This is a genomic window from Planctomycetota bacterium, assembly GCA_016872555.1.
Lineage (GTDB): Bacteria > Planctomycetota > Planctomycetia > Pirellulales > UBA1268 > F1-20-MAGs016.
In genome coordinates this window covers 57,672-115,342 of the sequence record VGZO01000006.1, presented here as the reverse complement: position 1 = coordinate 115,342, position 57,671 = coordinate 57,672, and the positions used below count along the sequence as shown (strand labels likewise).

47 protein-coding genes, 1 tRNA gene and 2 pseudogenes (2 of these 50 cut by a window edge) are annotated in these 57,671 nt (G+C 71.1%); 24 read left to right on the top strand and 26 right to left on the bottom strand.

The genetic code is table 11. The features are described 5' to 3' along the window. Positions 1-308 carry the 3' end of a PDZ domain-containing protein gene (locus FJ309_03570; protein MBM3953692.1) on the top strand. It extends 1,387 nt beyond the left edge of the window, so 308 of the gene's 1,695 nt are visible here — the last part of the coding sequence; its start codon lies beyond the left edge, outside the window; it ends in the stop codon at positions 306-308. Between the two features lie 12 nt (positions 309-320). Here the strand turns inward: FJ309_03570 and nhaR are convergent, their stop codons facing one another. Beyond that, positions 321-1,223, bottom strand: a complete 903-nt coding sequence (gene nhaR, locus FJ309_03565; protein MBM3953691.1) for a transcriptional activator NhaR — start codon at positions 1,221-1,223, stop codon at positions 321-323. Positions 1,224-1,454: 231 nt separating this feature from the next. Here nhaR and FJ309_03560 point away from each other — a divergent pair, with 231 nt between their 5' ends. The 5 genes and pseudogenes from FJ309_03560 to FJ309_03540 all read left to right on the top strand — a co-directional run bounded on the left by FJ309_03560 (position 1,455) and on the right by FJ309_03540 (position 8,406). Continuing rightward, a complete protein-coding gene (locus FJ309_03560; protein MBM3953690.1) occupies positions 1,455-1,841 on the top strand; it encodes a hypothetical protein in 387 nt (128 codons plus the stop codon). 13 nt (positions 1,842-1,854) lie between these two features. Further along, the gene (locus FJ309_03555; GenBank protein ID MBM3953689.1) at positions 1,855-3,489 is read left to right on the top strand and encodes an ABC transporter ATP-binding protein; all 1,635 of its coding nucleotides are present in this window, start codon (positions 1,855-1,857) and stop codon (positions 3,487-3,489) included. Between the two features lie 358 nt (positions 3,490-3,847). After that, a pseudogene (locus FJ309_03550) lies at positions 3,848-3,934 on the top strand (single-stranded DNA-binding protein). Positions 3,935-4,966: 1,032 nt separating this feature from the next. Beyond that, positions 4,967-6,778, top strand: a complete 1,812-nt coding sequence (locus FJ309_03545) for a TolC family protein (GenBank protein ID MBM3953688.1) — start codon at positions 4,967-4,969, stop codon at positions 6,776-6,778. A 38-nt stretch (positions 6,779-6,816) separates the two neighbouring features. Further along, the gene (locus FJ309_03540) at positions 6,817-8,406 is read left to right on the top strand and encodes an aminoglycoside phosphotransferase (GenBank protein ID MBM3953687.1); all 1,590 of its coding nucleotides are present in this window, start codon (positions 6,817-6,819) and stop codon (positions 8,404-8,406) included. A gap of 27 nt (positions 8,407-8,433) precedes the next feature. Here FJ309_03540 and FJ309_03535 read toward each other — a convergent pair whose 3' ends face one another. Continuing rightward, positions 8,434-9,654 (bottom strand): DUF1559 domain-containing protein, encoded by a 1,221-nt coding sequence (locus tag FJ309_03535; GenBank protein MBM3953686.1) that lies wholly within the window; start codon positions 9,652-9,654, stop codon positions 8,434-8,436. Between the two features lie 144 nt (positions 9,655-9,798). Here FJ309_03535 and FJ309_03530 point away from each other — a divergent pair, with 144 nt between their 5' ends. Beyond that, on the top strand, positions 9,799-10,248 hold the full coding sequence (locus FJ309_03530) for a DUF4281 domain-containing protein (GenBank protein ID MBM3953685.1): 450 nt from the start codon (positions 9,799-9,801) through the stop codon (positions 10,246-10,248). Here FJ309_03530 and FJ309_03525 read toward each other — a convergent pair. Beyond that, positions 10,241-11,161 carry a dihydrodipicolinate synthetase gene (locus tag FJ309_03525; GenBank protein ID MBM3953684.1) on the bottom strand — a complete coding sequence of 307 codons (921 nt, stop codon included), beginning with the start codon at positions 11,159-11,161 and terminating at the stop codon, positions 10,241-10,243. The two genes, FJ309_03530 and FJ309_03525, sit on opposite strands and share 8 nt — an antisense overlap. Positions 11,162-11,387: 226 nt before the next feature. Between FJ309_03525 and FJ309_03520 the strand changes: the two genes are divergently transcribed. Beyond that, on the top strand, positions 11,388-12,185 hold the full coding sequence (locus tag FJ309_03520) for an FHA domain-containing protein (protein MBM3953683.1): 798 nt from the start codon (positions 11,388-11,390) through the stop codon (positions 12,183-12,185). A gap of 9 nt (positions 12,186-12,194) precedes the next feature. On the opposite strand, the gene FJ309_03515 is transcribed toward FJ309_03520, so the two are convergent. Then, positions 12,195-12,581: an acyl-CoA thioesterase gene (locus FJ309_03515; GenBank protein ID MBM3953682.1), complete on the bottom strand. Its 387-nt coding sequence runs from the start codon at positions 12,579-12,581 to the stop codon at positions 12,195-12,197. Between the two features lie 171 nt (positions 12,582-12,752). Here FJ309_03515 and FJ309_03510 point away from each other — a divergent pair, with 171 nt between their 5' ends. Further along, on the top strand, positions 12,753-13,220 hold the full coding sequence (locus FJ309_03510) for an acetolactate synthase (protein ID MBM3953681.1): 468 nt from the start codon (positions 12,753-12,755) through the stop codon (positions 13,218-13,220). A gap of 27 nt (positions 13,221-13,247) precedes the next feature. On the opposite strand, the gene FJ309_03505 is transcribed toward FJ309_03510, so the two are convergent. Then, on the bottom strand, positions 13,248-13,910 hold the full coding sequence (locus FJ309_03505) for a hypothetical protein (protein ID MBM3953680.1): 663 nt from the start codon (positions 13,908-13,910) through the stop codon (positions 13,248-13,250). A 218-nt stretch (positions 13,911-14,128) separates the two neighbouring features. Between FJ309_03505 and FJ309_03500 the strand changes: the two genes are divergently transcribed. After that, a complete protein-coding gene (locus FJ309_03500) occupies positions 14,129-14,797 on the top strand; it encodes a hypothetical protein (protein MBM3953679.1) in 669 nt (222 codons plus the stop codon). 7 nt (positions 14,798-14,804) lie between these two features. Continuing rightward, positions 14,805-16,130 (top strand): HD domain-containing protein, encoded by a 1,326-nt coding sequence (locus tag FJ309_03495; GenBank protein MBM3953678.1) that lies wholly within the window; start codon positions 14,805-14,807, stop codon positions 16,128-16,130. Between the two features lie 85 nt (positions 16,131-16,215). Here FJ309_03495 and FJ309_03490 read toward each other — a convergent pair whose 3' ends face one another. The 5 genes from FJ309_03490 to FJ309_03470 form a co-directional block, all read right to left on the bottom strand. Then, on the bottom strand, positions 16,216-16,617 hold the full coding sequence (locus FJ309_03490; GenBank protein MBM3953677.1) for a hypothetical protein: 402 nt from the start codon (positions 16,615-16,617) through the stop codon (positions 16,216-16,218). A gap of 146 nt (positions 16,618-16,763) precedes the next feature. Continuing rightward, the gene (locus tag FJ309_03485) at positions 16,764-18,890 is read right to left on the bottom strand and encodes a serine/threonine protein kinase (protein ID MBM3953676.1); all 2,127 of its coding nucleotides are present in this window, start codon (positions 18,888-18,890) and stop codon (positions 16,764-16,766) included. 182 nt (positions 18,891-19,072) lie between these two features. Beyond that, entirely contained in the window at positions 19,073-20,326 is a 1,254-nt protein-coding gene (locus FJ309_03480) for a PEP-CTERM sorting domain-containing protein (GenBank protein ID MBM3953675.1), read from the bottom strand. Between the two features lie 395 nt (positions 20,327-20,721). Next, on the bottom strand, positions 20,722-21,231 hold the full coding sequence (locus tag FJ309_03475) for a hypothetical protein (GenBank protein ID MBM3953674.1): 510 nt from the start codon (positions 21,229-21,231) through the stop codon (positions 20,722-20,724). A gap of 525 nt (positions 21,232-21,756) precedes the next feature. Beyond that, positions 21,757-22,470 carry a sulfotransferase domain-containing protein gene (locus FJ309_03470; protein ID MBM3953673.1) on the bottom strand — a complete coding sequence of 238 codons (714 nt, stop codon included), beginning with the start codon at positions 22,468-22,470 and terminating at the stop codon, positions 21,757-21,759. A gap of 105 nt (positions 22,471-22,575) precedes the next feature. On the opposite strand from FJ309_03470, the gene FJ309_03465 reads away from it, so the two are divergent. After that, a complete protein-coding gene (locus tag FJ309_03465; protein MBM3953672.1) occupies positions 22,576-22,929 on the top strand; it encodes a hypothetical protein in 354 nt (117 codons plus the stop codon). A gap of 180 nt (positions 22,930-23,109) precedes the next feature. Further along, positions 23,110-23,526 (top strand): DUF2294 family protein, encoded by a 417-nt coding sequence (locus FJ309_03460; GenBank protein ID MBM3953671.1) that lies wholly within the window; start codon positions 23,110-23,112, stop codon positions 23,524-23,526. A gap of 41 nt (positions 23,527-23,567) precedes the next feature. Here FJ309_03460 and FJ309_03455 read toward each other — a convergent pair whose 3' ends face one another. From FJ309_03455 to FJ309_03420, 8 genes are all read right to left on the bottom strand, one after another. Further along, positions 23,568-27,218 (bottom strand): c-type cytochrome, encoded by a 3,651-nt coding sequence (locus tag FJ309_03455; GenBank protein MBM3953670.1) that lies wholly within the window; start codon positions 27,216-27,218, stop codon positions 23,568-23,570. Between the two features lie 76 nt (positions 27,219-27,294). Next, on the bottom strand, positions 27,295-27,528 hold the full coding sequence (locus tag FJ309_03450; GenBank protein MBM3953669.1) for a hypothetical protein: 234 nt from the start codon (positions 27,526-27,528) through the stop codon (positions 27,295-27,297). Continuing rightward, positions 27,468-28,046, bottom strand: a complete 579-nt coding sequence (locus tag FJ309_03445; protein MBM3953668.1) for a hypothetical protein — start codon at positions 28,044-28,046, stop codon at positions 27,468-27,470. Before FJ309_03445 ends, FJ309_03450 begins: the two co-directional genes overlap by 61 nt. A gap of 103 nt (positions 28,047-28,149) precedes the next feature. Next, a complete protein-coding gene (locus tag FJ309_03440) occupies positions 28,150-28,725 on the bottom strand; it encodes a hypothetical protein (protein ID MBM3953667.1) in 576 nt (191 codons plus the stop codon). Continuing rightward, a complete protein-coding gene (locus FJ309_03435) occupies positions 28,694-29,023 on the bottom strand; it encodes a hypothetical protein (protein ID MBM3953666.1) in 330 nt (109 codons plus the stop codon). The genes FJ309_03440 and FJ309_03435 overlap by 32 nt, the downstream gene beginning before the upstream one ends. A gap of 148 nt (positions 29,024-29,171) precedes the next feature. Further along, entirely contained in the window at positions 29,172-30,026 is an 855-nt protein-coding gene (locus FJ309_03430) for a DNA-3-methyladenine glycosylase 2 family protein (GenBank protein MBM3953665.1), read from the bottom strand. Between the two features lie 29 nt (positions 30,027-30,055). Beyond that, entirely contained in the window at positions 30,056-30,334 is a 279-nt protein-coding gene (locus FJ309_03425; protein ID MBM3953664.1) for a hypothetical protein, read from the bottom strand. A 102-nt stretch (positions 30,335-30,436) separates the two neighbouring features. Next, positions 30,437-30,673: a DUF433 domain-containing protein gene (locus FJ309_03420; protein MBM3953663.1), complete on the bottom strand. Its 237-nt coding sequence runs from the start codon at positions 30,671-30,673 to the stop codon at positions 30,437-30,439. Between the two features lie 98 nt (positions 30,674-30,771). Between FJ309_03420 and FJ309_03415 the strand changes: the two are divergent. The 7 genes and pseudogenes from FJ309_03415 to FJ309_03385 all read left to right on the top strand — a co-directional run bounded on the left by FJ309_03415 (position 30,772) and on the right by FJ309_03385 (position 37,840). Continuing rightward, positions 30,772-31,378: pseudogene (locus tag FJ309_03415) on the top strand (IS256 family transposase). A 106-nt stretch (positions 31,379-31,484) separates the two neighbouring features. After that, positions 31,485-31,558 (top strand) — tRNA-Arg (locus tag FJ309_03410). A gap of 29 nt (positions 31,559-31,587) precedes the next feature. Beyond that, positions 31,588-32,562, top strand: a complete 975-nt coding sequence (locus FJ309_03405) for a C-terminal binding protein (protein MBM3953662.1) — start codon at positions 31,588-31,590, stop codon at positions 32,560-32,562. Between the two features lie 109 nt (positions 32,563-32,671). Next, positions 32,672-33,979 (top strand): hypothetical protein, encoded by a 1,308-nt coding sequence (locus tag FJ309_03400; GenBank protein MBM3953661.1) that lies wholly within the window; start codon positions 32,672-32,674, stop codon positions 33,977-33,979. After that, positions 33,963-35,744: a hypothetical protein gene (locus tag FJ309_03395; protein ID MBM3953660.1), complete on the top strand. Its 1,782-nt coding sequence runs from the start codon at positions 33,963-33,965 to the stop codon at positions 35,742-35,744. Before FJ309_03400 ends, FJ309_03395 begins: the two co-directional genes overlap by 17 nt. Beyond that, complete coding sequence (locus FJ309_03390; protein ID MBM3953659.1) at positions 35,734-37,017, top strand: MFS transporter; 1,284 nt, start codon at positions 35,734-35,736, stop codon at positions 37,015-37,017. The genes FJ309_03395 and FJ309_03390 overlap by 11 nt, the downstream gene beginning before the upstream one ends. Further along, positions 37,010-37,840, top strand: a complete 831-nt coding sequence (locus FJ309_03385; GenBank protein ID MBM3953658.1) for an SDR family oxidoreductase — start codon at positions 37,010-37,012, stop codon at positions 37,838-37,840. The genes FJ309_03390 and FJ309_03385 overlap by 8 nt, the downstream gene beginning before the upstream one ends. A 33-nt stretch (positions 37,841-37,873) precedes the next feature. Here FJ309_03385 and FJ309_03380 read toward each other — a convergent pair whose 3' ends face one another. After that, positions 37,874-40,183: a hypothetical protein gene (locus tag FJ309_03380; protein ID MBM3953657.1), complete on the bottom strand. Its 2,310-nt coding sequence runs from the start codon at positions 40,181-40,183 to the stop codon at positions 37,874-37,876. 144 nt (positions 40,184-40,327) lie between these two features. After that, a complete protein-coding gene (locus FJ309_03375) occupies positions 40,328-41,707 on the bottom strand; it encodes a DUF1501 domain-containing protein (GenBank protein ID MBM3953656.1) in 1,380 nt (459 codons plus the stop codon). Between FJ309_03375 and FJ309_03370 the strand changes: the two genes are divergently transcribed. The 3 genes from FJ309_03370 (at position 41,666) to FJ309_03360 (ending at position 44,884) form a co-directional block, all read left to right on the top strand. Continuing rightward, positions 41,666-42,343, top strand: a complete 678-nt coding sequence (locus tag FJ309_03370) for a RidA family protein (protein MBM3953655.1) — start codon at positions 41,666-41,668, stop codon at positions 42,341-42,343. The genes FJ309_03375 and FJ309_03370 overlap by 42 nt on opposite strands. 13 nt (positions 42,344-42,356) lie before the next feature. Next, positions 42,357-43,688: a gluconate transporter gene (locus FJ309_03365; protein MBM3953654.1), complete on the top strand. Its 1,332-nt coding sequence runs from the start codon at positions 42,357-42,359 to the stop codon at positions 43,686-43,688. A gap of 104 nt (positions 43,689-43,792) precedes the next feature. Next, positions 43,793-44,884, top strand: coding sequence for a peptidase M19 (locus FJ309_03360; GenBank protein ID MBM3953653.1), 1,092 nt, complete (start codon positions 43,793-43,795; stop codon positions 44,882-44,884). Between the two features lie 21 nt (positions 44,885-44,905). On the opposite strand, the gene lpdA (FJ309_03355) is transcribed toward FJ309_03360, so the two are convergent. From lpdA (FJ309_03355) to lpdA (FJ309_03330), 6 genes are all read right to left on the bottom strand, one after another. Further along, positions 44,906-46,291, bottom strand: coding sequence for a dihydrolipoyl dehydrogenase (lpdA, locus tag FJ309_03355; protein ID MBM3953652.1), 1,386 nt, complete (start codon positions 46,289-46,291; stop codon positions 44,906-44,908). A 35-nt stretch (positions 46,292-46,326) separates the two neighbouring features. Continuing rightward, on the bottom strand, positions 46,327-47,598 hold the full coding sequence (gene odhB, locus FJ309_03350; GenBank protein ID MBM3953651.1) for a 2-oxoglutarate dehydrogenase complex dihydrolipoyllysine-residue succinyltransferase: 1,272 nt from the start codon (positions 47,596-47,598) through the stop codon (positions 46,327-46,329). A 166-nt stretch (positions 47,599-47,764) separates the two neighbouring features. Further along, positions 47,765-50,629, bottom strand: coding sequence for a 2-oxoglutarate dehydrogenase E1 component (locus tag FJ309_03345; protein ID MBM3953650.1), 2,865 nt, complete (start codon positions 50,627-50,629; stop codon positions 47,765-47,767). A 101-nt stretch (positions 50,630-50,730) separates the two neighbouring features. Beyond that, positions 50,731-52,065 carry a pyruvate dehydrogenase gene (locus FJ309_03340; GenBank protein MBM3953649.1) on the bottom strand — a complete coding sequence of 445 codons (1,335 nt, stop codon included), beginning with the start codon at positions 52,063-52,065 and terminating at the stop codon, positions 50,731-50,733. A 65-nt stretch (positions 52,066-52,130) separates the two neighbouring features. Continuing rightward, a complete protein-coding gene (gene aceE / locus FJ309_03335) occupies positions 52,131-54,860 on the bottom strand; it encodes a pyruvate dehydrogenase (acetyl-transferring), homodimeric type (GenBank protein ID MBM3953648.1) in 2,730 nt (909 codons plus the stop codon). Positions 54,861-55,260: 400 nt separating this feature from the next. Continuing rightward, positions 55,261-56,700 carry a dihydrolipoyl dehydrogenase gene (gene lpdA, locus FJ309_03330; protein MBM3953647.1) on the bottom strand — a complete coding sequence of 480 codons (1,440 nt, stop codon included), beginning with the start codon at positions 56,698-56,700 and terminating at the stop codon, positions 55,261-55,263. Positions 56,701-56,821: 121 nt separating this feature from the next. On the opposite strand from lpdA (FJ309_03330), the gene FJ309_03325 reads away from it, so the two are divergent. Then, on the top strand, positions 56,822-57,671 hold the 5' portion of the coding sequence (locus FJ309_03325; protein ID MBM3953646.1) for a hypothetical protein. Its footprint extends 692 nt past the window's final position; only the first 850 of its 1,542 coding nucleotides appear in the window; the start codon lies at positions 56,822-56,824; the stop codon falls past the right edge of the window.

The window sequence follows — 57,671 nt, the reverse complement described above, 5'->3', positions numbered from 1 at the left end:
ACTGCCGCGAAGGGCTATGGCGCCAGACCGAGGCGACGCTCGTGCCGATGGCCGACGCCCAGTCGGACCGTCCCCGGCGCCGCGATCTGGCCTTCAGTGGTCCGGTGAGCGAGCGTCGGCAGGGCTTCCCGGCCGCCTTCAGCCACGACTCGGTGCTCCCCGCCGACGCCTGCGGCGGCGTCGTCGTCGGTCTCGACGGGCGGGCGGTGGGCCTGTCGATCGCCCGCTTCGACCGGACGACGACCCACGCCCTGCCGGCGGCCGCCGTCCGCGCGGCGCTCGCCCGGCTCCTCCCCGCCGCTCCCTGACGGTCCGGCCCGTCAGCTGCGAAACACCTGCCGCCGCGCTTGCTGCGAGATCGCCACGACGGCCGGATGCTTGAGGCGTTTTTCGACCGAGATCGCGTAGAACCGCTCGCGAAGCGATTCCTCCCGTCCGACGACGGTCACGCCGTACATCTGGGCCACTTCCTCCTCGACCGCCGAAGGGGTGGCGAAGATGCCGGCGCCGCTCGCGGCGAACGCCTTGAGCAGCCCGCTGTCGGCGATCTCACCGCGGATCCGCGGGCGGATTTCCTCCTCGTCGAACCACTGGTCGAGCGACCGGCGGAGTGTCGTGCCGGGCACCGGAAGGAGCAGCGGCGCGCCGGTGAGCGACTGCGGAAACCCGCGCCTGTATTGGCGGGCCAGGGTCTCGGTGGCGAGGAAGGAGACGCCGCAATCGCCGAGCAAGTGGCTGAACGTCTTGGCGCCGACCCGCGGGCTGGCGGGATAGTCGGTGACCACGAGATCGAGCTCGTGGAGCGCCAGCCTTGCCAGGAGGCGCTCCGGCTCGCCGTCGATGCACGTCACCCGGATGTCGGCGTCGAGGTGGAGCGCCGGCTCGAGGAGGCGGTGGACGAGAACCTTGGGGAGGGCGTCGGCGACACCGACCGAGAACCGCATCGCACGCCCCGTCGGGCGGTCGGCGAGGGCATCTTGAAGCTCGCGGCCGAGCGCGAAGATCTCCTCGGCGTAGCGGAACACGACGGTGCCGGTCTCGGTCAGCACCAGCGACCGCCCGGAGCGCTCGAAAAGCTTCGCCTGGACGGACCGCTCGAGGGCCCGGATCTGGCCGCTCACGGTGGGCTGGGTGAGATGGAGCCTGCGGCAGGCTTGCGTGATGCTCCCTTCCCGGGCGGTCATCCAGAAATAGAGGAGGTGGTGGTAGTTGAGCCATTCCATCCCGGTTCGCTCCCTTCCCCGCGCGCCAAACCCGCCACAGCGGCCTCCCCAGACCCCCCTCAACAGATGGGCAGGATCGGCCTGTACCCACGAAAATAACGAAGTTCACTGCAGGAAAAAGATTTTTTCAATATCCCGAACCAAAACATTCTATTTGTCCAATGGAAGCTGCCTGCCTACCAATGACGATGAGAAGAGAAGGCGGGTTCGGGTATCGACCGAGTGGCGGAGGTGGCGATGGAGTGGGAATTACTTCACGACGGGCTTCCCGGGGCTGACCGGCTCCGTGACTCGATCGACGTCCGCCTGCGCCTGGCGCTCGGCCGGCACCGTCGCGCCGTGAGCAGCGTCGTGGTGCTCCTCCATGGCGGTCGCGATCTCGGCGCGGGCATCGACAAGTCGTGCCGGATCCGGGCCCGGGTGCGAAACGCGGGTGACGTTTTCGCGCTGGTCGTCGATTCCGACTGGGAGATGGCCATCGAGCGTGCCTGCCAGCGGATCGGCCAGTCGGTCGGCCGCGAAATCGAACGGGCCCGACGGCTGCCGCGGCCGGCACCCGTCGGCACCGCTTCCGCCCCGGCCCGCGACGAGCGCACCCCCCTGCTCCCCGAAGCGTAGGTGACGGCTCGGCATGGGCGGTGACCATGGCAGCGGCGCGGCCTCCGTGTCGAGCTGGCAGCGGCTCGCTGTGCTGCTGCGCCTCGAGCGCTCCGATTGCCTCACGCTGGCTCTGTTCGCCACCGCCGTCGGTATCCTCTCGATCGTGACGCCGGTCGCGATCGAGCAACTGGTGACGACCGTCAGCTTCGGCTTCCAGCTCTGGCCGGTGCTCGTGCTCTCGGGGGTGATGCTCGGCTTCCTGCTCCTCTCGGCGGCGCTGCGCTCGCTGCAGCTGCTGGTCGCCGAGTGCCTGCAGCGGCGGATCTTCGTGCGCACCGCCGATGCCTTCGCCGACCACTTCGCCCGGGCCGAGATCGCCGCCTTCGACGGCCGCAACCCGACCGATATCGTCAACCGGTTCTTCGAGGTCTCGTCGGTGCAAAAGGCAGTCGCCTCGCTGCTGGTCGAGGGGATCGGGATCCTGATGATCTCGGTGGTCGGCCTGATGGTACTCGCCTTCTACCACCCCACGCTGCTGACGTTCGCGGTCGTCACGGCGATCCTCGTGATCTTCATGCTCACGATCCTGGGACGCGGCGGGGTGCGGACGAGCATCGCCGAGAGCTACGCCAAGTTCGACGTGGCGGCCTGGCTCGAGGAGCTCGCCAAGTGCCCCCACACGTTCCGCTTCGGCCGCGGCGGCGACCTCGCCCACGCCCGTGCCGACGAGCTCGCCGACGCCTACGTGCAGGCGCGGCGGCGCCACTTCTCCGTCGTCTGGCGGCAGAACCTGTTCGCCCTGCTCCTCGACGCGATCGGCAGCACGGTGCTTCTCGGCCTCGGCGGATGGCTGGTGATCAACCGCCAGCTGACGCTCGGCCAGCTCGTCGCCGGCGAGCTGATGGTGGCGCTGGTGCTGTCGGCGATCTCGAAGATCGGCAAGTACATCGAGACCTTCTACGACCTCCAGGCGGCGCTCGACAAGCTCGGCGTCATCGACACGCTGCCGCTGGAGCACTCTGGCGGCGAACTGCTGCCGGCGACCGAGCGGCCGATGGCCGTTGTCGCCGAGGTGGTGAGCCGCCCGGGCAAGACGCTCCGGCTCGAGGTGCCGCCGGGGCGGCGGATCGCCGTCTACGGACCGTCCGGCAGCGGCAAGACCACGCTGCTGGAGACGCTCGCCCTGCTCCGCCTGCCCGACCAGGGTTTGCTCGAATTCGACGGGCTCGACGCCCGGTCGCTCGACCGGACCGCGACCCGTCTCCAGGTGGCCTACGTCGGGCAATCGGAGACGTTCGCCGACACGGTCGCCGAGAACGTCCGCGTCGGCCGCAGCGACATTTCGGCCGTCGACGTGCGTCGGGCGCTGGAGATGGTCGGTCTCGCCGACGACGTCGCGCGCCTGCCCCGGGGGGTCGGCACGGCGCTGGCCGCCGACGGCCGCCCGCTGTCGGCCAACGCCATTTCCCGGCTGTCGATCGCCCGGGCCATCGTCGGACGCCCACGGCTGCTGCTCATCAACGGGATGCTCGACGCCCTCGACATCGCCGACTGCCCGCAATTGATCGAGTCGCTGTTCGACCGCCAGGCCCCCTGGACGCTCGTCATCGTCACGGCCCGTGACGACATCCGCCGACGCTGCGACGAGGCCGTGGAATGGGCGTGACACCTGCACACCCCCGCAGCAGCGGCCAACCGGGCTCGGCCTTGTCACGGGCCGCGACGCCGTCGGGCGTGCGCTTCGTCGCTGTTCTCCTTCTCCTCATCTTCCTCGTCACCCCAATTGTCCTCGCCTTCGTCCCCTGGCAACAGACCGTCATGTGCCAGGGAACCGTGATCGCCTACGCGCCGGTGGAGCGGATGCAGGTCCTCACAGCCCGCGTTTCGGGGCAGGTCACGACCTGGCACGTGGTCGAGGGAAGCCGGGTCAAGATGAACGATCCGGTTGTCGATATCGAAGACAACGACCCCGACTTGGAGGGGAGACTCGAGGCCCAGCGGAGGTTCCTGGGCGAGCGGCTGGAGGCGGCCCGCGAGGAGGTGGTGGAGAACACCGCGGCGGCGCGGGCCCAGGAAGGCGCCCGGGCCGCGGCGGTCAAGGCGGCGGAGGCCAACCGTGAAGCGGCACGCAAGGCGATCGACGTCTCCAAGCAGTCCCTGGCGAACACCGAGTTCGCCAGGAACTTCGAGCGCGACCGCTTCGAGATGTTTGACGACCTGTTCAACAACCCGCAATTCGGCGGCCTCGAGAGCCGGCTGTCGCGCGACGAGGCCCGGATGCGGGCCGACCGGGCGACGACCGACACCGACAAGGCCCAGGCCGAGCTGCAGCGGGCCGAGGCGGCCCTCCTCACCCAGGAGGCCCTCCTCCTCCAGGCCGATGCCGCCGGCCTGTCGGCGATCGCCGTGGCCCGCAGCAACCTGAGGAAGAGCGAGCAAAACCTGTTTTCGATCGAGCGCGAGATCCAGGACATCGACAACCGTATCGAGCGATTCAAGGCCCGGAACGTCGTCGCCCCGTGCGACGGGATCGTCTACCGGGTGTCGGCCAACGTCGGTCAGGGCGGGCAGTACGTCAAGGAAGGCGACGAGCTGTGTACGATCGTTCCCGACACCACCGACCGCGTCATCGAGCTGTTTCTCGACGGCATCGACGCGCCGATCGTGCTCGCCTATGCCGAGCAGAAGAAACAGATGCCGCACGTCCGGCTGCAGTTCGAGGGCTGGCCGGCGTTGCAGTTCTCGGGCTGGCCGGAATTGGCGATCGGCACGTTCGGCGGCCGGGTCCGTCAGGTCGATCCGGCCAGCGGCGGTGGCGGCCAGTTCAGGGTGCTCGTCGAACCAGAAGCAAAGCTCCAGGGCGATGCCTGGCCGGACGAGAACTTCCTCCGGCAGGGCAACCAGGCCGTCGGGTGGGTGTTCCTCAACCGGGTCACGCTCGGCTACGAGATCTGGCGAAGGCTCAACGGCTTCCCGCCGGTCCTCGCCCCCGGCCCCAAGGCCATGGACAAGGCCAAAGAAAAGGACAAGGACGGCAAGTCGAAGGCGCCCAAGATCAAGGTCACCTGACGGCCAAACGGCCGCCAACGCGGGGCGGTGTCCGGTCGCGCAGGCCGCTGGCCGCGCTCGTTGTCGCCCTCGTCGTGCACGGCGGGATCGCCGAAGCCACCGAGCCGCGCCGCTTCCGGCCGGCAGGAAGGGTCGCACCTCTCGCGCCAGGTCCCGAGGCCGAACTGCGCCTCGAGTCGGTGGTCAGTGCGTCGTTTCTCCGACTCGCCGACGAGGCTCCGGAGGGCCTGACGCCCCGGCGCGACGACGTCGACGCCCCGACCGACCCGAACGCGGAGCCCCAGCGCGATCCGGCGCCGCTGCCCCGACCGGCCGACGACGATGACGACGACACCGCGCTCGAGCGGGCCGCCACGTCGGGAGCGCTCCCACCCGGCAACCCGCGCGATCCCGACACGCTCCTCCCACCTCCTGCCAAACCGTCGGAGTACTACGGCGGCGACGTCGACGAGCGCGACGCTCCCCTGCTCCTCTCCGACGTCCTGGAGAGCGTGCAACTCCACTATCCGCTGCTCCAGGCGATCGAACGCGAGCGCGGGGTGGCCGCCGGGCGATTGACCACCGCGATGGGAGCCTTCGACACCGGGATCGGCATGTCGGGCAACGCCCTGGCTCCGGGCACCTACGAGAACTACCGCTCCGATTTCGGCTTGACGCAGCTCTTCCCCACGGCAGGCATCAGCGCCTTCGGCGGCTTCCGCAACGGCTACGGCGACTTCCCCACCTACAACCTCGCCCAGAAGACCGCCACCGGCGGCGAATGGCGCGGCGGGGTCACGATGCCGTTGGCCCGCAACCGCGACATCGACCGCCCGCGCGCCACGCGCGACCAAGCCCGGCTCGACATCGCGCTGGCCGAGCCGGTCATCGAGCGCACGCGGCTCGACTACCTGCGCGCCTCCGCCCGCACCTACTGGAACTGGCTCGGCAACGGCGAGCGGCTCGAGGCCACCGAGGAGCTGGTCGATCTGGCCGTCGAGCGCGATTCCGCGCTCGAGACGCGCGTCCAGCGCGGCGCCGCGGCGAACATCGAACGGATCGACAACCAGCAAAACGTCGCTCTCCGCAACGGCTTGGTCGTCAAGGCCGACCGCTCGCTGCAGCAGGCGACGATCGACCTGTCGCTGTTCTTCCGCGATGCGTCGGGCCGACCGCTACTCGCGTCGCGCCGGCGGATCCGCCCGATGGCCAAGCCCGTGCCCCCCGACCGGACGACGTTCGAGACGGCCCTCTCCCGGGCGCTCGCCGAGCGCCCCGAATTCGCCCGCCTCGCGCTCCAGCGCGAGAAGCTGGTCGTCGAGCGCCGCTTCGCCGCCAACCAGATGCTGCCGGTGATCGACAGCCAGCTCGTCGGCAACCAGGACGCCGCCTTCGGCAAGAGCCCGCTCTCGGGGCCTGACGGGCTCGACCGCCAGGTGCTCCAGGCGTCGCTCGTATTCCAACTGCCGGCCCAGCGGCGCGACGCCCGCGGCCGCCTCGAGACGATCGATTCGCAATTGATCCAGATCGACCGCCAGCTGGAGTATGCCGAGGACAACGTCCGCGCCGAGATCCAAGACGCCTATTCGCTCCTCGAACGCGCCTACGAATTTTACAAGCAGGCGACGCGCCAAGCCGAGCTCGCCACGCTCGTCGCCCGGGCCGAGCGCGAGCAACTCCGCCTCGGCCGCAGCGACATCCTCCGCGTCACGCTCCGCGAGCAGACCAAGTTCGACGCCCAGATCCTCGAGATCCTCGCCCGCCAGGAATATTGGCGGGCCGACAGCGACCTCCGCGCCGCCGACACGTCGCTCGGCCGCGACGCGCTCCCCGAGGTGCTGATGATGCTGCCGGCGGCACCGGCCCGCCCACCTGTCGAAGAGGTTCCACGGCCGGCGGCGAAGTAGCCACTCGCCGGCAGTGCCGGGGCGGCGATACTTGGGCCATGGATCTCCCGCCCGCTGCCGCCCCGCCGCTCGTCCGTCGCCTGCTCGAGCCGGCGGCCTACCCGCACCCGGTGAGCGACCTGCACCTCGTCGAAACCCACATCTCCTGGGTGTTCCTCACCGGCGCGCGGGCCTACAAGGTGAAGAAGCCCGTCGACCTCGGGTTTCTCGACTTCACCTCGCTCGAGCGCCGCCGCGCCTTCTGCCGCGAGGAGGTGCGGCTCAACGGCCGCTTCGCTCCCGAGCTGTACCTCGGGGCCGTGCCGATCGCCGGCCCGCCCGAGGCCGCCACGATCGGTGGCGCCGGTGAGCCGATCGAGTGGGCGGTCTGCCTCGAGCAGTTTCCCGAGCGCGACCGTCTCGACCACGTCCTCGAGCGCGGCGAGCTCTCGCCCGAGGATTGCGCGACGCTGGCCGGAGACGTTGCCGCTGTGCAGCGCGATCTGCTCGTCGCCGACACCGCCGCGCCGTGGGGGACGGCCGCGACGTTCCGGGCGATCGTCCACCTCAACCTCGATCAGCTGGTCGAGCACCGCCCCGATCTCGCCGACCGCGCGCGGGGGCTCGCCACCTGGATCGACGGCCAACTGGCACGGCACGGCGAGCGTCTCGCGGCGCGGCGCGGAGCCGGCCGGGTCCGCGAGTGCCATGGCGACCTCCACCTCGGCAATCTCGTGCGCCACCGGGGGCGGATCGTGGCCTTCGACGGGATCGAGTTCAACGAGTCGCTGCGCTGGATCGACGTCGCCAACGACGTCGCCTTCCTGGCGATGGATCTCCACGCGCGCGGCCGCCCCGACCTCGCCGCGACGGTCGTCAGCGCGTGGGTCGAGGCCGCCGACGACCATGCCGCGCTGCCGATCCTGCCGATGTACCTCGTCTACCGGGCGATCGTCCGGGCGGCGGTGGCGGCGATCCGCGCCGGCCAGACGGCTGGCTCCGGGCCCACGGCCGACGACGACTGCGTGCGCTACCTGGCCCTCGCCGAGCGCCTCGCCACCCCGACGCGACCGCTCCTCGTGGCCACCTGCGGGATCTCGGGGAGCGGCAAGTCGACGCTCGCCGCGGCGGTCGCCGCGGCGCTGGGGGCGATCCGCCTGCGCAGCGACGTCGAGCGGAAGCGCGGCGCCGGCCTCGCCCCGACCGACCGACCGGCCGACGCCACCGCCGTCGCCCTGCTGTATTCGGCGGCGACGACGCGCCGCACCTACGAGCGGCTCGCCGATCTCTCCGGCGCCGCGCTGGCGGCGGGGTGGAGCGTCGTGATCGACGCCGCCTGCCTGCGCCGCGAGCAGCGCGCCACGATCGCGGCGGTCGCGGCGCGCGGTGCCGTGGAGCTGGTATGGCTCGACCTCGACCTCCCGGCGGCCGTCGCCGCCGAGCGCGTCAGGGCGCGGGGCGGGGCCGACCCGTCCGACGCCACCGCCGCGGTGGTCGCCGCGCAGGTCGCGAGCCGCGAACCGATCACCGCCGCCGAGCTCGCATCCGCTACCGGCGGGCGTGCGAGTGTCGTGCCGGTGGCGGCCACCGGGGCGTTCGACGCCGCGACCGTGGCACGCGTGGCCCGGTTGGCGCGCGGCCCCGCGTGACCGCGCGCCCTCCGGCTCACATGCTGCTCACCAGTCGCCGACGACCGCGCCGTCGGCCGGATGGCAGACCGCCGCCCACGTCGCCGGGGCGATCGAATCGTCGACACTCCGCACGCTGGCGTCGCCGAGCGTGACGTTCATGATCCCGCCGTGGGGCGTCTGGGCACGCGACGAATCGCACGAGCTCTTCCAGTTGGGCGACGACTGGAACATCGCGCAAGTCGTGTACCCGGGATTGCTCGGGGACTGCATCGTCTCGTTGACGCAGAACACCGGCCGCCACCGGCTGTTGCTGTCGGACCACAGGCAGCCGTTGGTGCTCGGATCATCGGCGACGCCGCTCGAGCCGCACGTGCCGTAGCGTTCGGCGACCATCACGGTGCTGCTGGTGCCGTCGGGAAACGACTGCGAAATCCGTGACGCCCCCTGCATCCGCAGGTCTGGCGTCGCTGCCCCGGGATTGCCGAAGACGTTGTAGTTGGTGGCATAGTTGCCGACCGCCCACTGGTTCGCGCCGCCACTGGTGGTCGCTCCCATGCCGCCGGGGCTCGAGGTCTCGGTGGGGCAGATGTAGAGCGGAATCGACACCGAATAGATCACGCCGGCTCCTGGCGCTCCGGGCACCGGTGTGTAGACCGAGCGCTGGGTCATCGCCAGGTCATACAGCGGCGCCTGCTCGACATACGGCAGGAGCCACGTGAAGACGGTGAAGCCGACGACGCCGTAGAACGGGCCGCGCTGGAGGAGCGGATCGCGGCTGGTGGGGGCGGTGATCGGCGGCAGGTAGCGCTTGGCGTCGTTGATGTTGTGCAGCGCCAGGCCGACCTGCTTGAGGTGGTTCTTGCACTGGATCCGGCGGGCGGCCTCGCGGGCGGCCTGGACGGCCGGCAGGAGCAAGCCGACGAGCGTGCCGATGATCGCGATCACGACGAGCAGTTCGACGAGCGTGAAGGCGGCACGGGAGCGGCCGGGACGACGGAAGAGGGGCCGGGACGACATCGGGATGTCTCCTGCGGGTTGGAGGCCGCGGTACGGTTCCGGGAGGAACCGCGGGCCGAGCGGGGCGGGGCAGTTCAAGGTCCCATCCGCCTCGGAGGGGAACTGCACGACTGCGGCAAGGAGTGCACGGTGTGGCCGGGCGGCTACGGCACCCCTCGCGGGGGTAGGAACACGCGGTACGTTAGCCCACGATGCCATTCCCGCCAACACGCGGCCCCGGCAGCACATCCCGCGCCGAACCGATCCCATCCCCTGGAAATCGGCCCGAAAACACCTTTGGCAAAAGGTTTAGCCCCTCGTAACCCCCGTGGCGAGAGCCGGTGGCCTGGCCGGCTTGCCGCGACCGGTCGGAGCGGGTGATGCTCCCCCTTCCCCGCACCCTGGAGGCTGCTGATGGCCGAGACCTATTTCCGAGTCACCAACACGGTGGCCCTTCTCGCCTGGATCCTCCTCCTGGTTCAGCCCGGGCAGCGCTGGGTCTCCCAGCGGCTGTGCGCGACGGTGGTGCCGGGGTTGCTCGCGGTGACCTACGCCGCGGTGATCGGCTGGAAACTGGCCACGGGGGGACCGCCGCCGGGCGATCTGACGACGCTGGCGGGCCTGCGCGGCGCCTTCGCCGACGACTGGGTCCTGGCAGCGGCCTGGACCCACTACCTCGTCTTCGACATGGTGGTCGGCGCGTGGGTGGCCCGCGATGCCGTCCGCTGCGGAGTGCCCTGGCCGCTCCGGTCCGTCGCCCTCGCGCTGACGTTCCTCGCCGGTCCGGTCGGATTCCTCCTCCACCTCGTCATCCGCCAGCAGCACGGTGCCGGGCTGGATGCCGACGGGCCGCAGGTCAACTGACCCCGCGCCCGTGGTGCCCGTGGGCGGCGAGCACGGCTTCGATCCGGCCGCGTTGCTCGGCCGACGGCTGGCGGAGCGGCGGGCGCACCGGACCGCAGTCGATCCCGACGCGGGCCATCGCCGCCTTGAAGGCGGGCAGCGGTTGCGGGCAACAGGCGGCGATCTCCTCGATCAAGCGCGTCGCCCCGGCCTGGAGCCGCTCCGCCTCACCCCAGTCGCCGCCGGTGCGTGCGGCGGCGATGCCGACGAACGGTGCCGCGGCGAAGTTGTAGGTGCTCCCCACGGCCCCGCGCACGCCGAGGGCGAGCGCCTCGACGAGCCGCTCGTCGCGCCCGAAGAGGAGATCGTAGCGGCCACCGGCGACGCGCAGGCAGGCGGCGAGATCGTCGAGGTCGTCGTGGGTGAACTTCGCCCCCGCCAGCGACGGCACGCGCGAGCCCGCATGCGTGAGGAACTCGGCCACGCTCACCGCGACGCCGGTCATCGACGGGATGTGGTAGAAATAAAACGGCGTGTTCGGCGCGGCATCGGCGACGGCTGCACACCAGTCGACGAGCCCTTCCAGCCCCACCGGCCGGAAGAAGAACGGCGCCAGGCACGCGATCCCGTACGCCCCGGCGGCCTCGGCATGGGCGGCGAGCGCCCGGCAGTCGGTCAGGGCCAGCCCGCCGACGTGGACGAAGATCCGGAACCCCGGCGGGCTCGAGCGGATCCACACCTCGGCGACGCGCTGCCGCTCCTCGCGCGACAGCGACATCCCCTCGCCGGTCGTACCGCAGACGAAGGCGCCGACGACGCCAGAGCCGGCGAGATGCGCGGCGTAGGCCGGGATCACGTCGAGGGCCAGGTCGCCGTCGGCCGTGAACGGCGTGAACGGGGCGGCGACGAGCCCGACCGTGTGCGTACCCTTCATCGACACCCCTCCGGCGACCGTGCGGCGGCGCTGGCGGCGACGACCGTCGCCGCCCGGCTGGGCAACCATACCACCTGCCGCCGGCGCGGGGCGACGGTGGCGGCGATCCCGCAGCCGCGCGTGCCCTGGCCGAAAGCCGCGGCCGTCGCTGGTTTTTCCCGAGCGCGGGGTAGCATGGAGCGGGGGAGCAGCGGGGCACCGCTCCCCTCGCGCAGGAGGTGCCGGGATGAGTGCCGCGGATTCGGAGATCTCCTCGGCCGGCGAGTCGTCCGGCAGTGATTCGCTGTTCGATTCGTTCGACGGCTGGGCCCAACTCCTCCGCCAGCCCGCGCCGGTCGACGTCGCGGCCACGGTTCCCGCGGACACCGCCAGCTTCGTCCCGGCCGGCCCACGGCGCCCCCCGCCGGAGGCTTTCCCCTACCGGCCGCTGCACCGTCCCCCGATGGCGCTGGTGCGGGTCATCGACGACGGCCGCGAGGATGGCGAGACGATCCGGCTGCGCGGGGCGGGCATCGACATCGGCCGCTCGGGCGCCGGTGTCGTGATCCCCCACGACGACGCGATGGCGCCGCTCCACGCCCGGATCGTGCTCCTGCCCGACGGCACCTGGCAATTGATCGACCTCGGGGGCACGACCGGAACGTTCGTCCGCGTCACCGAAGCCCGGCTCCGCCACGGCGGCTGCCTCCTCATGGGAGCGACCCGGCTCCGCTTCGAACGCGACACCGCCGGTGACGTCGCCTGGCTCGTCCACCGACCCGACGACGGGCCGCATCGCCGCCACCCCTGCGGCGCCACCGGGTGCACCGTCGGCGGCCACGGCGGATCGGCGGCGATCGTCCTCGACGACCCGTTCGTCAGCCCGCTCCACGCCGAGGTATTCCGCGTCGAGCGCCAGTGGCGGATCGTCAACCGCGGCCGCAACGGGCTGTGGATGCGGATCGAGCGGCCGGTCCGGCTCTCGGCCGCGGCGCAGTTCCAGTGCGGCGAGCAGCGGTTCGTGTTCGAGCCGCTACCGGGCTGAGGGACGTCGTCAGCCGCGCAACCAGTCGGGCAGCCGGCGGACGCGGCCGTCGCGGTCGACGCAGACGACGACCGTCCGCCCGGTGGCGAGGATCCGCCCGTCGCGGATGATCTCGTAGGCGTGGGTGATGCTCGCCCCCCCGACGGCCTCGAGCGTGGTGCGGAGCGTGAGCAGGTCGTCGTAGGCGGCCGCCTCGCGGTAGCGGCAGGTGGCCTCCGACACCACCAGCATCAGCCCCGCCTCCTCGAACGCCCTGTATGTCGCGCCGGTCGAGCGGAGCATCTCGGTCCGGCCGATCTCGAAGTAGGTGAAATAGTTGGCGTGGTGGACCCGCTGTTGACCGTCGGTCTCCTGGTAGCGGACGCGGATCTGGACGTCGTGGCTGGCTGCCGTCATGGAGGACTCCCTCGGCGGATCGCGGCGGTCGTTTGACCCGTCGCGCGGACCGTCCATATTCTGGGCGGTCCGGACCGGGGATGGGACTCCACCCCCGCCTGCCGCGTCCGGCCGTCAGCAACCCCACGGAGCCGCGACGTGAGCACCGACGACAGCGGGGGCAACTCCGGCATCGGTTTCGCCACCGCCCGGGGCCGGCAGTGGCCGACGCTCCGGCAGTTCACCGTGTTCCTCGAGAACCGGGTCGGACAGCTGCTCGAGGTGGTGCGGCGCTTCGACGGCTCGCGCGTCCGCGTCGTGGCGCTGTCGATCGCCGATTCGGGGGAGTGCTCGTTCGTCCGCTTCCTCGTCAGCCATCCCGACCAGGGGCGCGAGATCCTCGAGCGCGCCGGGTTGCCGCTGATCGAGAGCGACCTGATCGGCGTCGAGCTCTCCAACGCACCGCAGCCGCTCCTCCAGGTCTGCACGGCGCTGTTGCAGGCCGAGGTCAACATCATCCAGGCGTATCCGATCATGGTCCGGCCGCGCGGCCGCCCCGTGGTCGCCCTGATGGTCGACAACACGGAGATGGGATTGGAAACCCTCGGCCGCAAGGGGTTCACGATGATCTCGGAATCGGATCTCGACGACGTCGAATGAGGCCCGCGCGGCGGCGGGCGTCCGCCGTCATTCGAACATCCCGTCGGGCAGCCCTTCGACCTGCCGGACGACGATCTTCTGGATCGAATCCCACGACACGGCGGTGAGGGTCACGCTCCCGTCGGCGGCCTGGCTGGCGAACAGCCCGTGCGAGCCGCTCGACCAGTGCGGCTCGTACCACTCCGGCAGGATCACGCTGCCGCCGCTGACGTGCAGTTCGACGATCCCGCCGTGCTCGCGCTCCGCCCACAACCGGGCGACGAGCCGCGCCGTCGGGTTGACCGGCTGGTCGGCGTCGGGCGCCGCCCATTCGCGCGGCGGCGCGTGTATCATGATCGTGTTCTCCTCCTCGGGTCGGGCCGGTCCGCCGACCGCCTCGAACAGCGCGTCGAGCGCCGAAGCGTCGTTGCCGGAACGGGCGGCAGGTGCGGGGGGCTTGGCCGGTGGCGGGACCGCGGCCGGCGCCTTGACGGCTGGAGGCGGGCTGGGCGGCAACGCGGCGGGCGCCGCCGGGATGACGACGTCGACACCGCACTTCGTGCAGGCGCCTCGTTTCCCGGCCAGGCGGGCCGCGACCTTGATGTGGTGCCCGTTCGGGCAGTGAAAGGAGATCACGCCGCCCGCCTGCCGGGAGGGATCGGTGCCCGCCTGATCGGCTGACTTGCCCTCGACGCCCTTCGCATCACCCATCACGACCTCCTCGCGAGCCCGCTCCCTCGGCGGCCGCCCTCCCGCTCGCCCCCGGACTCCGAGTGTAGCCGGAGCGGCGCCGCGATCCCGCCGCACGCGACCGCCGGCCCGGCGCGCGCACGCCGAAGGAGGGACGCGGCGTTGGCTTGACGGCCGCGGGCCACGGTCTGACACTGCCCGCCACGGGGTGGGCCTCTTCTCGGGCGGCGGGAGCGACCATGGCGATTTCGGTGATGTGCCCGGGCTGCAAGACGGTGTTTTCCGTCAGCGACAAGTTCGCCGGAAAGACCGGACCGTGCCCGAAATGCAAGCAGCAGATCACCGTCCCGGCAGCGAGCAAGGGGATCGTGATCCACGAGCCCGAGGCCCCGTCGACGACCTCGACGGCCTCCGGGCGGGCGCCGACGGCGCCGCTTGTCCGCTTCGACCTGCCGATGAGCACCACGCAGTGGGTGGTCTGGGGGATGCTCTTGCCCCTCGGGCTGTTCCTCGCCCTGGCCGCGCGGTTCCTGTTCGGTGCCGGGCAGGCACCGGGCTGGTGCCTCGCCGCCGCCGCGCTGCTGTTCGCCATTCCCTGCGCACGGCTCGGCTACGAGGCGATCCGCGACCGAGAGCTCGAGCCCTACCGCGGCCTGCCGCTCACGCTCCGGACGCTCGTCTGCGGCGCCGCCTGGGCCCTGCTGTGGTTCGCTCACGGCTTCATCCCGCCCGACATGACGCGCGAGCTGTGGCAGTGGCTGTTCATCGGGCCGATCTTCTTCGGCGTCGGCGCGCTGGCGGCGCTGGCGGCGTTCGATTTCGACTGGGGCACGGCCGTGGCCCATTTCTCGCTGTACGCGATCGTCACCGCCCTGGCCCGCTGGCTGGCCGGTTTCCCGCCGGTCTGAAGCGCACATGCCGTACGACGACCTTCCGGAGCTGACGGCCCTTTCCGACACGCCGGGCGTGCGCGTCCCCCCTGACGTCACCGTCCCGCTCACCGACCGCGCCCGGCACCTGCTCGATCTGCCCCCCCTCCGTCGCCTCGCCCGGGTCAGCCAGCTCGGCTTGGTGGCACTGGTCTATCCCGGGGCCGTCCACTCGCGGCTCGAGCACTCGCTGGGGGTCTACCGGCTGGCGCTCGACTACCTCGCCCGCCTCCGGCACGACGAGACCTTCCGCGCCACCGTCGGGCCCGACGACGCGGCCGCGTTCCTCGTCGCCGCACTCGTGCACGACATCGGGCACTGGCCCTACTGCCACCCGCTCGAGGACATGGGGCTCGAGGAATTGCCGCGCCACGAGGATCTCGCCGCCGCGGCACTGGCGCTCCCCGAGGTCGCGGCCGTCCTCGCGGACGAGTGGAGGCTCGACCATCGCCGCGTCGCCTCCCTCGTCGCCGGCACGGCCGACGACCCCGCCGGCCGGTTGATCGGGACCCTGCTGTCGGGCCCGATCGACGTCGACAAGATGGACTACCTGGCGCGCGACAGTCTCCATGCCGGCGTGCCCTACGGCCGGCACTTCGATCAGGATCGCCTCCTCGCCAGCCTGTGCATCGACCGCCGGGGCCGGCTGGCGATCGGGGACAAGGGGCGCTGCGCCGCGGAGCTGATGGTCTTCGCCCGCTACGTGATGTTCGCCGAGGTCTACTGGCACCATGCCGTGCGCTCGGCCACGGCGATGCTGCAGCGCGCGGTGTGGATCCTCCGCCCGGTGCTCGACGTGGCGATGCTGACGCGGACCGACGACGCCGGCTTCACCGCCTGGATCACCGCCGCCGCCCGTGGCACCGCGGCCGAGCGGCTCGTGGACGGCCTGTTCGGCTCCCGCCGCGCGCTCCACAAGCGCGTCGCCGTGTTCGACGCGGTCGACGAACCCGCCGTCCACGGCGCGCTGGCCGGTCTGCCCTATCCGCGGCTCGTCGCCACCGCCCGGCGGCTCTCCGCGGCGCTGGCCCACGATCTGAGGATCCCCGTGGCCGACGACGACCTGCTGATCGACGCCCCGCCGGTGCACCGCGAGGTCGAGTTCGACATCGCGGTCCGCTCCGCCGGGCCGGATCGGCGCGAGCGGCCCCTCGCCGAGTGCAGTCCGGTGGTGCGGGCGCTGGCGCGGGAACAGTTCGACCGGCTCGTGAAGCGGGTCCGCCTGTTCGCCCCCGCCGGGGCCGCCGAACGGCTCGCGGGACGGACCGATCTGGCGGCGCGCCTCCTCGCGGCGGTCGCCGACGGCCAGTGAAACCCCGTGGAAAACGCGTCGGGCCGGCCCCTCGCGGAGCCGTCCCGACATCACGATCGATCGCTGCGTCCGCCCGTCCAGTGGCTCACTGCGCCGGGACAGGGAGCTTTCCTTCCTTGATCAGGTCACCGAACTTCGGCGAATCGGGCTTGGCTGGATCGCTCGGCATCGCCGCCACCTTCTCGAGCGATGCCCTGATCTTCTCGACGTTCTTGGCGTCGTCCTTCTTGTCGAGGAGATCGGCCAGCGCGTTGCCGTAGGCGTTGCGGTCCTTCTTGTTCATCCCCATGTGGCAGACGTTGCACTTCGCGGTTTCGACCGCGGCGGCCAGCGCCTTGTCGGCCGGAGCACCGCTGTCGGGCTTGACGTACACGGCCTTGAACTCGTCGAAGAACTGCTTGATGGCGAAAGCCGGACGGGCCGAAGCCGCCGTCACCAGCGCCACCGCGATCGCGCCCGCACCACCGATCGAAGAACCGCGCAACATCGGAACACTCCCAGGGAATCGCGGCCCCGCGGCCATCCTGATTGGCTGGCACACGGCGGTCGCTCGGGGCGCCGGCCACCACGGCCCGACGCCGGGGAAAATTGGAATCGGCGGTCACTACCGCTGTCAACAAACCGGCGCCGTCGTCACCTTCGCGGCGGCACCGGCTCGTGCGTCAACGGGCGGGGAGCCGACGAGTAGTCGATGTCGATCCGCTCGGCGGCGCCGTCGATCCGGCGCCAGACGCCGCTCCCCTCGTACCGGCCACCGCTGTCGGACCACTCGACCCCCGGCCGGTACGCGGCCGGCACGTCGATCCCCGTCTGTTCGATCAAGGCGGATCCGTCGGGGACGACGAACCGGCACCCGGTCGCCTCGCCCCGGAGCCGCGGCGGCACCGGGCGGGCCGGCGAGTCGAGCAGCGCGGCGAACCCCTCCGCGCCGCGGAACGTCGCGTTCCGCAGGTCGAGATTGACCGTCAGGCCGGCGGTGCCCCCCCGCGGACTGCCGTCGGCGACCAGAAACCTGCCGGCGAGATCGCATTCCCCGTCGATCCACTCGCACGACAGCGTTCCGCCGCCCGAGGCCTCGACGAGGATCGCCATGCCGCGAACTCGCGTGGCGGTGAAGCGGAGGTGGCTCGGCAGCGGCTCGGCCGGCTCGTCGACGCCCCGAAACCGGACGACCGTCGCCGCTCCGGTCGGGTCCGCGCCGTTTACCACCGCAGCGCCGTCGCCGTCGATCGCGACGTGATCGCAGACCAGCCGGCCACCCGGTCCGACGGAGAACAACGGCCGGCGGCCCGCGGCGCGGAACGACACCCGTTCGATCGACAGCGCTCCCTTGCCGACACGGCAGGCCCCCTCCGCGCCGACGACGGCCTCGTCGGCGAAGTGGACCACAGGCGCGTGCCCGGGAGCGGCACGGACAGTCACGCTCCGATCGCCCACGGACCATGCCGGTTCGTCGTGGACGCCGTCGAAAGCCAACTCGACGACATCCCCTTCCGCGGCGCCGGCGAGGGCGGCGGCGACCGACTCCCATTCTGCCGGTCCGGCGGGGGCGTCGACGACGCGCCGGGGCGGCCGGTCCACGGCCAGCTCCCCCCGGGCCGACACCGGCGCCGGACGCGCTGCGGGGTCGGTTGCCGCGAGCCGGAAGCGCTCCCGCGCCGAGGCCACGAGCAGGCCGGCGACGAGCACCGCCAACGCTGCCAGCGGTAGCAGCCAGGTGACGCGCGACATCCCCCCGCCGCTTCTCTCCGCGGCGATCTCGCTCGCGCCAGCGGCCCGCGACACCGTCAGGTCGATCCCGCAATCCTCGGCGATCGGGATCAGGTCGGCGACGAGATCGGCCGGGGTCTGGTAGCGGTCGGCAGGGTCCTTCTCCATCAGCCGGCCGACGGCGGCCGCCAAGCCGCGGGGTACGTCGGGGCGGAGTTGCTCCACGGGTACCGGACGCAGTTGCTGGTGATGCAGCAGCTTCTGCAGGAGCGTGCCGTCGGCGAACGGCGGGCGGCCGGCGAGCATGAAATAGACCGTGCACCCCAGCGAGTAGAGGTCGCTGCGGACATCGGCGGCACGCGGGTCGCGAGCCTGCTCGGGGGAGATGTAGTCGAAGGTCCCGAGGGTCATCCCGCTCTGCGTCAGATCCTCGTCCTCGGCGATCCGGTGTCGGCGGGCCAACCCCATGTCGACCAACCGCGCCCGGCCTTCGGGGGTGATGATGATGTTCGAGGGCTTGATATCGCGGTGGACCACCTCACGTTCGGCGGCATGGTCGAGAGCCGCCGCGATTTGCACGGTAAAGCGGATCACGCTGGCGACGTCGAGCGGTCCGCCGCGCGCCACCACGTCGCGGAGATTGGTGCCGTCGATGAACTCGAAAACGATGAAATGCCAACCATCCTCGCTGCCGACCGCGTACACCCGGCCGATATTCTCGTGATCGAGCCGGGCCGCCGACTGCGCCTCGACGTTGAAGCGGCGCAGCATCTCGGCATCGGCGGAGTGCCGCCGGGACAGCACCTTGACGGCGACCGGCCTGTCGAGCGTGGTGTCGAGGGCGCGAAACACCGCCCCCATCCCGCCACCCCCGACGAACTCGTCGAGGCGGTAGGCGCCGAGGACGCGGCCTTCGAGGGCGCGACCGATCTCGTTGACGGTCGCCGTCGCGAGCGCCGCGTCTTCGGGGCGGGCGGAGAGGATCGTGGCTTCGTCCGGGAGCGGTGCGCGGGAGGCGGCACCGGCGGCCGAGCCGTGGGAATCGTCCATGCAGGCGATCTTACTCGGCAGCGGGAGGGTCTGACCTCCCGAGCCCTCGACCTGTCGATCACCCGTCGGTGTCGGGGAGGGCTTTTCGCAAGACGGCGGCCAAAACCCGATCCACCGCACGCAGAGGGTGGATCGGTCTTACGGGGCGGGTGATGCCCCGCGCCCGCGGACGGATCGAGAGGTCAGCAGCCGAGGGCGGTCGATGCCACGAGGCGGCGGCGACGGATCCAGTTGCCGACGAAGCCCAGAGCACCTGCAGTACCGACGAGTGCGACGGAGGACGGCTCGGGGACGGCGGCGATGCGGAACCCACGGGGAGCATTGGCCATCGAACCGAGCACGTAGGGAGGAGCGGTCGCGCTGTTGAACGTGCTGATACCGCTTTCGGTGGTCGCGTAGCTGCCCGACACCTGGGCATAGCGGGTCGAATCGGTCGGGCTCACGGTGTCGGTCATCTCATTGACGTTGCCGAGCATGTCGTACATGCCGTAGGCCGACGTCACGGTCGAGAAGTTGGCGACCGGCAGCACTGATCCGTTCGCTCCACCGGCATAGTTGGCAGCGAAGGCATTGGTCGGGGTCGAGGCGTTGCCGATGGCCGGGAGCGTGCCATTGAGCGCTGGGTTGACCGACGAGATGGACGGATAGTTGAGGTAGCTGGTCGTGGCGACATCGTAAAATGCTGCCTTGGTCCACTCGTCCATGCTCGGCAGGTAGTAAACAGCACCGGCATTACGGGTGGCGATGTTGCCGGAGGTGCGACCGTCGAGGGTGTAGCTGCCCGTCTCCGTGTTGGCGCTGAGATCGGCTCCGTTGGAAAGCCAGTTCGCGAACCGGGCGGCGCTGAACCACGACACCCAGTTGATCGGCTTGTTGTCGTTGCCGGTGCCGACCACGGAGTAGGTGTAGCTGCCGACCGTGCCGGCGCGGCGGATCATGTAGGCGCTGCCGGCGCTGTTGGCGGCGGTCTCGTCGTAGACACCGTACAGCCCCTGCTTCCCCGCCGACGAATTGTTCAGAAACGTGACGTACTGCGAATTGGTCGTCTCGGTGTTGGCCATCTTGTAGTAGTAGCCGACCCTACCGAAGCCGTTGCCTGCCGTGACGGTATTGCCGGGGTCACCGACCACGGTCATGTCGACGGACAACACCGGCCCGGCGTAGCACGCCGATGCGGCAGCGACGAGCAGCAAGGCGAGGCAGCCGGAGAAGGTTCGGCCACGGGCGTCGAGGATCCGGGCCGACCGGCCGCTGCCCCACGTCCACTTTTTGTTCGTTCGGCGGCACATGCCGCTGTTTTGCGGGGCAGCGCCCTTGCGGCGGTATTCCGGCCGCTTCTTCTTCCCCATCATCGGCTCGCGAGCCCTGCCGAAGCCCACGGCGCGGGGACGATTCTCTCCATCATCGACGTTGTCGAAATCCACGAACGTGCTCACGAGCAGTTCCTTTCGCTGTGCCCCGAGGGGCGAGTTGAAAACGTTTTTGGGAATGAACTTCCGTACACTACTACGCCAGTCTGCGAGCGACCGCAGCACCGACCCAGGGACTTTTTCAGAGCAGCCATGTCCCGCGGACCGCCCCGCGGGCTCCCTCGACACCGCTCTGCCTCGCTGATGGCACCGGCATACGGCGAGGGAATCGCTTCCTCGCCACCGCGCCACCCACGCCTGCCACGATCACCTTCCAGGACTGCACGCCAAGGCCGCACAGCACCCCGGGACCGTCACCAGCCGACCACCGAGTGGCGACCGGACCGCCCGTTCTCTTCGTTCGCCGTCCGTCTCCGTGCCCCCGCGGGCGTACGGCTGTTCGGCCGGCTGCACGTCACCACTCAGATCGCCGCCTTGACGAGGCGGTTGACGCCACGCTGCTCCGAAACCTTGCGGGCCTCGGTGAACAACGAGACCAACGAATCCCCGGTCGACACCCCGGGCAGGTAGACGAACGCCCCGAGCTGGCGGGCCCAGAGCTCGTCCTCGAAACGATCCTCACGGCCGCAGACCAACAGCAACGTCGACGGACGGCTCGCGAACTCCTCGGCAACCGCGATCGCCTCGGCCGAGTCGCCCGCGACCGGATTGGCGAGATCGACGACGACCAGCTGGAACTCGCGATCGACCGCCTGCCGCAGTCCTTGGGACGACGCCGGCGTCTCGCACCCGCTCCAACCACTCAACTCGGTGACCGCCCCGAGCCGCTGCCGCAAGCCGGCATCGCCGGACATCACGAGGCAGGACAACTGCGGTCCGGCGAGGCGACCGCCCCACCCTTCCGGCTCCCGAGTCTTGACCGAATTCGACAGCTCTTCGGCTGTGATGCCCAACGCAACCATCATCATCATGATGCCCCTCCTGTTAGGCGGATGGTCCCGCCACGACTGAACTCAGCCTCTCTGCACGCCCGTCGTTCCGGCCCCTCGTCTCTGCCACCCGCAGCACGGACCCGACAGACGGACCCATGCCACGAGCGGCCTGCTCGGGCAGACCGGCAGCCCCGGCTCACGGCGACCGGCGAGCCCTTTCGAGACTCCCCGGCCGTCGCTCCTCGCGGCGGAATCACCTAAGGCACCCCTCGTGCCAAACACGCTGGGACATTCGAAAAACCGGAGGATCTGCAAAAACACCGATGAAAACGGTGAACATCGCGCCCCGGGGGTCGGATCGGCGAGATGGCCCCGGCCTCACCATCTTGGTGAGACGCGGGCGCCGGGGATGCCGGTCCGGGGATGAGAGGGCGTTTTTTGCGGGAAAAAACGCGGTTTCACCAAGATCGTGAGGCTCTCACCGTTTTGGTGAGACGGGAGAAAGCGGTTTTCCCCGAAAAAACAGCGTGAATCGATTGTCCGGTCGTGGCGGCCTGCCGTAGGTCAGGCGCTCCCCGGCGGATCGAGCCACTCCCGCAGATCGATGCCGAGAAACCGCGCCAGTGACTCGATCCGCGCTCCGTAGATGGAGAGCAGTTCGGGCCACAGGCTGTCGCGCAGCGGCTCCGGCGTTCCGCCGAACACCCGTTGCCGCAGCTCCGCGGGGGGCGCGGCGAAGCGGGCGACGCCGAGGTGGTCGCAGCACGCCGCCGCGACTCCATCGGGGTCGGCGGCGATCGCCTCGTAGCGGAGGACGAGCAGCTGCGAAGCCGGGTAGTGCGACAGCCAGGCCCGCAGGCAGGTCTCGTAGTCGCCGCGGGCGAGCGAGCCGGCCGAGCGGAAGTGGTCGCAGAACCAGCGGTCGGAGGCCTCGTCGATCCGCATCTCCGCCCGGCCGACCGCCATCTTCGCACTCGACCAGGCGCGCTGGATCGGATTGCGGATCAGGTAGATCAGCCGCGCGGCAGGAAAGGCGGCGTGGACCTCGGCGATCACCGCCGCCGGAAGGATCGCGTAGGCGGGGGTGATCTCGCCGGCGCGGCGTGGATCATCGCCGGCGAACAGGCCCCGGTACCAATCGAGGCCGAGGTGCCGCTGCTGGTCCCAGAAATGGACCTCCTTGACACCGGGAAACCGCACCTCCGGGTGCCGACGGAGCACCTCGTAGAGCCACGACGTCCCCGACTTCTGGGCACCGATCCCGAGAAAGTGGAGCATGCGGCGTGTATACAAGCCCCCGGCAGGCCGACGGAAGCCCAGCCTCCCCCCGGCCTGCCGCCACCGGCGGTTCCCCGGGCGGCCGCACCCGCGACGAGGCCCCGCATGTCCAGCGACGACACTCCCCCGCGCCGGCGGCCGATCCAGGAACTGCTCCCGGCCTGGTTCACCGATCGGCTCGCCGCCGAGCCGTGCCGGCTGGCGCTGCTGCTGGTGACGAAGCAGGTGCTGGTCGTCGACCGGATCCGCGCGGTGCGCGAGAGCCCGACGGGCGCCGTGTGGATCGACGCCGAGGTGATGGTGCCCCACCGCAAGGACGGGTTCCCGTGGGGACACTTCCCGGTGATCAAGTCGACGCGGCCCGACCGGGCGATGTGCTCGATCAACGCCTCACACGTCGTCGCGGTGGTGGAGGTCGATCCCTGGGAACTGCCGCCGCTCGAACCGCAGCCCGAGTAGGTGGGCGGCGCGGGTGTCAGGCCCTCGCCCCCGGCAGGACCGGCGCTGGGCGCTGCGTCTCGGGGTGCAGCCACTTCGTCGCCGGCTCCCCGTGGTCGCGGAGGAGACTTACGGTCGATCGCCGTATCATTCCCCGCTCGACGAAGCCTTGAAACCGCGCACGACATTCCCGGAGAGAGCATGACCACGCCCGTCGCTGAAGCATCGGTGTCCAAGGAACTGGCGGGCATCGCGCTGGCCATGCAGACGGAACGCACCGGCCATGCCCCGAAGGCGGTGACCGTGGTCACCGGCCCCGAGACGGTGGTCGTGACGCTCCACGAAGCGCTGACGCCGGCGGAAAAGCTGCTCGCCCGGTCCGCGGCCGGAGCAGCGAAGGTCGAGGAATACCACCGTGCCCTGTTCGCCGTCTCCTGCGACGAGCTCCGCCGGGAGGTCCAACGGCTCACCGGCCAGCGCGTCCGCGAGGCGGCGGTCGTCGTCGAGCCAGCCACCGGCGCGATCGTCCACTCCTTCACCAGCGGCACGCTGGTGCAGATCTTCCAGCTCGAACCACGCGTCGCCACGCCGCCGGCTCCCGCGGCCGGCAAAGCCTGACACTCCCGGTCGGGAAGCGCTCAGGTCCGCCCGGCCGCCTCTCAACGGCCGTCGCGCGGTTCGGCCGGACCGCGCAGCGACAACAGATACGCCAGCAGGTGGCGCATGTCGTCGGCCGACGTCGTGTCGTGAAAGTTGGCCGGCATCAGCGACAGCGCCGACGGACGGCGCTCGTCGATTTCCGCACGCGCGACCGCGAACTCCTTCCCCTGGTTGTCGGCGCAGACCAGCGCGTCGGGCGTCTCGTGGACGACGATCCCGGCCAGCACGCGCCCGCCGGTGGTGAGGATCGTCGTCACCCGGAAGGCAACGTCGACGTTGCGGTTGGGATCGAGGAGGTCCTCGGCGACCCGGTCGAGGCCGCGGTTGCCGATGCCGTCGAGTTGCGGCCCGACCTTCGCCCCTGCACCGGCCACCTGATGGCACTGGACACAGTGCTTGCCGAACAGCGCCTTCCCCGCGGCGGCATCGCCGCCATGCTGACGATAGTCCTGACGGCGGTCGTCGATGATCTGCGCCAGTGCCGCGTCGTCGGCCGGGGCGGTGGCGGCGAGGCGCTCGACGCGCTCACGGAGCGGCCCGGCGCGAAGGCCGGCCAGCCGCGCGGCCACCGCCGGCTCGACGAGCAACCGGGCCGAGCAACGGCCGCGCTCGACCGCATCGGCGAGCACCCGGCAGCCGGCGTCGTCTCCCGCCAGCCGGAGGGCGATTTCGCGCTGGTCGGAGGCCCGTGCCGTGCGGAGGAGATCATGGAGGATCGCCACGGAGGCCTCGCCGTCACGGGCCGCGATCAGTCGGGCCCCTTCGGCCCGCGCCGATTCGGTCGCATTGGGGAGCGTGAGCACCAGTGCCAGCGCGTCGAGCCGGGAATCGGGTGCCAGCGCACCGAGCGCACCTGCCACCGCGACGCGCGTCGCCGTCGCCGCCGGCACGTCGGTGAGCAACAGCGCCAAGGGCGCGGCCAGACCGTCGAGACCGAAACCGGCCGCCAGCGCCGCGGCCGACTGGCGGGCCGTGTCGGAGGCGCCGGGATCGAGGCGGGGATCGGAAAACCTCCCCACGGCCAGCCACGCATAGGCGCCGCCGTCGTCGCCGTCGACCACCTCGACCACCACGCGCCTGCCCGCGATGTCGGCGGTGTCCCAGGCGACCGGCTGGGCGATGTCGTTTCGCGGCGGGGAGGCGGTGCGGAGGATCTCCTCGGTCATGGCATCGCGGAGGCGGATCAGGTTTTTTCCCTGCGGGCCGTGCTCCGGATGGCCGTCGTGCCCGGCGAGGAAAAATGTCAGCTCTCTGCCGACGGCGAACGGCTCGGAGCGGAGGACGCCGGTCGACTGCTCGCCGCGCGCGGTGCTGACGCGAAATGGGGCGGCGACGCCATCGGCCGACGGCCGCTCGCGGACCGGCCACGCCTCGCTCGACCCGCTCCGCCCCGGCAGCGGCGCGACGGACCAGTCGAGGGCCGCCGGCAGATCGCGCGGCCGGCCGGTGCCATCGAGATCGAGGAGCTGGCGGGCGACCCTGTCGGCCCAGGTGACCACCGCGGGCGCGGCCCGCTGCCCTTCGCGGGCGAGCGTCGCCCGCACCGTCTCGAGCAGCCGCACCTGAAACGGCAGGTCGGAGGCGAAGCGCTCCTCGACCACGGCGGCGAGACGGGCAAGACCGGCCGCCGAGGCGTGGGTGGCGGCATGCTGGACCAGCGCCGCGAGCCTGTCGCGGGAGGCGGGATCGGTCCCGGGGATCCCGCCGCTGGCGAGAAAGGCGGCGATCGCGTCGCCGGCCGGCTCCGAGTCGAGCCCGAGGCAGACGTCGGCGATCACTTCCTCGCGCGGGCTCCCCGCCATGGCGGCCACCGCTGCGGTGAGCGACGATTCGTCGCGGAGCCGGGAGCGGAGCGCGAGGCGCAGGGCGTGGCGGAGGTGAACGTCGGCCGGAGCGCCGCCCCGGATGGCGTCGGCAAGGGCCGCGACGAGCGTGGCGCCACTGCCGCCGTCGATCGCGGCCGGCAGGCGAGCGGCCGCCAGCGCGGCAGCCCGGCGGACGAGCGGATCGCCGTCGCGAAGCGCCTCGCAGACAATCGCCATCAGCCCGGCCGGATCGCCGACCAGGGTCGACCCGGCGATCCGCAGCGAGTGCTGGCGGAGCACGGCGTCGGAGTCCCGCGCCAACCTGCCGAGCGCGACGGCGTCGAGCAGCCCCAGCCGGGCCTGGCACCATCCGGCGGCGGCGCGGGCCACCGCGGGCGCGGTCGTGTCGGCGGCGAGCGCGGCCAGCGGCGGCGCGAGGGCAGCGGCGGCGCCCCCCACGATCCGCTCGCGAGCCAGCTCGCGCCGCGTCCGGTTGGCATCGCGCAGGACGGCGACGAGCTCGTCGGGAGGGAGAATATCGAGGCGGGTCGACGCCAGCAGCGGCGTCGGTGGCACGCCTGCACCGCGGTAGGAGATCCGCCAGATCCGCCCGCTGGTCCGGTCGCGCCCCGGGTGGTCGAGCGGCACCTCGTAATGGCCGATGATCCGGTTGTAGAAGTCCGCGACATACAGCGCGCCGTCGGGGCCGAGGCGCAGGTCGACCGGGCGAAACCAGGGATCGGCCGCGGCGAGGAGGTCGGGCTCCTCGACGGCGCGGACGGTCGCGCCGTCACGCACCAGACGGTTGCGATTGATCCGGCTGGTCATGACGTTGCCACCGAAGCAGTTGCCGCGGTACTCGGGCGGGAAGCGGACGTCGTCGTAGATCGCCAACCCGCCGATCGCCGTCGACCCGTGGAGGTGGTCCATCACGGCGGGCACGAAGCCGAGTCCGTCGTGCGGCCGGCCGAAGCTCTCGTAGCGCCCCTCGCGGAGCAGCAGCGTGACCGGCTTGGTGTGGCAGTCGGCGGTGAACAGGTCACCCTGCTCGTCGAAGTCCATGCCGAACGGATTGACCTGCCCCCAGGTGAAGTGCTCGATCCGGCTGCCGTCGGGGCGGAACCGGAACGTGTTGCCCGACTGCATCGCAATCGAGTGGCCGTCGGTCCCGGCGACGGTCGACTCGTTGTTGAACCCGTGGCAAGCGTAGATCCATCCGTCGGGGCCGCGGCGGAAGGCGTTGCACATGCCGTGCGTGTCCTTCTGCCAGCCGAGCGGACCGTAGAGCACCTTGCGTTCGTCGGCGCGGCCGTCGCCGTCGACGTCGCGGAGGTGCCAGATGTTCGGGATGCTGAAGCAGATCACGCCGTCGGCGACCGGCAGGAGGCCGATCGGGATGTTGAGCCCGTCGGCAAACGTCGTCGACTCCTCCCACACGCCGTCGCCGTCGCGATCGGCGAACACCTGGATGAAATCCTGCCCCGGCCGGTCGGCCGGCGCGGCATACGGGTACTCGCGCGAGCAGCTCACCCACAGCCGGCCACGGTCGTCGCAGGCGAGGTTCATCGGCTTGGCGATCCGGTCCTCGGCGGCGACCAGCTCGGCGACGAACCCCGGCGGCAGCGTGAACCCCGCCCGCTCGTCGGCCGGCGACAGTGGCGCGGTGGGGCGGACGTGCGAGGCAAACGGATCGTCGCGCTCGGCCGCGGCGGCACGCTGCGCGGGGCCGACAAGCGCGAGTGCCGCGGCGAGGGCAACGCAGGATCGGGCGAAGCAACGCGTGCGGTCAAATGGCCAGGCCACGGCACACACTCCGGGAATACGCGGGCAGCCCACCGAAACCACCGTGAATGGTAGCCCACCGGCGTGTGGCGGTCGCCACCGGCCGCATCGGGCGGCCGATCACCCTGGTCGTGGGTTTCTATCGTCGGATCGCGTCTTTGCGCTCGACGACGAACGACTGCCCGGCCCAGCTGTACTGCAGATAGGGCACGATTTGCCATTCGCGGCTGGCCGTGAAAAACTCGATCGCGGCACGGCGCTCACCGGCGGCCTCGGTCGCCGACCAGCAGAAGTAGTCGTCGAAGGCAATGATCATGCCGTGCTTGAGCCGCGGTTCGAGGAACCGAAGCACGTCCATCGTACTGGAGTACATGTCACAATCGACGTACGCCAGCGCGATGTTCCGGGGCTCACCACCCCGCCAAGCGGCGGAAGCGAATCGGAATAAAACCCGGGCACCGTCTGATACGCATCGCGTGGCAACCCTTGGGCGGCGCACTGCCGATGGAATTCATCCAAGCCAGTGCACATCGCCTTCTCACGCCACTGAGGATGCGAATCCCGCTCGTCGGCCGCGGGCGGCAGGCCCTCGAACGAATCAAACGCCCACAGCCGGCAGTTGATCCCGAACCGCCGCAGTGAGTGATACGCCAGCGCGAACGTCCGGCAGCCATGGCAGCCGAACTCGACGTAGTCGCCGTCGATCCCGTTGAACTGGAGCGCGTGGGCGGCATTGTTGAGGAAAATGCTTCGCGAATACCGCTCGTAGACAGTCGGGTGGAGCATCACCCGGTGAACGAAAGCATCTACCACGGCGCGAGAGGCATGGCGGACGAAGGCTGGCAGTCGCATGATGGGCGCTCCTCGGGAGCGATACCTTAGGTCTTCCATCGGGCGTTCCGCAAGCAGTCCGACGCCCGCCCGGGAGCCGGCCTTTTTGGTGGCCCCCAACCGGCCGAGCGACGACCAACTCGGTCGACGCGGCGGCGATCGCTCAGCCCTCCGGCGTGATCGACCCGCGGGCGGCCTCGAGGCGGCCTGCCACGTCGACATCGACCGCGGCGCCGAGCCTCCGAGCCAGATCGAGGCACCCCGGCCAGTCGATCGAACCGCGCTGCGCGGCGATCAGGCCGCGGATGTCCTGCTCGTCCTGCGGTCGGCCAGCGAGGGCCTTCATCACGAGAAGATCCTCGGTCACGACCACGGGCACACGGACGCCGCCGATCACGATCGGTGCCGCGCGGCCGACGGCCTGTCGCTCGAAGCCCGACATCCCGATCGCGGCGTCCAACCTGATACCCGTCGTGCGATGACGAAGGGGGAGGATGAACGACCGCGCGACCACCTCCTCCACGCCCGGGAACAGTGGCTCGAACGGCGTGGCAGCGATCTCTCGCACGAGCCGCAGCGCCCGTTCGACATCGGCGAGAATCACCACATCGACATCGACCGTCATCCGCGGCTGCCCGCGGAGCGCCACCGCCAGTCCGCCGATCAGGGCGAAGGCGATTCCGCGAGCCTCGAACATCGCCGCGGCATCAGCGAGCGTCGGCCACAGGGCCGGTTCCATGGTTCGCCTCGTCGAGGCTGCGGAAGGCTCTCACCTGCTGCATGCGTTCGGAGAGCGTCTCCCGCCATGCCCGCTCGTCCACCGCCTGCCAGTCTCCCGCCGCGAGACGCACCGCGCGGATCGTCGTGAGCAGGTCATCAGCCACGGCGAGGCGCGCGGCAGGCGAGAGGGTGGCGACCCACGCGGCATCCCGGTTTTGGATCGTTTCCGTGCACACCGCGTCGAACAACGCCCACCGCTGACCAAACCCGAGCGGCACGAGATCGGCGTCGCGGGGGAGGTCGTCGTTTTCGGGCATGATGGCGAGTATACCGCTCGACACTCCGATGCCAGCGTCGATCCCGGCTCTTTTCTCGTCAAGGCGCCCCGGCGAGCACCCCCACGAGCCGTGCCGGCATCGCCATCTTGGCATCGAGGGCGGAGACAATCACTTCGTCCACTGCCCGCTACGGCTGTCCGGCGACATCCAGCCATCCCCACAGGTACCGGCAGGCGAAACTCCGATACGGGCGCCAGGTATTCGCCACCGTCACCACGCGCGATTCATAGCGCGCCTTGGGGATGCCGTAGAGCGCGACGATGGCCCTGCGCAAGCCCGCATCCGCGATGGAAAAAACATCCTCCCGCTCGAGGGCGAAGATCATGAACATCTCGACCGACCAAGGTCCGAACCCCTTGATCGCAAGCAACGTGCGATGGGCCTCAGCGTCTGCCAGTCTGCGGATCACGGCGAAGTCGAGCTCCTTCCGGACCGTGCGCTCGGCGGCTTCAAGAATGAACGCCGCCTTGTTTCGGCTCAGGCCGCAGCCGCGGAGGCTCGCCAGGGAGAGCGTGGCAACATTCCCGGGTTGCCACGACCGGCGCAGTGCCCGGACGCGCTTCCAGATCGAAGTGGCGGCGACGGAGGAGAGTTGTTGGCCGGTGATGATCCGGCAGACGGTCTCGAAGTCGGTCCGCTCGCGGTAGTAGCCAGGCAGGAGCCCGACCTGTGCCATGACGCGTCGCATGACCGGGTCGCGGCCGAGAACGCGACGGTAGCCTGGAGCGGGTGTCATCGGCCGTGATCTCGGTTTCTTCGTCGGCTGAGGGGCACATGCCATACGCGGAGTGTGCACCACTGGCCAACGCCACGAAACCTCGGCGGCGGGCGCCGGTCCAATGCGCGAGCGCCTCGCGGGTCGGCTCGGCGGAGCACACGTGCCTCGGCTGCCCTGGGAGGTCAACGCGCGTTTTTGCTTGCGGTTGTAGGACAACCGTCGGTCTCCAGCCGCATAGCGGGCCGTCTGGGATGCGCACGGCATTGCCGAAGTCAGGTCGTGCGTTCACGTGATCAAACGCGACCACGCAGCGGCCGAACCCGCACGCGATTGGCCTCGACGACACAGAACGTCCCGCTCACACCGATTTCCTTCTCGGCTGCCAGCAGTTCCTTGACCCGGTCGAGAAACATCTCGGGCGACGACGAGGGAAAACGAAAGAGGACGACGCCACACGAAGCGGGAAGGCCCCAGTGAAAGGCAAGCTCACCGAAGTCCTTGTCGCAGGTCAGGACGACACGGGACTCTCGCTGGGCGGCCTCGAGCAGCGCGGCGTCGGACTGGCTGGGCAAGCTCGTCCTTGCCCAAAGCACGTCATGCCCTACCTACCGTAACCACCGCACGGCGATACCCGGGAAATCCTCGTCTGCGAGAAACTGCATGCCTGCCTGCTCTCATTCAGGGGAGGCAAGAGCCACAACGCGCTCCGACTTCAGGATCTCGGTCGCGTAGAAGAGGCACGCAGAAATGTCGTCATGTGTCAGGCCGGGGTAGTTCCCGATGATCTGCTGCTCAGACCAACCGGTAGCCATGAGTTCGACGATCTTCTCAACGGCTAGTCTTGTGCCTTTGATGACCGGCTTTCCACCGAGAATGCCCGGGTCAAACCTGATGCGGTCCTGCCAGTTCATCACGACGACTCCTCAAAGGAAGATCCGACGATCAAGTGACCGGGCCGGATCCTACACAAAGCCAGCAACCACCGAATTCTACCGCGCATGCCCCAAGCGACCTCACCGGCAAGCAGTACGTCTACGTCTGGGCGGACGGGATCCACGTGAGCATCCGCCTGGAAGACCCGGCCAATCCGAAGCAGTGCCTGCTCGTGCTCATGGGAGCGATGGCCGACGGCCGGAAGGAATTGATCGCCGTCATCGACGGCCTCCGTGAGAGCAAGCCGAGCTGGCTCGAGCTGCTCCTCGACCTCCAGAACCGTGGGCTCTCTATCCCGCCGACGATCGTCGTCGCCGATGGTGCCCTCGGCTTCTGGGCCACCTTGCGGGAGGCCTACCCGACGACGCGTGAGCAACGCTGCACGAGTCCACAAGACCGCCAACGTCATCAACTCCATGCCCAAGGCGATCCAGCCCAAGGCCAAGGCCGACCTGCACCAGATCTGGCTCGCAGAGACCAGGGAGATGGCCAACAAGGCCTTCGATCACTTCCTCCTGGAGTACGGCGTCAAATACGACGCGACATGTACACTCCTGGCGAAGGACCGCGACGTGCTCCTGGCCTTCTACAACTTCCCAGCCGAGCACTGGAGCCACCTCCGCACCACCAACACCATCGAGAGCACCTTCGCGACGATCCGATTGCGGCATCGCCGCACAAGGCAGTGGCTCGAGGGCCCTCCCAAGGCAGCACCCCGTGTAGTATCGGGTGTAGTCGAAAAAGTCACCTTGGACAAGAAGTTCGCAACACCCTCTCAAGCAAGCACACGCGCCCGTAGCTCAGTCGGATAGAGCATGGGATTTCTAATCCCAGGGTCGGTGGTTCGATCCCACCCGGGCGCAGTTCGAATAGCCCTCGTCGAGCACCTGCCATGGCCACCGTCGCGATCACCGACGCCACGTTTCCCGCGCTCGATGTCGAGGAGGAGATCCTCGCCGCTGCCGGAGCGCGGGTCGTCCGCGGCACCGACCCGAGCCCCGCGGGACTGGCGGCGCTGGTCGCCACCGCCGACGCCGTGATCACGCAATTCGCCCGCGTCGATGCCGGCGTGATCGGTGCGATGGAGAGAGCGCGGGTGATCGTCCGCTACGGGATCGGCGTCGACAACGTCGACCTCGACGCCGCCCGGGCGCGCGGGATCCCCGTCTGCAACGTCCCCGACTACTGCATCGACGAGGTCGCCGACCACACGCTGGCGTTCATCCTCGCCGCCACCCGCCAGGTGGTGCCCAACACGCTCACGATCCGCGACGGTCGCTGGGGCCTGGCCACCGACCTCGCCCTGATGAAGACGCTCCGCGACCAGACCGTCGGCCTCCTCGGCTTCGGGCGGATCGGCCGCGAAGTCGCCGCCCGCCTCGCGCCGTTCAAGTGCCGGCGGCTGGTGTGCGACGCGTTCGTGCCCCCCGATTCGATCCGGGCCGCCGGGTGCGAGCCGGTGGCACTTCCCGAGCTCCTCGCCGGATCGAGCATCCTCTCACTCCACTGCCCGTCGACGCCGGCGACTCGGCGGATCATCGACACCGCGGCGCTGGCGCGGCTGCCCGCCGGCGCGATCCTCGTCAACCTCGCCCGCGGCGATCTGGTCGACACCGCAGCCCTCGTCGCGGCACTCGAGTCGGGGCGGCTCGCGGCGGCGGCGATCGACGTCTGCGATCCCGAACCGATCCCCGCCGACAGCCCGCTGCGCCGGCTTCCAAACGTGACCGTGGCCGCGCACGTCGCGTCGGCGAGTCCGACGGCGGTGCGGACGCTGCGCGAGACGGCGGCGCGAAGTGCGGCCGCGGCACTCCGCGGCGAACTGCCGCCGAGCGTGGTCAATGGCGTGACCCGGCCGGTCGGCTGACGCGCCGAATCGACCCGTGGCCAAGGGACAACGCGATCGGCCATGCCCCGTGCGGCGTGGCGCTTCCCTGACCGATCCCGACGCGAGCGCCGCGACAGGAACCCGAGCGATGGACGCGATCGGCATCGACATCGGCTCGACGTCGATCAAAGGAGCGGTGCTCCATGTCGACTCGCGCTGCCTCGGCACGCCCGTCGCGCGTCGCTTTCCGGCACCGCTCGCCGGGCTGCCGGCAGGCCATGTCGAGATCGAGCCCCACGCGGTCAGCGATACGGTCGCCGACGTTCTGACCGAGCTGGTCGCCGCCCACCCGGGTGTCGGTGCGGTCTACCTGTCGAGCCAGATGGGAGGGCTGCTGCTCCTCGACGGGCATGGTCGGCCGCGTACGAATTACCTGTCGTGGCGCGACGAGCGCTCGGCCGCCGGGGAAGCGGGTTCGACGCTCGCCCTCGTCCGCGCCGCCTGGGAGCGCCACGGCGATCTGCTGACCCTCGGCAGTGAATTACAAGCGGGGTCGGCGACGAGCCTGGCGGCATGGCTCGCCACCCACGGTCACCTTACCGACGGAGCGACGCTGGCCGGGATCGGGGAGGCGGTCGCCGCGGGCTTGGTCGGGGAAGGGGTGCCGATGCATGCCACCGCGGCGATCGGCCTGCTCGACCTCGAGCGGGGCGGCTGGCACCACGCGGCACTTGGGCGGATCGGCCTGGAGTCGCTGCACCTCCCGGCGCTGGCGACGAGCGAAGCGCCGGTGGGAACGACCGTCGTCGCCGGGCGGCGGCTGGAGGTCCATGGGCCGTATGGCGATCAACCGTGTGCCCTGCGCGGCGCGGGGCTCGCCCCCGACGAGCTGTCGCTCAACATCTCGACCGGATCACAGGTCAGTCGCCTCGCGCGGGCGTTCGCGCCCGGCCCCTACCAGACCCGCCGGGCGTTCGGCGGCATGTTTCTCGACACCGTCACGCACCTCCCGGCGGGGCGGTCGCTCGAGCTGCTCGTCGACCTGCTCGTCGACGTTGCCGCTGCCGAGGGAGTTTCGCTGACGGCCCCGTGGGAGTCGATCCAACGGCGCGTCGCGGCGGTCGCCGACACCGACCTCGACGTCGATTTGGCGTTTTTCCCGGGGCCGCTCGGCACGCACGGGTCGGTGCGCGGGATCACGACCGGGAACCTCACGGTCGGGTCACTGTTTCTCGCCGCCTACCGGGCGATGGCCGACGCCTACGCATGCGTCGCCGCGCGCTTCGGTCCGGTCGCCTGGCGGGAGGTCGTGGTCTCCGGTGGCCTCGTCCGCCGGACGCCGCGGTTGCGGGCCCTCTTGGCGGAGCGGTTCGTCGCGCCGCTCCGGGAATCCCCCGAGGAGGAGACCCTGCTGGGCCTCCTCGACATCGCCTGCGAGAATGCCCCCGCCCCGTAAGCCCGGAGGAAAGGTCATGCACGGACGACTGCGGTTCTCCTCGGTCGCGGCGCTGGTGATCGCCGCTGCCAGCCTGCGCGTGGTCGGCACGCCGGCGGCCGACGGGCCGACGCGCTTCGTCGATCACTCGCTGCTGATCGCCCCCGAATACCCCTGCACCTGGCCGAGCCATCCGTTCCCGCGGTTCGCGCTGGTTCACCAGCGCACGATCGGCCCCGAGTCGGCCTACAACGTCGACACGCTGCTGATCGACGGCAACACCGGCACGCAGCTCGACGTGCCCCCGCACTCGGTCGCGCGGCCGGAGCTCGGGCGTGAGAAATCGGGCCCGCTCGGTCTGGCGACCACCGACCGGATCGAGGCGTGGCAGTTCGGCGGCGAGGCCTGCGTGGTCGACGTGCGCGACCTGCTCGACAAGGCCCCGCCGGGCACGAGCCCCCTGGTGACCCCCGACCGGGTCGAGCGCTTCGAGCGCGAGCACCGCCCGGTGGGGCGCGGCGACGTCGTGCTGTTTCGCAGCGACTATTCCGACCGTTACTACCGGCCGCTGCCGGAAGGGCGGCGGTTCATCGCCGACGTCCTCGATCGCAAGGCGCCCGGCTACCCCGACCCCGATCCTGACTGCATGGACCTGCTCGGCAAGCGCGGTGTCCTCGCAGCCGGCACCGACAGCGCGAGCATGGGGCCGCTCCCCGACCTCGCCGAGCCGACGCATTACGCCGGGCTGAAGTACGGGATGATCTGGACCGAGGGGGCGACGAATCTCGGGGAGCTGCCCGCCGTCGGCGCCTTCTATTGCTTCCTCGGCCCCAAGCACCAGGGCGGCCCGTATGGCGAAGGGCGCGCGTTTTCGATCGTCGGCGGCGATCTGCCGCGCCGGCTGATCGACGCCTGCCGCAACGGGCGTGCGATCGACCTGTCGCCGACGCTCTCCGCCGACTGCCCGGTCACGTCGCCGGGACTCGGCACCGGCAACCACCGCCAGCCCTACCTGCGCGTCGACTTCCTCTATTCCGACTATCTCGACATGTGGCACCACGGCCACCTCATGGACGCCGCCGCCGGCACCCACCTCGTGCCGCCGGCCTACGCACTGCCCCCCGCCGGTGCGGCGGTCGCTCTGGCGCCCGAGGTCCGCGGCTGGCTCGAGGACTACGAGCGCCGTTACGGCCCGCGCGGCACCAGCTCGCAGACCACCGAGCAGGTGCCGATCGACCAGACCTGCGGCGAGGCCCGCGTGATCGACGTGCGGGCGCTCGCGGGTTCGACCGACGCCGCGAGCTGGCCGCGTTCGCCGGAGATCACCGTCGCCACGATCGAGGCCTTCGAGGCGGCGCACGGCGGCCTGCGACCGGGAGAGATCGTCATCTTCCGCACCGACCATGTCGACGGTCACCTCGCGGCGTCGCGGACCGACCCCGGCATGTGGGCGGCGGCGCTCGCCGGCAAGGCCGAGGGCTGGCCCGCCCCTGGGCCGGCGGCGATCGAGTACCTGGCCGCGAAGGGGATCCGCTGTGTCGCCACCGATGCCCCGGACCTCGGCGGCGTCGAGCCGAAGCGCGCCGCCCACGTCTACTGGGCCCTCGGCAGCCGGGGGATGGCGGGCGTCGAGTTTCTCGCCAACGTCGCGGCGGTGCCGCCGCGCGGCGCCTACTTCCTGTTCGCCGCCGTCAAGATCCGCGATTGCCATGCAGGACCGGGGCGGGCGATCGTGCTCTTCGACGCGCCGGCCGGCCAGACGAGCGGGGGTCGGGATGGCCGCTGACCTCGAGCGCGCCACGTTCCGCACCGTCGCCTGGCGGATCGTGCCCTTCGTCTGCCTGTTGTACGTGCTCAACATCCTCGACCGGGCCAACGTCGGCTTCGCGCGGCTGGCGATGCAGGACGACCTCGGGCTGTCGAAGGAGGCGTTCGACCTCGGCTACGGGATGTTCTACGTCGGCTACCTGCTGTTCGAGGTGCCGAGCAATTTCCTCCTCCGCCGCTACGGTGCCAGGCGCTGGATCGCCCGGATCATGATCAGCTGGGGGCTGGTCTCGGCGGCCACGATGCTGGCCCGCGACACGACCACCTTCTACGCGCTGCGGATCCTCCTCGGGATCGCCGAGGCGGGGTTCTTTCCCGGGATCATCCTCTACCTCGGCGACTGGTTCCCCGACCGGCAGCGGGCGAAGATGACGGCGTTCTTCATGCTCGCGATCGGCCTCTCGAACGTCGTCGGCAATCCGCTCTCGGGCTGGATCATGGACACCTTCGACGGCGTCGCCGGGCTCCACGGCTGGCAGTGGCTGTTCCTCCTCGAGGGGCTGCCGACGGCGCTGGTCGGCGTGGCGGTGCTGTGGTGGCTCGACGACGGGCCGAACACGGCCCGCTGGCTCCCTGCCGAGCAGCGCGACTGTCTGCTCGGCTGCCTGGCGCGCGAGGACGCCGCCCGGCGCCGCCGCCATGGCGCCGGCCACTGGGAGGCGATGCTCCAGCCGCGGGTGTGGTGGCTGATCGCGCTGTATTTCACCGTCGCCGTCGGCACCAACGCCGGCGGCGCCTATTTCCCGACCCTCGTCAAGGAGCGTCACGCCGGCGCATCGAACCTCACGATCGGCCTGCTGACGGCGCTGCCGCACCTCTGCGCCGTGGTCGCGATGTCGCTGGTCGGGATCAGCTCCGACCGCTCCGGCGAACGGCGTTTCCACCTCGCCGGCGCGGCCCTCGTGGGAGCCGCCGGCTGGGCGCTCGCCGCCGTGGCGCCGACACCGGCACTCGCGCTGGTCGGCCTGTGCCTGGCCCAGGCGGGGATGATGAGCATGCTGCCGGTGTTCTGGACGATCCCCGGCACGTTCCTCTCCGGAGCCGCGGCCGCCGGCGGGATCGCGCTGATCAACTCGGTCGCCAACATCGGCGGGTTCTTCGGGGCGACGATCCTCGGCACCTTCGGCATCCCCGCCGTCGCGGCGCTGCTCGTCGGCGGTGCGCTCCTCGCCGCGCTGACGCGACTCGAACCGACCCCTGCCAGCGATCACGAGGAGGAACCGCGTGACTGACGGCCTGTTCGATCTCTCCGGCCGGGTGGCGGTCGTCTCCGGGGCGGCGCAGGGACTCGGCCGGGCGACCGCGCTGGCGCTGGCCGCCCACGGCGCCGACGTCGTCCTCGTCGACCGCAACCTCCCGGGCGCCGAGACGACGGCTGCCGAGATCGGCCGGCTCGGCCGACGGACGCTGGCGCTGGCGACCGACGTCGCCGATCCGACGGCGATCGCCGGACTGTTCACCCGCGTGGACGAGGTGTTCGGGCGCGTCGATTTCCTCGGCAACATCGCCGGCGACGGCCACCTCGCCTCCCCTGAAGACCTGGCGATCGCCGACCTGCGGCGGGTGCTCGAGAATCTCGTCGTCGGCCGGTTCGCGATGTGCCAGGAGGCGGGGCGGCGGATGCTCGCCCGTGGCCAGGGCTCGATCATGAACATCGGCTCGCTCGCCTCGTCGACGGCGCTGGGGCGCGGTCACGCCGCCTACTCGATGGCGATGGGGGCGGTGGTGCAGATGACCCGCGAGCTGAGCACGGAATGGTCGCACCGCGGGGTGCGCGTCAATTGCGTCGCCCCGGCGCAGGTCGTCAACCCGAGCCTCGGGGCGCGGATGACCGCCGACCCCGGCCTCGAGGGGCGGTTCCTCCACGGCATTCCCGCCGGCCGCCTCGGCCAGCCCCGCGACATCATGGGGATCGCAGTCCTGCTCGCCTCCGATGCCTCGGCCTGGATCACCGGCGCCGTGATCCCGCTCGACGGCGGCAACCTCGCGATGAACGCCGGCGGCACACCGGGACACGAGCGGCAACCGGTCCAGCCGTTTCGCGCGGAGCGCTGACCGCCCGCGGCAGCGGCGCCCGGCGACCCGGCATCAGGCGTCGGCCGGCCCGCCGGCATTCGCTGCGCCGTCGCCCGGGGCCGGCCCCGAAAACAGCACGAGGATGCTCGGCAGCACGAGGAAGTCGGCGACCAGCGCCGCGGTGATCGCGAAGATCGACAACCCCGCGAACACGCGCAGCGGCGGCAGCCGGCAGAACAGCAGCGGCGCCATCCCCGCCGCCAGCGTGGCCGCGGCGATCACCATCGCCCGGCCGCTCGTGTGGAGGACGCGCTCCACCGCGGCCCGGCGCGACAGGCCGGCGCGGCGGCCGGCGAGGAACGCCGCCATGAAGTGGATCGCGCTGTCGTCGGCGAGCCCCAGCGCGATGCTGAACGTGACGGCGCTGGCCAGCCGCAGTGGCTCGCCGAACGCCACCAAGACGGCGCTGGTCGCCAGCATCGGCAGGAGATTGGGGAGGATGCATAACATCCCGTAGCGGACGCTACGGAAGGCGACGACGGTCATCGCGAGGATGATCCCGGCCGAGGTGAACAGGCTGGCGCGCGTGTCCTCGATGATCTGGTAGACGTTGCGGGCGGCGGTGACGGCCGACCCGGTGAGGCCGACTTCGAATCCGGGGTGGGCGGTCGCGACCGCGGCCAGGCGCCGCGACAGATCCTCGAACTGCGGCAGCAGGCGCGCGGCACCGACGTCGGGAACGTGGGCCGTGACCACGCCGCGGCGGAGGTCGGGGCGGAGGAAGCGGTGGAGGTGCCGCTCCGGCATCCGGTCGAGCTGGCGGACGGCGTCGCCGTCGATCACGCCGTCGCGGGCGAAGCCGGTGAGGAGCGTGCACGGCGAGAAGACGCCGTGAAGGTCGGGCGTCCGCGCCAGTTCGTCCTCGACGGCACGGATCACCGCGAGCACCTCCGGGGAGCCGATCTCCGTCCCCTCGGGCCACGCGACGGTCGCCGACACCAGCAGCGATCCGCCGAGTGTCTCGTCGCACAACCGCGTCACCGCGACGGTCGGATCGCCGGCGGGGAGCATCTCCAGCCAGCGGATGTCGCTGGCGAGCCGGAGGCTCGCGGCGGCGCAGACGACCAGCGCCACCAGCGCCACGGCGAGCGACGCCCGCGGGCGGGCGAGGCACACAAGCGCCAGCCGGCCGAGCCAGCCCGAGCCCGTCCCCTCACCTGCGGCGTCGGCGGCGGCGACGTCTTCGCCCGGGGGGGCGTCGGTGGTGCCCGCGGCGCGGGCCCCGGTCCCGGCCAGCGCCAGCAGCGGCATCACGGTGAGCACCGCCGCCAGCGCCAGGACGGTGCCGGTTCCCCCGGCGATCCCGAACTGCCGGACGCTGGCGATCTCCGCCACACCCAGTGCCCCGAAGCCGACGGCGGTCGTCGCCACCATCAGCACGCACGCCTGGCCGACCGTGACGAGCGTCCGCGTGAGCGCCGCGGCCGTGTTCAGCCCGGCGCGGCGGGCGTTGGAGTAGGCGACGATCAGATGGGCCGAGTCGCTGAAGCCGAGGACGAAGATCAGGCTGGGGAGGATCGTGTTGAGGCCGTTGATCCGCTGGCCGGTCCACCCCATCCAGCCGAGTGTCCACACGAGGCCCACCGCCGGCCCGGCCAGCGCCATGATCACCGCCCGCCAGTCGCGGAACGCGATCGCCGCGACGACGATGGTGGCCGCCGCCGACAGGGTGAGGATCCGGTAGAACTCCGACTGCACGGCACGGACGACGTCGACGCGCAGCGGCGGATGGCCGGCGAGCGTGACGCTGACCGGGCTGCCCGCCAGTTCCGTGGCGACGAGACCGCGGAGCCGATCGACCTGGTCCGCCAGCGGCCCGATGCCCCCGGGGGCGTCGCGGAGGCGGACGAGGATGAACAGCGTCGAGCCGTCGGGGGAGATCAGCTGGCCGGCGAGGGCCGGGTGGGCACGGGCCGCGGCGAACGCCGCGCGGAACCGCTCCGGGGTGAAGTTGTCGCGCGACCGGGGAAAGAGCGGAACCAGAGGCTGACCGACGCGGCGCGCGTCGAACGGGCTGGCGACGAACAGCACCCCGTCGTCGGCCCGGAACGCGTCGATCAGGCGGAGGACGCGCTCGATCGCGGGCACGTCGCCGGGGTCGAGACCGGTGACCGCGGCGAGGACGTCGGTGTCGTCGGGGCCGAACTCGGCGAAAAACCGGTCGAGGACGCGCCGGTCGTCATCGTCGCGGAGGATGAAGTTCCGCGGGTCCTCGTCGAAGTCGAGCCGGCCGAGACCGGCCGCCGCCAGGCAGGTGACCAGGACGACAGCGACGGCGAGGAACGGACTCCGGCGGAGGAGGAGGGCGGCGTACCAGTTCATGGGTGCTCGCGGCGGGAAACCGGCCCGGCGAACCCCCGAGCATAGCAGCCATGCCCTCGGACCGTCGCGCCACGGCGCTCGCCGGGCATCGCGGGGCGACGGCGCGCGACGCGATCGGTCCGCCCGCCGCGTTGGGCACCGCGCTCAGAACAGTTCGGAGATCGGCTCGCCGGCGTCGATGGCGGGCACCGGTCGGCCGGTGTGATCGAGAAAGTGCGCCTGGGGATCGGCCCCGAGCACCTTGTAGATCGTGGCATGCAGGTCGAACGGCGTCACCGGCCGCTCGCGCGGGCGTTCACCGCGGGCGTCGGTGCTCCCCACCACGCGCCCCCCCTGGATGCCGCCGCCGGCGACCAGCGCGAACATCGCGTGGCCCCAGTGGTCGCGCCCCGGCGTGCCCTTGGAGAGGGGCGGGCCGCCGTTGCCACCGTCGTTCATCTTCGGCGTCCGGCTGAACTCGCCACACAGCACGACCATCACGCGCTCGAGCTGGCCGCGCTCGGCGAGGTCGTCGAGCAACGCCGCCACCGCGGCATCGACCTCGGGGAGCCGGCTCTTCATCCCCGCCTCGAGATCCCAGTGGTGGTCCCAACCGCCGGAGTGGACGGTCACGAACGTGCAGCCGGCCTCGACCAGCCGGCGGGCGAGCAGCGTGCTCTGCCCGAAGCTCGTCCTCCCGTAACGGTCGCGGACGGCGGCGGGCTCCAGCCCGATGTCGAAGGCGCGCCGCGCCGCCGGGCTCGAGACGAGGTCGAGGGCCTGCGTCTGGAAGCGGTCGAGCGCCAGTCCCGTGCCACCGGTGTCGAAGCGCCGCCGCAGGCCGTCGAGCGCGTGGCGCAGGCCGGCACGGTCACCGAGCCGGCCGAGCGACAGGCTCTCGGGGGGCACGAGGTTGCGGACCTGGAAGGCGGCGGCGTTGGGATCGCCGTCGGTCTCGAACGGGTTCCACTGGGCGCCCAGGTAGCTGCCGCCGAAGTAACCGGGACGGAGCCCGACGCTCGAGGCATGGGGCACCGCGACGTAGGCCGGGATCCCCGGCTGGCGCGGGCCGCACTGCCGCGCGGCGATCGCCGCCACCGAGGGATTGCGGCCGGCGGTGTTGCTGCCGTTGGGACCGCCGCGGCCGGTGAGCAGGTAGTGGGCGGCAGTGAAGTGGTCGCCGTTGTCGTGGTGGAGCGACCGGATCAACGAGAACCGGTCGGCGACCCGCGCCTGGCGCGGAAACAGCTCCGTGATCTCGATCCCGGGGACGACCGTGCGGATCGGCCGCCAGATCCCCCGGTACTCCGCCGGTGCCGCGGGCTTGAGGTCGTAGAGATCGAGGTGGCCCGGACCGCCGTCGAGCCACAGCAGGATGCAGGCGGTGTCCTTGGCCGGGAGACCGGCCGCGCGCCCCGCTGCCCGTGCCTCGAGCACCCGCGGCAGACCGGCAGCCGCCATCCCGGCGACGCCGAGCTGCACGAAACTGCGCCGTGGCAGGCCATGCAAGGAGCCCCGCGCGACGCCGGTGGAAACCGACAGCATGGCCACCTCCCCGGCCGGGTCCCGAGGGGGTCGGCCGAGAAGAAGCCTACGCCGCCACGCGGCTGCCATTCAAGGCGGCGGGGCCGGCGCGCGACCACGCGGCGGAGTATCCTGGTGGCCCCTGTCGGCCGGGCCGGGGATTTCGGGAGCAACGCGATGGAAATGGCAACGGGTAACGGCGCGACTGCGGCCTTCGCGCGACTCTCGCTCGTGCTCCCGCCGCCACCCAAGCCCAAGGGGGTCTACAAGCCGCTGGTGATCGTCGAGCGGACGGTGCTCGTCTCGGGCCACGGCCCGCTCCTTCCCGACGGCACGCTCCTCCGCGGGCGTGTCGGCCGCGACCTCGACGAGGTCGCCGGGAAAGAGGCGGCCCGGCAGGTCGGCCTGGCGATCCTCGCCACGCTCGTCGCCGGCCTCGGCAGCCTCGACCGCATCGGCCGGGTGGTGAAGGTGCTGGGGATGGTCAACGCCACGCCCGACTTCACCCGGCACCCGGCGGTGATCAACGGCTGCAGCGAGCTGTTCGCGGCGGTGTGGGGACCGGATCACGGGATCGGCGTCCGCAGCGCCGTCGGCATGGCCTGCCTCCCCGACGACATTCCGGTCGAGATCGAGGCGGCGTTCGAATTGGCGTGAGGACCGCCCGCCGATGCCGGCCCAGCTCCTCACCGTCGCCGCGGCGATCGTCGCCTTGGTGGCGCTGGTCACGGCATGGCGCGTGCCGCCGTTCCTCGCCTTCCTCGTGGTCTCGATCGGGGCCCTGATCGGCCTCGGCTACCCAGCCGACGTCGCCGAACCGTCGATCGCCGGCACGCTCCAGAAGGGGATGGGGGCGGTGTTCGGCCAACTGGCCGTGACCCTCGTCGCCGGTGCGATGCTCGGCCGGCTCGTCGTCGCCAGCGGCGCCGCGCAGCGGATCGCGGGGGTGCTATGCACGGCCGCCGGCCCCGGCCGCGTCGGCTGGGCGATGGCGGCGACGGGGTTCGTCGTCGGAATCCCGCTGTTTTACGGCGTCGCCTTCATGCTCCTCCTCCCGATCATCCGCGCCGTCGCGGCGCGCGGCCGGCTGCCGCTGATCGGCGTCGCCCTGCCGGCCTGCGCGGCGATGAGCGTGGCCCACGGGCTCCTCCCGCCCCATCCGGCGCCGACGGCGCTGGTGCCGCTGTTCAAGGCCGACATGGGGCGGACGTTGCTCCTCGGCACGATCGTCTCGCTGCCGGCGATCGTCGTCGGCGGGCCGCTGTTCGTCCGCTGCCTGCGCGGTCTGCGTGCGGCTCCCCCCGACACGTCGGCCGCCCCACCCGCCACCGACGACGCCCTGCCGGGGACGGTGGTCAGCTTCCTCACGGCCTTGCTGCCGGTCTACCTGCTCGGCGGCGCCTCGCTGCTGGCCTGGCGGCCGCCGTCCGACCCGATCGTCGCCCGGTTCTTGGCCCTCGCCTCGGCGCCCGATCTGGTGATGCTGGTGGCGCTGGCGATCGCCGCAGTGACCCTGGGCATCGCCCGGGGCACGAGCCTCCCGGACGTGATGGGGATCTACGGCACGGCGATCGCCGACGTGGCACCGACGCTGCTGGTGATCGCCGGGTCGGGGGCGTTCCGGCAGGTGCTCGTCGACACGCGTGTCGACGCGGCGCTGGCCGACGCGCTCCGCGGCCTGCCGCTCGATCCGCTCCTCCTCGCCTGGGGCGTGACGGCGGTGCTGCGGGTGTGCATCGGTTCGGCGACGGTGGCGGGGCTGACGGCGGCCGGGATCCTCGCGCCGCTGCTGGCCGACGCCGGTACCGATCCCGACCTGGCGGTCCTCGCCGTCGGCGCGGGGACGCTGTTCTGCTCCCACGTCAACGACGTGGCGTTCTGGATGTTCCGCGACGCGTTCGGCACCTCCCTCGCCGACACGGCGCGGAGCTGGACGGCGATGGAATCGATCGTCTCGGTAGTCGCGCTGGCGACCGTGGTCGTCCTCGACCGGGTCCTGTAGGGATCGATCGGCGACAGCCCTCGGCGTTCACCGCCGGCCGACCGCATACTGTGTCGACCGCCTGCCGACGGGGCCGGCGGCCGATCCCCCCGAGGAGCGACGCGATGTTCGTCGTCGATGCCCACCTCGACCTGGCGATGAACGCCATGGAGTGGAACCGCGACCTGCGTTTCCCGGTGGCGGCGATCAATGCCCGGGAGCGCGCCCGCGGCCTCACCGACAAGCCCGACCGGGGCAACGCCGTGGTCGCGCTGCCCGAATTGCGGCGCGGCGGCATCGGCCTGGTCGTGGCGACGCAGATCGCCCGCGCCGTCGCCCCCGACAATCCCCTCCCCGGCTGGCATTCGCCGGAGCAGGCCTGGGCCCAGACGCAGGCCCAGCGCCACTGGTACCTGGTGATGGAGGAGGCGGGGGAGATCGCGATGATCACCGGCCGCCGTGAGCTCGACGCCCACATCGCCCGCTGGCAGGACGCGCTGGCGCGCGGTGCCGATACCGCCCGGTTGCCGATCGGCTGCATCCTCTCGCTCGAGGGGGCCGATTCGCTGATCACGCCGGCGTGGCTCGAACGGGCGCATGCCTACGGTCTCCGCGCCTGCGGTCCGGCCCATTACGGCCCCGGCCGCTACGCCCACGGCACCAACGCCTCGGCCGAGCTCTCCGCCGCGGGCAGGGAGTTGCTCGCCGAGATGGACCGGCTGGGGATGATCCTCGACGCCACCCACCTCTGCGACGCCGCCTTCTGGGCGGCACTCGATCACTTCCACGGGCCGGTGTGGGCGAGCCACAACAATTGCCGGGCGCTGGTCGACCACAACCGGCAGTTCTCCGACGACATGATCCGCGCGCTGGTGGAGCGCGGCGCCGTGATCGGCGGGGCGCTCGACGCCTGGATGATGGTCCCGGGGTGGATCCGGGGCACGTCGACGCCGGAAGGGACCGGCTGCCGCCTCGAGGTGCTCATCGACCACCTCGACCACGTCTGCCAGATCGCCGGCAACGCCGACCACGTCGGCATCGGCTCCGACCTCGACGGCGGCTACGGCCGCGAGCAGTGCCCGGCCGACGTGACGACGATCGCCGACCTGGCGCGGGTCGCCGACCTGCTCGCGGCCCGGGGCTATCCCGCCGGCGACGTCGCGAAGGTCATGCACGGCAACTGGCTGCGGTTCCTCCGCACGGCCTGGCCGGCATGAGCGACCGTACGGCGGCAGGCGTCAGGCGTGGATCGCCCGCCCCTCCGCCGCCAGCGCCGCCTCCTTGAGCGCTTCCGGCAGCGTGGGGTGGGCGTGGCAGACGCGGGCGATGTCCTCGGCGGTCGCCCCGAACGCCATCGCCGCCGCCGCCTCGCCGACGATGTCGCCGGCCGACGGACCGATGACGTGGACGCCGAGCACGCGGCCGGACGCCTTGTCGGCGAGGAGCTTGACCTTCCCGGTGGTGTCGTTGATCGTCCGCGCCCGGCCGTTGGCCCGGAACGGGAACGCCCCCTTCACGTACGGCGCGCCGGCGGCCACGAGTTGCTCCTCGGTCTTGCCGACCGCGGCGATCTCCGGATGGGTGAAGACGACGGCGGGGACGAGGTCGTAGTCGACGTGGACCCAGCCGCCGCGGATCCCCTCGACGCAGGCGACGCCGTCTTCCTCCGCCTTGTGGGCGAGCATCGGCCCCGGGATGCAGTCGCCGATCGCCCACACGCCCGGTGCCGACGTCCGGAAATGGTCGTCGACGGGAATGAACCCGCGCCGGTCGGGCGTGATTCCGACCGTCTCGAGCCCGACGTCGTCGGTCGCCGGACGCCGGCCGGTGGCGGCCAGGACGCGGTCGCAGCGGATCGGCTCCATCCCCTCGCATTCGACCAGGCAGCCGCCTTCGACCGCCCGGGCGCTGGTGACCTTGGCGCCGAGGCGGATCTCGAGCCCCTGGCGGCGGAACAGGCCGAGGGCTTCGGTGGCGATCTCGCCGTCGATCCCGGTGAGGATCCGGTCGGCGTATTCGAGCACCGTGACCTTCGCCCCGAGACGGCGCCACACGCTCCCCAGTTCGAGGCCGATGTAGCCGCCTCCGATCACCACGAGGTGGGCGGGCACCGTGTCGAAGGCGAGCGCCTCGGTGCTCGTGCCGACGCGCTGGCCGTCGACGACCACGCCGGGCAGCACCACGGGGCGGCTGCCGACCGCGAGGAGGATTTTGTCGGCGTCGATGACCGTCTTCACGTTGTCGTCGCCGGTGACCTCGACCCGCCCTGGCCCGGCGAGCCGGCCGGTGCCCCGGAGCCGCGTGACCTTGTGCTTGGCGAGCAGGGCCTCGACCCCTTTGGCGAGCGTGGCGACGACCTCGTCCTTGCGGGCGAGCATCGTCGCCAAGTCGAGCGCGACACCGCTGACCTTCACGCCGTGGACGGAGAGCCCGTGGGCCGCCTCCTCGTAGCGGTGGCTCGATTCGAGGAGCGCTTTGGAGGGGATGCAACCGACCCGCAGGCAGGTGCCCCCGAGGCGCGGCTCGCGTTCGACGATCGCCGTCGCGATCCCCAGCTGCGCCGCCCGGATCGCCGCCACATAGCCGCCGGGACCGGCGCCGATGATCACCAACTCGTGCCGCACGTTCGCTCCTCCGCTCGCGTCATCCCGTGCCGTGCTCAGACCTCGAGCAGCAGCCGCCCCGGATCCTCGACGGTCTCCTTGACGCGACGGAGGAAAGTCACCGCCTCGCGGCCGTCGACGAGGCGGTGGTCGTAGGTCAGCGCGATGTACATCATCGGACGGATGACCACCTGCCCGGCGACCGCCACCGGACGGTCCTGGATGGCGTGGAGCCCGAGGATCCCGCTCTGCGGCGGATTGACGATCGGGGTCGAGAGCAGGGACCCGTAGACCCCGCCATTGGAGATCGTGAACGTCCCCCCCTGCAACTCCTCGAGCTTGAGCTTGTTCTCGCCGGCGCGGCGGGCGAAGTCGGCGATCCCCGCCTCGATCTGCGCGAACGACAGGCTCTCGGCATTCCGCAGCACGGGCACGACCAGCCCCTTGCCGCCACCGACGGCGATGCCGATGTCGCAGTAGTCGCGGTACACGACGTGGGGATCACGGAGCTCGGCGTTGACCTGTGGCACAACGCGGAGCGCCTCGACGACGGCCCGGACGAAGAACGACATGAACCCGAGCTTCGCGCCGTGGCGCTCCTGGAACGAATCCTTGAACTTCGCGCGGAGTGCCATCACCGCGCTCATGTCGACCTCGTTGAACGTCGTGAGCAGGGCCGCCTGCTGCTGGGCCTCGACGAGCCGCTCGGCGATCCGCCGGCGGATCGGGCTGATGAGGACGAGCCGCTCCTCGCGGGCTCCGCGCGGGGCGGGCGGCTGGGGGGCCGCCGCCGGAGGCCGTGCGGCCGGAGGCGAGACCGGCGCCGGCGCGCGGGGTGCAGAAGCGGCAGCGACGGCATCGGCGCGGGTCACGCGGCCGCCGGGGCCGGTGCCGGTGGCAGCCGTGGCGGGCAGACCGGCCTCACCGAGCACGCGCTGTGCCGCGGGCATCACGCGCGGCGCCGCCTCGGGGGGCGCCGGCACACGGCCGACCGGGCCGATGTCGGTGCGCCCCGCTTTCCTCGTCACCTCGACGAACGTCGCCGCCGTGGGCGGCGTTGCCGCGGACGCCGGTGCGGAGGGCGCGGCACCGACTTGTTCGAGGTAACCGATCACCTCGCCGACGACGGCCTTCTCACCGGCTCCCTTGAGGATCCGGGCGATCGTGCCGTCGGCCGGAGCGGGCAGTTCGACCGTCGCCTTGTCACTCTCGATCTCGACGAGCGCCTCGTCGGTGCGGACCACGTCCCCTTCGCGCTTCTTCCATTGGCCGACCATGACCTCGGTGATTGACTCGCCGACCGTGGGAACCTTGAGCTCGATGGGCATGGGTGAATCACCGCCGGGGCGGGGCATGGGTGGGGAGGAGACGGAATCGGCTCGGGGAGGGCTTCGGGGGGCCGCCCGGCTCCGCGACTAGTTGACCATCGGACGGGCGGGCTTGGAAACCCCGGCGGATCCCGCTGCGGCCGCCCGCACCGGCACCGTCCGCGGCTCACTCCTGGAAGGCGGCGGTGAGGAGCTCCGCCTGCTCGAGGTCGTGGCTCTTCTTCGAACCGGTCGCCGGACTGGCCGCCGCCTGCCGGCAGACCCCGACCAGCGGGAACCGGTCGCAGAGCTTCTCGCCGAAGTGGATCCGCATGAAGCGCCACGCGCCCATGTTCTCCGGCTCGTCCTGGACCCAGACCGCCTGCGTGCCGGCGGTGTAGCCCCCGAGGACGCGCTCCAGCTCGGCCTTCGGCAACGGGTAGAGCTGCTCGACGCGCACGATCGCGACGTCGCCGCGGCCGAGATCCTTGCGGCGCTTCTCGAGCTCGTAGGCGACCTTGCCGCTGCAGAGGAGGATCCGGCGGACATTGGCGGCGGGGATCGAGTCGTCGCCGATCACCTTCTGAAAGCCCCCCGCCGCCAACGCGTCGAGCGTCGAGAGGCATTCCGGGTGGCGCAGCAGGCTCTTGGGAGTGAACACCACCAGCGGCTTGCGGAACATCCGCAGCACCTGGCGGCGGAGGCAGTGGAACATCTGCGCCGGGGTGGTCGGCTGGACGATCTGGATGTTGTCACGGGCAGCCTGCGACAGGAAGCGCTCGAGGCGGGCGCTGGAGTGCTCGGGCCCCTGCCCCTCGAAGCCGTGGGGGAGGAGCATCACCAGCCCGGAGAGCCGGTTCCACTTGTCTTCCGCGCTGACGATGAACTGGTCGATGACCACCTGGGCGACGTTGACGAAATCACCGAACTGCGCCTCCCACATCACCAGGCCGTCGGGGCAGTCGAGGCTGTAGCCGTACTCGAAGCCGAGGACGCCCGATTCCGACAGCGGGCTGTTGTAGATCTCGACCGGCGCCTGGTCGCTGGCGAGGTGCTCGAGCGAACACCACGTCTCGTCGGTGACGACGTCGTGGATCACGGCATGGCGGTGGCTGAACGTGCCACGCTGGCTGTCCTGCCCCGACAGCCGGACGCGCATCCCCTGGGTGGCGAGGGTGGCCAGGGCGAGGGCCTCGGCGGCCGACCAGTCGAGCGACTGCGCGCCCGCCGCCATCTGCTGCCGACCTTCGAGGAACTTGGTGATCTTCGGATGGGGCTGGAACCCCTCCGGCAAGGCGACCAGGCGCCCGAGGAGATCGACCAGACGGTCGCGCGGCACGGCGGTGTCGACCTCGACGGCATCCCGTTCCCGGCCGCCGACATACAACGCCCACAGCCCGCCGGCCTCGTTGGGCTGGGTGTAGTCGTCGCGCTTCGCGGCCGACAGCTCTTCGTCGAGGCGGCGACGGTGCTCATCGGCGATCCGGTCGGCCTCCTCGCGGGAAACCTCACCCAGCGCCAGCAGCTTCTCGAGGTAGCTCTGGTGCACGCTCGGGCGCCGCTCGATGACCCGGTACAGGGCCGGCTGCGTGAACGCCGGCTCGTCGGCCTCGTTGTGGCCGCGGCGCCGGAAGCAGTACATGTCGATCACCACGTCGCGCTGGAACTCGCGACGGAAGTCCATCGCCAGGGCGACCACCTGGGCGACCGCCTCGGGATCCTCGCCGTTGACGTGGAAGATCGGGATCTGGAGCATCTTCGCCACGTCGGTGGCGTAGGTGCACGACCGTGCCTCGCCGGGCCCGGTGGTGAAGCCGATCTGGTTGTTGACCACGACGTGCAGCGCCCCACCGACGCGGTAGGCGTCGAGCTCGCTGAGGTTGAGCGTCTCCTGGATCACCCCCTCGCCGGCGAACGCCGCGTCGCCGTGGATCAGGATCGTCATGCCGTGCTGCCGCGACGGGTCGCCGGCCCGGTCCTGCCGGGCGCGGAGCCGTCCGATCGCCACCGGGTTGACATACTCGAGATGGCTGGGGTTGAAGCACAGCGTGAGGTGGACGTCGTGGCCGTTGGCGGCGGTCCGGTCGGTCGAGTGGCCGAGGTGGTACTTGACGTCGCCGCGCCCGACGTGGAGCTCGGGATCAAGGTCGGCGAACTCGCGGAAGATCCGCTGCGCGCTCTTCCCCATGATGTTGGCCAGGACGTTGAGCCGGCCGCGGTGTGCCATCGCCAGGACGACGTCGTCGATCTCGTGCGACGCCGCCCGTTCGATCGCCATGTCGAGCAGCGGCACGAGCGTCTCGGAGCCCTCGAGCGAGAAGCTCTTGGCCCCGAGGAAGCGCTTCTGGATGAACTCCTCGAACACCGCCGCGGTGGTCATCTGCCGGTAGATTCGCAGCTGCTGCTCGCGGTCGAGCTGGATGCGGTTCTCGCAGCCCTCCATCCGCACCTGGAGCCACTGCCGCACGCGGAGGTCGTCCATGTGCATGAATTGGACACCGATCGAGCGGCAGTAGGTGTTGCGCAGCCGCTTGATGATCTGCCGCAGCGTCATCGACTGCGGACCCTCGATCGTGTCGGTCGAGAAGGTCCGGTCGAGGTCGTCCTCGGTGAAGTGGTAGAACGACGCCTCGAGCTCGGGCAGCCCGGGGCGGGGACGGCCGAGCGGATCGATCTCCGCCATCAGGTGGCCGCGGACGCGGAAGGCGCGGACGAGCTGGTCGACGCGGTCCTGGAGGAACGCGACCCGATCCTCGCCGGCGGTCCCCGTGGCGACCGGCGGCAGGGGCAACGGCTTGGCCTCGCCGGCGGGGGCGTCGGGAAGGCGAACCGTGCCATAGGCGATCGCGACGGCACGCGCCGTGGCGATCCCGTCGGGGGTCATCAGCTCCGACGTCAGGTGCGCCTCCCCGACCGGCTCCGCGGCATGGCGATTGTGGCTGGCCGCGTGCGGCGCGGCCCGCTCGGCGACCGGCCCCCAGGAGAGCGTGTCGAAGTAGCCGCGCCAGTCGGCCGGCACGCTCGCCGGGTCGGTCTGCCAGGCGGTGAACATTTCCTCGACGAACTCGGGGCTGGCGCTCCCGGCCAGGTCCACCGCGTCCACCGGCACGTCGATCGTCGTCACGAGATGGGTTTCCAGATTGAAGCGGGATGTCAGCGGGCCAGCAGCAGCCGGCCGGGGCTCTCGAGGTAGCCGATCACCTCGGAGAGGAAGCGGGCCGCCGCGGCGCCGTCGACGAGGCGATGGTCGTAGGACAGCGACAGCGGCATCATCAACCGCGGCTCGATCCGGTCTTCGTGGACGACCGGCATCTTCCGCGACCGGCCGACGAGCAAGATCGCCACCTCGGGCCAGTTGATGATCGGCGTCGAGTAGGTGCCGCCGATCGCGCCGAGATTGCTGATCGTGAACGTGCCGCCCCGGAGATCCTCGAGGCCGTACTGCGCGTTCTTCGCCTTGTCGGCCGTCGCCGCCACGGCCTGGGCGATCTCGGGAATCGAGAGCGTGTCGCAGTCGCGGAGCACGGGGACGACCAGCCCGCGCGGGGTGTCGACTGCGAGGCCGATGTTGACGTAGTCCTTGTAGACGATCTCCCCCTTGTCGGTGTCGATCGTGGCGTTGATCGTGGGGTGGAGCCGGAGCGACAGGCTCACCGCCTTGATCACGAAGCTCAGCGCCGTGAGCTTGACGTTGGCCTTGGCATGCTCCTCGGCGCTCGCCTTACGGAGCCGCTCCAGCTCGGTGACGTCGGCGTCGTCGAAATTGGTGAGGTGCGGGATCGTGGTGACGCTGCGCACCATGTTGGCGGCGATCGTCTTGCGCATCCGCGACAATTGCTCGCGGCGGATCGGCCCCCAGTCGTCGCTCTCGCCCCCCGCCCCGCGGGACCGCACGGCCGGCGTGCCGCCCGGGCGCGCCTGCCCGGCCGACTGCCGGACCGCGGCGACGACGTCCTCGCGGACGATTCTCCCTCCCGGACCACTGCCGCGCACGGCCGCCAATTCGACGCCCAGCTCGCGCGCCAGGCGCCGCACCGCGGGGCCGGCCGGTTCGATCGTCGCAGGCGGCTCGGGGGCGGGGGCGGCGGGCCGGCTCGGCGGCGCGCTTGCGACCGGCTCGGGAGCCGGCGCGGCGGGGGGCGCGGAAGCCGCCGGCCGCGGCGCCGGCGCGGCCGGCACGGGGGCTGTGGCAACCGGGGCCGCGGGAGCCGGGGCTGGCGCCGCGGTGGCCGCCGGAGACGGGGCGCCGGCCGCGCCCCCGAGCGTGATCAGCGCTTGGCCGACCGTGACGGTATCTCCCTTGGAGACGAGGACCTCGGCGACGGTGCCCCCCGGCGGGCAGGGCACCTCGATCACCGCCTTGTCGGTTTCCACCTCGAGGATCGCCTGACCCGGGCGGATGACGTCGCCGGGCTTGACGAACACGGTGACGACGTCACCGGAGGCGATGTTCTCGCCCAGGTCGGGCAGCTTGAATTCGGTGGCCATGCTGGTCGCTTCGGACGGAGGAAGGGAACGGGAGGGAAGCGGGGGTGACGGAGGCGGCGGACGGGTCAGGCCAGCGCGGCGTCGATCTTGTCGGGATTCACGCCGAGCCGACGGATCGCGGCGGCGACGACATCGGCGTTGATCGCGCCCGCTGCCGCCAACCGCGACAGCGTCGCGATCACGACGCATTCGGCGTCGACCTCGAAGTGCCGGCGGAGCGGACCGCGCGTGTCGCTGCGCCCGAAGCCGTCGGTGCCGAGGACGAACAGGCCGCCAGGGATCCACGGATCGAGCTGCTCGGGGACGGCGCGCACGTGATCGCTGGCGGCGACGAACACGCCATCGGCCGCGCCGATCGTGGTCTCGAGGTAGCTGCGCCGCGGCTCCGCCTCGGGGTGGAGCATGTTCCAGCGCCGGCACTCCTGGGCGTTGCGGCGGAGCTCCTTCCAGCTGGTCACGCTCCACACCGTCGAGGCGATGCCGTACTGCTCGGCGAGGATCGCGGAGGCCCGGATCACCTCGCGGAGGATCGCACCCGATCCGAGCAGCTGCACGGGCGGCAGACGCGGCGCGACCGCCGGGCCGTTGGCCGGAACCTCGCGGAGCCGGTACGCCCCCTCGAGGATCCCCGCCTCGCAGCCGGCGGGCATCGGTGGCATCTCGTAGTTCTCGTTGTAGACGGTGATGTAGTAGATCCACTCTTCGCTCTCGGCGTACATCCGCCGCATCCCGTCGAGCATGATCACCGTCGTCTCGTAGACAAACGCCGGATCGTAGGCGCGGACGGTGGGGTAGGCCATCGCGAACAGGTGGCTGTGGCCGTCCTGGTGCTGGAGCCCCTCGCCCGCGAGCGTCGTCCGCCCGGCGGTGCCGCCGAGGAGGAAGCCGCGCGCCCGGCAATCGCAGGCGGCCCAGATCAGGTCGCCGATCCGCTGGAACCCGAACATCGAGTAGTAGATGAAGATCGGGATCATGGGCACGCCATGGCTGGCGTAGGCCGTCCCGGCGGCGATGAAGCTCGACATGCTCCCCGCCTCGGTGATCCCCTCCTCGAGGATCTGGCCGTCCTTGGCCTCGCGGTAGTAGAGGAGCTGGTCGGAGTCGACCGGCTCGTAGAGCTGGCCGGTGTGGGCGTAGATACCGCACTGCTTGAACAGCGGGTCCATCCCGAACGTCCGCGACTCGTCGGGGACGATCGGCACGATGTGGCGGCCGACCGACTTGTCCTTGAGGAGCGACGCCATCAGCGTCACCGCGCCGGTGGTCGTCGAGACCTCGCGGCCGGCGCTCTTCTCGATGAAGCCGAGGTAGTCGGCCAGCGCCGGCGTCTTCAGCCGCGGGCTGTCGGTCGGCCGGGAAGGGACGTAGCCGCCGAGCGCCTCACGCCGTTCGCGCAGGTAGCGCATCTCCGGAGAATCCTCGGCCGGGCGGTAGAACGGGGCCTTGGCCACCTCGTCGTCGGAGATCGGGATGCCGAACCGCGAGCGGAAGGCGCGCAGCTCTTCCTCGTTGAGCTTCTTCTGCTGGTGGGTGACGTTGCGCCCCTCGCCGACCTCGCCGAGGCCGTAGCCCTTGATCGTCTTGGCGAGGATCACGGTCGGGCGGCCGTGGCACTGCATCGCCGCGGCGTAGGCGGCATAGACCTTCTCGGGATCGTGGCCGCCGCGGCGCAGCTTCTTGAGTTTCTCGTCGGAGAGGTGGGAGACCATCTCGGCGAGCTCGGGCGCAACTCCGAAGAAGTGCTCGCGGATGTAGTTGCCGGGCATGACGACGTACTTCTGGAACTGCCCGTCGACGACCTCGTTCATCCGCCGGACGAGCAGCCCTTTGTCGTCGCGCTCGAGGAGCGGATCCCACTCGTCGCCCCAGATCACCTTGACGACGTTCCAGCCGGCACCCCGGAACACCCCTTCCAGTTCCTGGATGATCTTGCCGTTGCCGCGGACCGGCCCGTCGAGGCGCTGGAGGTTGCAGTTGATGACGAACACGAGGTTGTCGAGGCGCTCGCGGGCGGCCAGGGAGATCGCCCCGAGCGTCTCCGGCTCGTCGGTCTCGCCGTCGCCGATGAAGCACCACACGTGCTGCCGGCTGGTGTCCTTGATGCCACGGTCCTGGAGGTACTTGTTGAACCGCGCCTGGTAGATCGCCATCAGCGGCCCGAGCCCCATCGACACGGTGGGGAACTCCCAGAACCCGGGCATCAGCCAGGGGTGCGGATAGCTCGACAGTCCGCCCCCGGTGGCCAGCTCGCGACGGAAGTTCTCCAGCTGCTTCTCGCTGATCCGCCCCTCGAGGAACGCCCGGGCATAGATCCCCGGGGAGGCATGTCCCTGGAAATAGACCTGGTCACCGGAGCAGTCGTCGCCACGGCCACGGATGAAATGGTTGAGGGCGACTTCGACCAGGGTCGCCGAGGAGGCGAACGTCGAGATGTGGCCGCCGATGCTCTTGTCTTCGCGGTTGGCACGGACAACCATCGCCATCGCGTTCCAGCGGATGATGCTCTTGATCCGCCGTTCGATCTCGCGGTTGCCGGGGAACGGGGGCTGGCGGTCGACGGGGATCGTGTTGATGTAGGGGGTGGTGACGGAGAACGGCAGCGGCACGCCGAGCCGGGCTGCTTCCTGCTCGATCGCCTGCAGCAGATACGCGGCGCGATCCTCACCCCGGCTGGAGATCACGTAGCGGAGCGAGTCGAGCCACTCCCGCGTCTCCGACGGATCGGTGTCGACCGCAGTCACCCCATCCCCCCGGGCGGGGGTATCGTTACCGCCGGGCGCGACGCCCCCAGGCATGCCGCGGGGCGCACCGTTCCCTGGCGGGTCGGAGCGACCGTCGGTCGTGCGGATCTCGGGACTGGCCATGGCGCAACTCCCTCGCGGTGGGTGAAAACCCGACATTATTCCCCCACTGCCGCTGACCGTAAAGGCCGCATCATCGGCGCGGATTGACACGCGCTCTCTGCCGGAAAAGCCCTCCCGGCCCGCTGGCTGCCCGGGCATCGGACCGTTGCCGTTGCAGGAAACACCGCGGAGCAGCGACTGCCGCCTGGGCGGCATGCACCGAGCCGAGCGGTTGCACCCCGGTCATCCGTGACCGGCACACCGACTCGCTTGCATGAAGTTAGGGGACAGGCAGCCCTTGTTTCCCCCAAGCCTCACCCGCTCCACGGCCCGCAGGTCGGCCCCGCCGGCCTCAGCGGGCCAGCGCGTCACCGCGCGGGCGGTAGATCTCGGTCGCCGTACCGAGGTGGTTTTCGGCCGAGAACGCGACCGTCTCGCCGAGGGTCGGATGCGGGTGGATCGTCTCGGCGAGGTCGCGGGCCGTGCACCCCATCTCGATCGCCAGCGCCCCCTCGGCGACCAGTTCGCCGGCCCCGGCGCCGACGATCCCCACCCCCAGCACGCGCTCGCTTTCGGGATCGACGACCAGCTTCGTCAACCCGTCGGTCCGGCCGAGGGCCTGCGCCCGCCCGCTCGCCGCCCAGGGATATCGGCTGATCTCGACGGTCCGCCCCGTCGCGGCCGCCTCCTGCTCGGTGAGCCCCGCCCAGGCGATCTCCGGATCGGTGAACACCACCGCGGGAATCGCCCGCGGCGCGAACGCCGCCGGCTCGCCATGGAGTCCCTCCACGGCCACCTTCCCCTGGTGACTCGCGCGGTGGGCGAGCATCGGTTCGCCGCAGACGTCGCCGATGGCGAGGATCCGCGGATCGCTCGTCCGCTGGCGGTCGTCGACCTCGACGAACCCGCGCTTGTCGATCGTCACGCCGGTGAGCTCCAATCCGATGCCGTCGGAGTTGGGACGGCGGCCGACGGCGACCAGCACCCGGGAGAACTCCCTGGTCGACGCCCCCTCCGGGCCCTCGAAGTGGACGCGGATCGCCCCCCCCGCGGGGGTCGCGACCTCCTCGATTTTCGTCACCTTCGTGCGCAGGTGAATCCCGGCGAACAGTTTGTCGAGCCGCTGGTGGAGCGGCTTCACCAGGTCGCGGTCGGCCCCGGGAAGGAGGCCGTCGGTGAGCTCGACAACCGACACCCGGCTGCCGAGCTCCGCGTAGACCGTTCCCATCTCGAGCCCGATGTAGCCGCCGCCGATCACCAGCAGCGACTCGGGGATCTCCTCCAATTCGAGCGCCGACGTGGAATCCATCACCCGCTTGGTCGGGAGGTCGAAGGCAGGGATCCGTGCGGGACGCGACCCGGTCGCGAGGATGCAGTGGTCGAACGACAGCGTGTGCGACGCGCCGGCGGGATCGGTGGGGGCCACCTCGAGGGTCGAGGAGCCGGTGAACCGGGCCGTGCCATGGATCACGGTCACGTTGCGACGCCGGGCGAGTTGGGCGAGGCCGCCGGTGAGGGTGGCGATCACCTTGTCCTTGCGGGCCCGCAACGCGGCGACGTCGATCGTCGGTTTGGCGAAGGCGATCCCCCAGGCCTCCATCTCCCGCGCTTCGGCGATCACCCGGCCGACATGGAGCAGGGCCTTGGAGGGGATGCAGCCACGCAGCAGGCAGGTGCCGCCGAGCCGCGGATCACGGTCGACGAGCGTCACCGTCATCCCCAGGTCGGCGGCGAGGAAGGCGGCGGCGTAGCCGCCGGGGCCACCTCCGAGAACGACGAGCGGGGCGTGCATCGCGTGACTCCGGAACCTCGGCGGGCGGCGCCGCCCGCGGCGTCGGCCGGTCGGGGAGCACGAGCCGGGATCGCCCCCGACGGCCTGCTGTTGTAGTTTCAGCCGCGCGAGGGTTCAAGGAATGCCGCGTCCCCGCCACGCCCTGTCGGCCGCCGCCAGCGCGTCCCATTCCGACCGGCGCGACGTCGCAGTCTCCGTGCCATGGTGCCGCTTCGCGCTCCTCGACGCGCGTTCCCTTGCCGCCTTCCGGATCGCGCTGGGATGCATCGTCGTCGCCGACGCCGGGGCGCGGACGCGAGACGTGGCGACGATGTTCGCCCCCGACGGGATGTTTCCCGTCGAGGTGCTCCGCGACGCCCTCGGCGGTCCGACCGCGTGGTCGTTGGCATGGCTCGACGACTCGCTCCCCTGGGCGCGTGTCCTCCTCGCGCTCCAAGCGGGCGCCGGCGCCGCCGTCGCCCTCGGCTGGCAGACGCGTTGGGCGACGGCACTGGCATGGATCGTGGTCGTCAGCGTGGTCCGTCGGACGGCCCCGGCGACGAACGCCGGCGACCTGTGGCTGGGCTGCCTGCTCCTGTGGGGCATCTTCCTGCCGCTCGGGGCCCGGTGGTCGGTCGACGCGAGCACCCGACGAGGGGTCGCGACGGCAGCGCCGAGCAACGCCGTGACCCTGCCCGCCACTGGCGCGCTCGTGATCCAGATCGCCGTCGTCTATCTCTCGGCGGGGATCTCGAAATGCAACGCCACCTGGCTGGCCGGAGACGCCGTCGGCCTGGCGCTGTCGATTCACGACCACGGCACGCGGTTGGGGAATTGGCTGGCGCCGTGCCACTGGCTCACGGCACCGGCCGGCTGGGCGATCGTAGCCCTCGAATTGGCCTGCGCCCCGCTGCTCCTGCTCACGCCCACGGTCGCGGTCCGCACGCGCCTGGTCGCGGTGTTCGTCCTCCTCCATGCGGCGGTCTGGGTGA

What these genes read in the sequence shown, in the direction of transcription:
- FJ309_03380 (MBM3953657.1), bottom strand. Translation starts at nt 40,183, where the DNA reads ATGAACTGGTACGCCGCCCTCCTCCTCCGCCGGAGTCCGTTCCTCGCC.
- FJ309_03475 (MBM3953674.1), bottom strand. Translation starts at nt 21,231, where the DNA reads ATGATGATGATGGTTGCGTTGGGCATCACAGCCGAAGAGCTGTCGAAT.
- FJ309_03340 (MBM3953649.1), bottom strand. Translation starts at nt 52,065, where the DNA reads ATGGCCACCGAATTCAAGCTGCCCGACCTGGGCGAGAACATCGCCTCC.
- FJ309_03365 (MBM3953654.1), top strand. Translation starts at nt 42,357, where the DNA reads ATGCCGGCCCAGCTCCTCACCGTCGCCGCGGCGATCGTCGCCTTGGTG.
- FJ309_03485 (MBM3953676.1), bottom strand. Translation starts at nt 18,890, where the DNA reads ATGGACGATTCCCACGGCTCGGCCGCCGGTGCCGCCTCCCGCGCACCG.
- lpdA (MBM3953647.1), bottom strand. Translation starts at nt 56,700, where the DNA reads ATGCACGCCCCGCTCGTCGTTCTCGGAGGTGGCCCCGGCGGCTACGCC.
- FJ309_03440 (MBM3953667.1), bottom strand. Translation starts at nt 28,725, where the DNA reads ATGGAACCGGCCCTGTGGCCGACGCTCGCTGATGCCGCGGCGATGTTC.
- FJ309_03420 (MBM3953663.1), bottom strand. Translation starts at nt 30,673, where the DNA reads ATGAACTGGCAGGACCGCATCAGGTTTGACCCGGGCATTCTCGGTGGA.
- FJ309_03430 (MBM3953665.1), bottom strand. Translation starts at nt 30,026, where the DNA reads ATGCCGTGCGCATCCCAGACGGCCCGCTATGCGGCTGGAGACCGACGG.
- FJ309_03435 (MBM3953666.1), bottom strand. Translation starts at nt 29,023, where the DNA reads ATGCCCGAAAACGACGACCTCCCCCGCGACGCCGATCTCGTGCCGCTC.
- FJ309_03470 (MBM3953673.1), bottom strand. Translation starts at nt 22,470, where the DNA reads ATGCTCCACTTTCTCGGGATCGGTGCCCAGAAGTCGGGGACGTCGTGG.
- FJ309_03400 (MBM3953661.1), top strand. Translation starts at nt 32,672, where the DNA reads ATGGACGCGATCGGCATCGACATCGGCTCGACGTCGATCAAAGGAGCG.
- FJ309_03405 (MBM3953662.1), top strand. Translation starts at nt 31,588, where the DNA reads ATGGCCACCGTCGCGATCACCGACGCCACGTTTCCCGCGCTCGATGTC.
- FJ309_03535 (MBM3953686.1), bottom strand. Translation starts at nt 9,654, where the DNA reads ATGGGATCGGTTCGGCGCGGGATGTGCTGCCGGGGCCGCGTGTTGGCG.
- FJ309_03540 (MBM3953687.1), top strand. Translation starts at nt 6,817, where the DNA reads ATGGATCTCCCGCCCGCTGCCGCCCCGCCGCTCGTCCGTCGCCTGCTC.
- FJ309_03555 (MBM3953689.1), top strand. Translation starts at nt 1,855, where the DNA reads ATGGGCGGTGACCATGGCAGCGGCGCGGCCTCCGTGTCGAGCTGGCAG.
- FJ309_03515 (MBM3953682.1), bottom strand. Translation starts at nt 12,581, where the DNA reads ATGACGGCAGCCAGCCACGACGTCCAGATCCGCGTCCGCTACCAGGAG.
- FJ309_03520 (MBM3953683.1), top strand. Translation starts at nt 11,388, where the DNA reads ATGAGTGCCGCGGATTCGGAGATCTCCTCGGCCGGCGAGTCGTCCGGC.
- FJ309_03360 (MBM3953653.1), top strand. Translation starts at nt 43,793, where the DNA reads ATGTTCGTCGTCGATGCCCACCTCGACCTGGCGATGAACGCCATGGAG.
- FJ309_03445 (MBM3953668.1), bottom strand. Translation starts at nt 28,046, where the DNA reads ATGGAAGACCTAAGGTATCGCTCCCGAGGAGCGCCCATCATGCGACTG.
- FJ309_03500 (MBM3953679.1), top strand. Translation starts at nt 14,129, where the DNA reads ATGGCGATTTCGGTGATGTGCCCGGGCTGCAAGACGGTGTTTTCCGTC.
- nhaR (MBM3953691.1), bottom strand. Translation starts at nt 1,223, where the DNA reads ATGGAATGGCTCAACTACCACCACCTCCTCTATTTCTGGATGACCGCC.
- FJ309_03390 (MBM3953659.1), top strand. Translation starts at nt 35,734, where the DNA reads ATGGCCGCTGACCTCGAGCGCGCCACGTTCCGCACCGTCGCCTGGCGG.
- FJ309_03395 (MBM3953660.1), top strand. Translation starts at nt 33,963, where the DNA reads ATGCCCCCGCCCCGTAAGCCCGGAGGAAAGGTCATGCACGGACGACTG.
- FJ309_03495 (MBM3953678.1), top strand. Translation starts at nt 14,805, where the DNA reads ATGCCGTACGACGACCTTCCGGAGCTGACGGCCCTTTCCGACACGCCG.
- FJ309_03375 (MBM3953656.1), bottom strand. Translation starts at nt 41,707, where the DNA reads ATGCTGTCGGTTTCCACCGGCGTCGCGCGGGGCTCCTTGCATGGCCTG.
- FJ309_03490 (MBM3953677.1), bottom strand. Translation starts at nt 16,617, where the DNA reads ATGTTGCGCGGTTCTTCGATCGGTGGTGCGGGCGCGATCGCGGTGGCG.
- FJ309_03505 (MBM3953680.1), bottom strand. Translation starts at nt 13,910, where the DNA reads ATGGGTGATGCGAAGGGCGTCGAGGGCAAGTCAGCCGATCAGGCGGGC.
- FJ309_03370 (MBM3953655.1), top strand. Translation starts at nt 41,666, where the DNA reads ATGCAAGGAGCCCCGCGCGACGCCGGTGGAAACCGACAGCATGGCCAC.
- FJ309_03460 (MBM3953671.1), top strand. Translation starts at nt 23,110, where the DNA reads ATGACCACGCCCGTCGCTGAAGCATCGGTGTCCAAGGAACTGGCGGGC.
- FJ309_03345 (MBM3953650.1), bottom strand. Translation starts at nt 50,629, where the DNA reads ATGTTCACCGCCTGGCAGACCGACCCGGCGAGCGTGCCGGCCGACTGG.
- aceE (MBM3953648.1), bottom strand. Translation starts at nt 54,860, where the DNA reads ATGCCTGGGGGCGTCGCGCCCGGCGGTAACGATACCCCCGCCCGGGGG.
- odhB (MBM3953651.1), bottom strand. Translation starts at nt 47,598, where the DNA reads ATGCCCATCGAGCTCAAGGTTCCCACGGTCGGCGAGTCAATCACCGAG.
- FJ309_03525 (MBM3953684.1), bottom strand. Translation starts at nt 11,161, where the DNA reads ATGAAGGGTACGCACACGGTCGGGCTCGTCGCCGCCCCGTTCACGCCG.
- FJ309_03450 (MBM3953669.1), bottom strand. Translation starts at nt 27,528, where the DNA reads ATGTACTCCAGTACGATGGACGTGCTTCGGTTCCTCGAACCGCGGCTC.
- FJ309_03465 (MBM3953672.1), top strand. Translation starts at nt 22,576, where the DNA reads ATGTCCAGCGACGACACTCCCCCGCGCCGGCGGCCGATCCAGGAACTG.
- FJ309_03530 (MBM3953685.1), top strand. Translation starts at nt 9,799, where the DNA reads ATGGCCGAGACCTATTTCCGAGTCACCAACACGGTGGCCCTTCTCGCC.